Below are 56,770 nucleotides of genomic sequence, written 5' to 3' on the forward strand. Positions count from 1 at the left end.
AGCCGGCGTCGTTCTGAGTCGAATCCGGCCAGAGCCCCGAGGAATGGGTGAGCAGGTCCGCGACGGTCGTCTCACTCAGCGGAGCGACCACGTCGGTAAAATGCTCCCTCAGAGTATCGTCGAGCGCGAACATCCCGGACTGTGCGAGTTCGGCGACACAGGCGGCAGTGACGACCTTTCCAAGGCTGGCGAGCGGCAAGGCACTTTCAGGAGCAACGCCAACGGCCCGTTCGACCAAGGGGGCGTCCCCCCGCAACACCGCCAGCGTCGCCTTCTCCACCGCGTTGTCCGCCACCCATTCCGACCAGGCTCCCACGGTGCGCTCCGCGCGCTCCTCGGCCCAAACCATGGATGGATTGGCGGACAGGATGACGGCAGCCGCCGTTGCAAGCTGCAGGAGGCGCATGCCTCTTCCGGATCGTTGTCGCCGGCGCACTGGAGCGATTGTGGGCGCGTCACTCATGCCTGGACTCTCCCGGTTGCCTGGGAGGCCCCCTTAGCGCACCAGCGGCAGCAACCTCAAGAGGTAGCGCCCTCGACGGCGATCGTCTCGTCCTGCCCGTTTTCACTGCGTCTCTGTTCGGCCATATCGAACCCGAACACGTTGAGTTCGATCACCGCGAAACAGAGAAGCCACAGCCAGGAATCGGCCGTGTCCAGAAGCTCGTCCGTCGCCAGCGTCCAGATGAGCGCGCAGGCGATCAGCGTGCCATAGAGCGCAACCTTGAGGGCTGTGAGAAGCTTGACCTCGCCGCCCTCGTACTCCCCGGGCGCATACATCTGGTAGATCAGCACCGCACAGACACCGAGCCAGGCGCCGGCGTTGACGGCATCAAGCCAGAGGCCGTGGATGATGTACCGGCTGAGAGCGAAAACGATCACCGAGTAGGCGAAAAGGTTGAGCCCGGCGAGCACCATCTTCTCCCGGCGGCTGGAATAGGCCTGATCGAGGGTGCTCGATTCGTATTCCATGACCCCGAGCAGAACCAGCCAGGCGGCACTGTCGAGGAAGGCATCGACCTTCCCGGCGACGCTGAGAAAGAGGAGCGTATCCAGCGCCAGCAGGCTGTAGACGGTCCACTTGAAGACATGGAATGCGACGACCTTCATGCACCTCTCCACACGCGGGGCGGAGCATAATGCCACGGTCGGATGACGGTGCTGCGATGGTGGCGGGGCACCAGTCGGCCCCGAACGCCTACGCCGAGCGGATCGTCAGAGGCCGGCGGCCGCGCGCAGAGCCGCATTGATCCGGTCCTGCCAGCCAGGCCCCTCCTCCTGGAAATGGGCAAGCACGTCGGCGTCGAGCTTGAGCGTCACGCTTTCCTTGGGGCCTGGCATCGCATTGGTGCGCGGAGCTTCCGGCACCTCCAGCTTCGGCGCCGCGGGTTTGAAGACGGCTTCCGCGGCAGCGCGCGGATCGGAGGGACGACGGGCCATGGGCTTTCCTCGTTGAATTGACGGAAGAACGGCATCCGCCGGTCAGGCCGCCACCGTAACCGCCCGCCGATAGAGATGCCACGTGGCATGGCCCAGAACGGGCAACACGACAATCAGGCCGAGAAAGGCCGGCAGCATCGCCGCGACCAGCAGCACGCCGACGATCGCGCCCCAGGCGAGCATCACCAGCGGGCTCTTCAGGACAGTCTGCACGCTGGCGATCATCGCCGTGACGATGTCGGGGTCGCGGTCGAGAAGCAGCGGGATCGACACCACCGTCAGCGAGAAGAGGACGGTGGCGAAGGCCGCGCCCACGGCAGATCCGACCACGAGAAAACCGAGCCCGTCCGACGTGGTCAGGACTGTCGTCAGGAACTCCCCGACCGACGAGAACGAGCGGAAACCCAGGAAGATCGCCAGCCAGATCCGCACCTGGTACATCCACAACCAGAACACGAACAGCACCACGAAGGCCATCCACGAGACCTCGCGCTTGCGACTCTCCAGCATGACGAAGAGCACACCCTTCCAGGTGAGCGGCGTTCCGGCTTCCAGTCGCCGGCTGATCTCGTAGAGACCGACCGCCACGAACGGTCCGACCAGCGGAAAGCCGATGGCCGCAGGGATGACCCAGTAGGCGGCGTTGAGCCGCGCCAGGGCGTAGACCACGAAGATCCCGCCGGCGGCATAGATCGCCCCGAAGAAAAGCCCCATCGCCGGCGCGGCGCGGAAATCGGCAATCCCGGCGCCCAGGGCCGCGCGCAGATCGGCGAACGTCACCTTGTTGATGGTGATCTGCCGGAGCGTCACGACCGCATCGGAGCGCGAGCTTTCTGCCATTCCCCCTCCCGTCCATTCTCTCCGCCGGTGTCGGCGAAGGCGGATTTCCAGGGAAGTCTAGCCCAGCCCCGGCGCCCCGCATTGACTTCGCTCATCTTTGCGCAGCCCTGACACCCCGCCGGCGTGAGCCACGCGCGAAGCGGGCTCGCGTAGCGCCCCCACCCCAAACACCATCACCCCCGCGCCGCATCCGGCCGGGGTTTCAAAGAGCAGGGATCGGTGGGGCGCAAAACGGCGGCCATCCGATTTGTATTGTTGCGGTCGCCCTTCGGCGCCCCACCCTGACGTTCGAACCGATGCAGCCACCCATCTTCCGAGGGTGCAAGGGATCGGACCTTGCCACCCCTCCACCGGGCGGCGGACGCCGCGCAGTCGCAAGTACCCCTACTAAGGCGGTTCGCGAGAACCGCGTCTTCGAGGCCATGCGCGGCGCGTCCCGCCTCCTGTCCCGGCGGACGCCACACGCCATCGGCACACCCAGCCCGCCCGTCCGTTACACAGGCTGCAGCCAGGCCGTCAGGCCCTTAACCCACGTGGCGGTCGGTCCGGCACGGCTCCCAGCGGGTCAAGCGACGGGGGGAGGATACGGGAGGGCGAGAGGGCGGGGATAAGATGGGGGTGTTTTGGTCCGCTCACGCGGCGTTTGTCGCCTGGTTTGTTCTCCGCTCACGCCGAATGCGCTGGCGCGCATCGGCTCCGCAAGGGCGGCCTGCGTCTTTCCAGGTCGCGTGCGCGAACGGAAAACCGGTTCCCACTTTTCCTGCGCTCGCTCGGCCGGCGCGCGGTCGCGCGCGGATGCACCACCACCCCGTCGACGTCCAGCATCAGGCACTCGATCACGCGGCGCTCCCCGGCCCCAGATAGTTCCCGGCGGCCGCTCTAAAGGATCGGCCACCGAGGGGGAACGGCGACGCGTTGTCCGTCCCGCCGCTCCGGCCCCTTGGCTCCGCCCTCAGAACACCGGCCGGAAACCGCCGTCGGCGAGCGCCGCGTGGCGGCGGGCCTCCCACGCGGCCTGCCAGTCGTCCGGGTTTTCCGCCTTCAGCGCCGCCCAGGCTGCGGCGAGCGCCTCCTGGCGGGCGACGAGCCGGTCGTTGTGCGCCTGGGCCGCGTCGGTCCACACGCCGGCCTCCTTCAGCGCGGCGACGGCGCCGTCGTGATAGGGCACGAACCACAGGAGCTGCTGCGGATCGACGGCCCAGCCGTCGATGCCGAAGGCCTTGCCCTCGTAGCGGGGATAGAGCTCGATGAGCGCCGTTGTCATGGCTTCGACGAGCCCGGCGTCGGTGTCTTCCCGCGCGACGAGGATCGGGTAGGGGTAGTGGACGCCGGGGTGCTGCTCGGCCGACCCGGCCGCGGCGGGACCCTCGGTGGCGGTGTGCGGCACGAAATAGGGCGCGACCGCCTCCAGCCGCTTCAGGCCCGCCGTGTCGGTCGGGTCGACCGGCGGCCAGACCAGTCCGCGCGGCCCCTCGGCCGCCTTGCGGCTGCGTTCGTTGGCCCCGGCGAAGGCGGCGTCGAGCTGGCCGTCCCGCAGCGCGTTCAGCGCCGGCCCGAACGATCCCGCCACCTCGACGCGGGTGACGTCGTCCCAGCCGAGCCCACCATAGGCCAGATGCGCCTCGGTGTTGACGTTGACCACCGGCAGGTCGGTGTACCAGGCGACCCGCTTGCCCTTCAGGTCGGCATAGGTCTCCACGCCCGCGTCGCCGGCCACCGCGATGCCGAAATTGATCGGCTCGTCGGTGTTGGCGAGCACCAGGCGGACCTTCTGCGGGCCCCAGTCCTCTGCCGCGAAGTCGAAGACGCCCTCCTGCGCGGCAATCGACCCGGCCACCGCCGTGGCGGCGAAGTCCACCGCGCCGTCGCGCAACAGCCCGGCATTGGCGAGGTCTGAGCCGCCGGGCTGGACGTGCAGCGTCGCCCCGGACGCCGCGTGCAGCGCGTCGCCGATGGCCCGGGCCTGCTGCGCTGCCATCGGATGGTAGGTCGCCCAGCTCACCTCGGACGGAAATTCAAGGTCCGCCGCCAGCGCCGGTCCGGCAAGCAGGCAGGCTGCGATCGCGCCCCTCGCAAAAGTCTTCATGCCTGATCCCCCTGATCTCGCTCAGCCGGGTCGGACCGTGAACTGTTGTCAGTGTATCGTCAAGAAGAAAATCCGGATCGTGACATGTTCGAATATTATATGACGACTGAATTTCTGGAGAATGGATGCCGCGAAAGTGGCAGTTTTCCGGTCTGCGGCCTGTTGGTGACGGCCGGTGAACACGCTCGCGTAATCCCGTCCCATTCCGGGCACCTGCCCCAGTCTCCACTCACTCCCGCGAAAGCGGGAGTGAGTGGAGACTAGCCTGGTGCAAGGCCTGACCGGTTGAGCCTCGATGGCGGCAGCGCCCTCCGCCTCTCCTTCCGCATGCGTCCGCTGCACAGCCCTATGGATTCCCTGATTGCACAAACGAAGTGCAACACCCTGCTAGGATGTTGCCGCTATGGGAAATCGATACCGACAGCTCTGTCTTGAGGAGCGGTGTTTGCTCGCCTGCCAGGCGGAGGGCTACCTGCCCGACCGCGACCCGGACACGCTCGCCTTTACGCTCTGGTCGACGGTTCACGGCGCCGCATCGTTGATCGCCCAGAACCGCGTGCCATCCACAACTGATCGGGCTCACCTCGTGACGACCATCATCGACACGGTGATGGACCTCGTCGCGGCAACGCGCTGAGGCCAGACAACCGAGCGCCGAGATTGTCCGGCCGGCCGCCGTCGCATAAACCCAGAGGTTGCAGGCCGGCATCCAAGGACCGCACTTCACCGTCATCCGATGCGCATGCCGCGTCTGCTATGGCCCGGAGCGCGAGGAACGACACATCCCGCGCCTCACCGAGAAAGCCCCAGGACCCGCCGATGACCGATGCCCTGCGCCCCGAGGATCCGACCTGGCACTCCGACGATCCGCACCTCGCCGGCGTCTTCACGCCGGTGGCGCGCGAAATCGACGTCGCCGACCTCACCGTGGTCTCCGGCCGCATCCCGGAGGACCTCTCCGGTGCCTACATGCGCAACGGACCGAACCCGCTGTTTCAGCCGCTTTCCTACACCTACCCGCTCGACGGCGACGGCATGATCCACGCCGTCTTCTTCGACAACGGCCGCGCCCGCTATCGCAACCGCTTCGTGGAAACCAGGGAGCTCAAGGTTGAGCGCCGTGCCGGGCACGCCGTCTGGGGCGGGCTGATGGCGCCGCGCCCCATCGATCCGGCGCTGCTTTCGCCGGGCGGGCCCGGTTCGCCCTTCAAGAACGGCGCCTTCATCAACGTGCTGTCCCACGGCGGCCACCTCCTGGCGCTCGGCGAGGCGGAAGCGGCCTACGAAATGACGATGGAGCTGGAGACGCTCTGCGAATGGACCGCCGGCACCGGCGCCCCCTTGCCCATCGGCGCCCACAACCGCCACCACCCGGTGACCGGCGACCTGTTCGCCATCGCCTACGATCCCGAGAGCCCGGAGGTTCAGGTCCGCCGCATCGATCCGGCCGGGCGTCTTGCGGACAACTTCACCGTCCGGCTGCCCGCCCCCAGCATGATCCACGACTTCGTGCTCACCGAGCGCCACGTGGTCCTGCTGGTGGGTCCCGCCATCTTCGACATCGAGGCGGCGCAGCGCGGCGGCTCGGTCCTCGCCTGGCGGCCGGATCTCGGCACGACCATCGCCGTGGTGGGGCTCGACGGCAGCGCCCCGACCATGCTCGAGGCCGACCCCTTCTTCGTCTACCATTTCGCCAACGGCTTCGAGCGCGGCAGCTCCATCATCATCGACTATGTGCGCCACCCCGCCTTCAGCCTGGGCCCGGACGGCGATGACGGGGCGCCGCATCTGCATCGCCTGGTGCTCGATCCGGCGACCCGGCAGATCCGGGACGCCAGGATCTCCGACTTCGCCACCGAGTTTCCCCGCGTCAACGACCGGCTGGAGGCGCGGGCGACGTGCTTCGTCTACGTGCCCCAGCTGACGGGCACGCTGACGCGCGGACCGCATCCCTCCGCCACCTTCAACGCCATCAGCAAGGTGGACACGGAGACCGGCGCCACCCGCACCCACGACCTCGGCGAACGGGTCGCGGGCGAGCCCGTGTTCATCCCGAAGCCCGGCGCCTCGGCCGAGGACGACGGCTATCTCGCCGTCTTCGCCACCGACCCCGCCGCCATGACCAGCGACCTGGTGCTGCTCGACGCCGCCGACGTCAGTCGCGAGCCCGTCGCCGTCATCCGCATGCCCCAGCGCGTACCCCAGGGGCTGCACGGGACGTGGGTGGGGCGGTAGAAATCTCGCGCGCTGGTGGGAGGAGTACGCAGGGTCTGAGGTCAGATCCCCGGAGCCAGCCCCCACCTCCGCTCATCCCCGCGAAAGCGGGGGTCCATGCTGACTCGCCAAATGGGTGGGAGACGTGATCGCGCCCCGATGTCGGCAGCGCTCTCCGCCTCTCATTCCGCATGAGCCGGCTGCAAGGCCCTATGGATTCCAGCCTTCGCGGGAATGAGCGGAGTGTGGGTGGCGGCCCAGGGGCTCAAGTGGCCCCGATCAGTCCGGGCGCTTCGGCTTGCGCTTCTTGTGCTTTGGCGGTTTGCCGTGATCGGCCGGCGCCGCCTGGTGCTTGTGGCCCGGCTTGTGGCCGGGTTTGCCGCCCGGCTTGAATTTCGGCTTCGCCGCCTTCGGCCGTGCGCCCGCCTCGCCGGCCGGCGCGATCGTGATGCCGCGCTCCAGGCTGCCGGGCTGCTTGAGCCGGTCGGCAAAACCGGCGGCCCTGTCGGCGGAAATCTCGAACCGGGTCTCGGTGGCGTCGATCTTGATGGCGCCGACATCGCGTTTCGACACGCCGCCGGCGTTGCAGATCATCGGCAGCAGAAACTTCGGATCGGCGCGATGCTTGCGCCCCAGCGAGATGGTGAACCAGACGCCGTCCCGCATGTCCGGGCCGCGCGGCTCGCGCGCCGGCGCGCCCGTGTCGGCAGACCGGCGGTCGCGCCCGGGCGTCCTGGTCCTGAGCGCCTCGGTGGGAAGCGGCAGGAGTTCCTCAGGCACCGGGTGGGCGGCGATCTGCTGGCGCAGGAATGCGGCCGCGATGCGCTGCGGCCCGGCCCGCTCCAGCAATTCGGCCACGAGGTCGGCCTCCGCCTCGTCGGGCTCGGCGGCGGAGACGGCGGCATCGACGATCCGCCGACGGTTGCGCGCCTCGATATCGGCAATGCCGGGTGCTGCACGGACGGTCGCCGCCAGCTTCGCCATGGCCAGCACGCGCTGCGCCGCGCCCCGCCTGTTCTCCGGAACGATGAGCACGCAGACACCCTTGCGGCCGGCGCGGCCGGTCCGGCCGGAGCGATGCAGCAGGGTTTCCGGCTTGCTCGGCATGTCGGCGTGGACCACGAGGTCGAGGTTCGGAAGGTCGATGCCGCGCGCCGCGACATCGGTCGCCACGCAGACGCGCGCCCGCCCGTCGCGCATGGACTGCAGCGCGTTCGACCGCTCCGACTGTGCCATCTCGCCCGACAGCGACACCACCGCGAAGCCCCGGTTGGCCAGGCGCGCGGTCAGGTGGCGAACCGCCTCGCGCGTGTGGCAGAAGACCAGCGCGCTCAGGCTGTCGGACTCAAGCAGCGTGTTGATGATGGCGTGCTCGCGCTCGTCGCGCCGCACCAGCATCAGCTGGTATTCGATGTCGGCGTGCTGCTCGGTGGACGCGGTCGTCTCGATGCGCACCGCGTCCCTCTGCACGGTGCTGGCGAGCTCGGCGATGCCGCGCCGGACGGTCGCCGAGAACAGAAGCGTGCGGCGCTCCTGGGGCGCCGCGCCAAGGATGAACTCCAAATCTTCGCGAAAGCCGAGATCCAGCATCTCGTCGGCTTCGTCGAGAACCACGGCGCGGACGGCGGAGAGATCCAGCGCGCCCCGGGTGATGTGATCGCGCAGGCGTCCGGGCGTGCCGATGACCAGGTGGGCGCCGCGCTCGAGCGCCCGGCGCTCGGTACGCATGTCCATGCCGCCGACGCAGGTCGCGATCCGGATCCCGGCTTCCGCGTAGAGCCAATCGAGTTCCCTCTGGACCTGGATGGCGAGTTCGCGCGTCGGCGCGATCACCAGGCCGAGGGGCGCCGCGGCGACGTCGAACCGAGCCTCGCCTTCTAGCAGCGTCGGCGCGATGGCGATGCCGAAGGCGACCGTCTTTCCCGAGCCCGTCTGCGCGGAGACCAGCAGGTCGGCGTCCCCGTGATCCGGATCGGTCATCGCCATCTGGACCGGGGTCAGTTCGCTGTAGCCCTTCGCCGCAAGGGCGGAAGCAAGCGCCGGATGGATGGCAGCCGTCGGGGACGGGGCGTCGGAATCGGTCTTCGGGGTCATCGTCATCACCTTTGAGCCCCGCCAGATATCATCATGTGAGCGCTCAGGGCAGCGCTAGTTTGCGCGCTTCTCCGCATTCGGGGAAATGAGAGGCGTGCAGGAGCTGGCTCCGATTGAACCAGACTCGGCTTGGCTCGACAGCACCCATCAGCGCGCAACCGCGCGCCGGTTAGCGGGCGCAGGAAAAGTGGGAACCGGTTTCCGTCAGCGCTCGCGCCGTAAAGGAGTCACGTCGCGCCCGTCCGGAGCCGGTGCGCGAAGCTCACCCGGCGTGAGGGGTAAACGGGCAGGCCGCAGCCCGAAGCCCTGGATTCCCGCCTTCGCGGGAATGAGCGGTGGATGGGGCGGGCGCCCTGCCCTAAGCGCCCGCCTTGTGAGTTACTCCGGCAAGTTCAGCCGGATGTGGAGCTCGCGGAGCTGCTTGGCGGAGACCTCCGACGGGGCGCCCATCATCAGGTCCTCGGCGCGCTGGTTCATCGGGAACAGCGTCACGTCGCGCAAATTCTCCGCGTCGCAGAGCAGCATGACGATGCGGTCGATGCCCGGCGCGATGCCGCCGTGCGGCGGGGCGCCCATCTCCAGCGCGCGGATCATGCCGCCGAACTTCTCCTGCAGCACTTCCTCGCCGTAGCCGGCGATGCCGAACGCCTTGCGCATGATCTCCGGCTTGTGGTTCCGGATGGCGCCCGACGACAGCTCAACGCCGTTGCAGACGATGTCGTACTGGAAGGCCTTGATCTCCAGCGGATCCATCGTCTCCAGCGCCTCCAGCCCGCCCTGGGGCATGGAGAACGGGTTGTGGGAGAAGTCGACCTTGTCGTTCTCGTCATCCCACTCGAACATCGGGAAGTCGACAATCCAGCAGAAGGCGAACTGGTCCTCGTCCACCAGGCCGAGCTCGAAGCCGACCTTCTGGCGGGCGCGGCCGGCGAAGTCGACGAAGGTCTTGGGCACGCCGCAGACGAAGAAGACGGCGTCGCCGGCGTCCAGGCCAAGCTGGGCGCGGATCGCCGCGGTGCGCTCCGGGCCGATATTCTTGGCGATGGGACCGGCACCCTCCTCCTCGCCCTCGCGGAAGAAGATGTAGCCGAGGCCCGGCTGGCCTTCCCCTTGAGCCCACGAGTTCATGCGGTCGCAGAAGGCGCGGCTGCCGCCGGTCTTCGCCGGGATCGCCCAGACCTGGACGCGGTCGTCGGCCTCGATCTGGCGGGCGAACACCTTGAAGCCGGAGCCGGCGAAGTGCTCGGTCACGTCGGCCATCTGGATCGGGTTGCGCAGGTCCGGCTTGTCGGAGCCGTAGAGGCGCATGGCATCGGCATACGGGATCATCGGGAAGGATTCCGTCACCCGTCGGCCGTTGCCGAACTCGACGAACAGGTCGCGCAGCACCGGCTCGACGGCGCCGAACACGTCTTCCTGCTCAACGAAGCTCATCTCGATGTCGAGCTGGTAGAACTCGCCGGGCGAGCGGTCGGCGCGGGCGTCCTCGTCGCGGAAGCACGGCGCGATCTGGAAGTAGCGGTCGAAGCCCGCCACCATGATCAGCTGCTTGAACTGCTGCGGCGCCTGGGGCAGCGCGTAGAACTTGCCGGGATGCAGCCGCGAGGGGACGAGGAAGTCGCGCGCGCCCTCCGGCGACGACGCCGTCAGGATCGGCGTCTGGAATTCCATGAAGCCGGCATCGGTCATGCGGCGGCGGATCGAGGCGATGATCTCCGAACGCTTGACGATGTTCTTGTGCATCTGCTCGCGGCGCAGATCCAGGAAGCGGTACTTGAGGCGGGTTTCTTCCGGGTAGTCGAGATCGCCGAAGACCGGCAGCGGCAGCTCGGCAGCGGCCGACAGCACCTCGATCTCGCGCGCGAAGACCTCGATCTGGCCGGTGGGCAGACGATCGTTGGTGGTCTCCGCGGTGCGGGCCTTCACCTCGCCGTCGACGCGAATCACCCACTCCGAACGGACCGTCTCGGCGATCTGGAAGGCCGGGGAATCGGGGTCGGCCACCACCTGGGTGATGCCGTAATGGTCGCGCAGGTCGATGAAGAGCAGGCCGCCGTGATCGCGCACCCGGTGGACCCAGCCGGAGATCCGGACGGAGGTTCCAACGTCTCCCTCGCGCAGCGCGCCGCAGGTGTGGCTACGATACCGGTGCATCCATTCGCCTCGATTGTCGGGGCAGCCCGCGCTCCGGGCCGCCGGCGCCCGCCGGTTGCTTCAGGGCGGGTCGCGTGTGTTCTGGAAAAAGCGCGGCGAGACAGGACACGCAGGCCGTCTCTTGTCAAGGCGCGCGCGGGGGACCACGTTGGTCGGCGCGAGCGCTGGTGAAACGCGAGGCTTGGCGGATCGCCTTGTCTTCGTGTATCACCGCGCCGTCGTTCCCGTTCGCGGGGACGAGCAAGGGCCGCGCTTGTGGCGCGCCGGCGCTTTTCCTCATGGTCAGCTTCGCCTCCCCCGGGCAGGTCCGGATTCGGCCGTGCGGGACGCGTTTGGCCATCCATGGAAGCGGCCGGTTCTCGAACACGATCTCGAAGGGCACGATGGAAACCGTTCTCATCGTCATTCATCTCATGGTGGTCATCGCGCTGATCGCCGTCATCCTGTTGCAGCGCTCCGAAGGCGGCGCGCTCGGTATCGGCGGCGGTGGCGGCGGCGGCTTCATGTCGGCGCGCGGCAGCGGCAACGCGTTGACCAAGGCGACCGCCCTGTTCGCGTTCGTGTTCTTCGCCACGTCGATCGGGCTGACCATCCTGGCGCGCAACCAGGAGACCCCGTCCTCCATCCTGGACGATCTCAACCAGCCCGCCTCGCAGACGGCGCCCGGCGGCACGGCCACGGATCCGACGCGCGGCAGCGGCTCGGGCATCCTGGACACGCTGGAGGACCTCGGTACAGGCGGCAGCTCGGGTGGCGACGCCTCGGCCCCCGCCACAGGCACCCCGACCGCCCCGGCGTCGCCCAGCGGGCCGCAGGTCCCCACCTCCCAGTGAGGACCGGCGCGCAGCCCGCGACGACAAAAAACCGGGGACAGCTTTCCCGTTCCCCGGTTCACCCCTCCCCAAAAGCCGTCGAAAGACTAGGATAACCGCCCGATGGCTCGCTACGTCTTCATTACCGGCGGCGTGGTCTCTTCGCTTGGCAAGGGACTGGCCTCGGCGGCTCTCGGCGCGTTGCTCCAGGCACGCGGCTATCGGGTACGGCTGCGCAAGCTGGACCCGTATCTCAACGTCGACCCCGGCACGATGTCGCCCTACCAGCACGGCGAAGTGTTCGTGACCGACGACGGCGCGGAGACCGACCTGGATCTCGGCCACTACGAGCGCTTCACCGGGCGGCCGTGCAACCAGCACGACAACATCACCACCGGCCGGATCTACCAGGACATCATCGCCAAGGAACGCCGCGGCGACTATCTCGGCGCCACCGTGCAGGTGATCCCGCACGTTACCGACGCCATCAAGGATTTCGTCGTCACCGGCAACGAGGACTTCGATTTCGTGCTGGTGGAGATCGGCGGCACCGTCGGCGACATCGAGGCCCTGCCCTTCTTCGAGGCAATCCGGCAGCTCTCCAACGACCTGCCGCGCAACGACGCGATCTTCGTCCACCTCACGCTGATGCCGTACATCCCGTCGGCGGGCGAGCTGAAGACGAAGCCGACCCAGCATTCGGTGAAGGAGCTGCGCTCCATCGGCATCCAGCCGGACATCCTGCTGGTGCGCTGCGACCGCGAGATCCCTCCCGGCGAGCGGCGCAAGATGGCTCTGTTCTGCAACGTGCGCGAGGAAGCGGTCATCCCGGCCCTGGACGTGGCGTCGATCTACGACGTGCCGATTTCCTACCATAACGAGGGGCTCGACACCGAGGTGCTCGCCGCCTTCGGCATCACCGGCGCGCCGTCTCCCGACCTGACGCGCTGGAGCGAGATCTCCAAGCGCGTGTCGTCGCCGGAGGGCGAGGTCCGCATCGCCATCGTCGGCAAGTACACGGGCCTGAAGGACGCCTACAAGTCGCTGATCGAATCGCTGGTCCACGGCGGCATCGCCAACAATGTCCGCGTGAACATCGAGTGGTTCGAATCGGAGATCTTCGAGAAGGAGGATCCCGCGCCCTGGCTGGAGAACGTCCACGGCATCCTGGTGCCAGGCGGCTTCGGCGAGCGCGGCGCAGAAGGCAAGATCGCCGCCGCCGGCTTCGCGCGTACCCACGAGGTGCCCTATTTCGGCATCTGCTTCGGCATGCAGATGGCGGTGATCGAGGCGGCGCGGAACCTGGCCGGCGTCGAGAAGGCCGGCTCGACTGAGTTCGGCGCCACCGAGGAGCCCGTCGTCGGCCTCCTGACGGAGTGGATGCGCGGCAACGAGCTGGAGCAGCGCTTCGCAGAAGGCGACCTCGGCGGCACCATGCGGCTCGGCGCCTACCCGGCAGCGCTCAGCGAGAACAGCCGCATCTGCGGCATCTATGGCTCCACCGAGATTTCCGAGCGCCACCGCCACCGCTACGAGGTCAACCGGCACTATATCGACCGGCTGGAGGCCAAGGGCGTCCACTTCGCCGGCATGTCGCCGGACGGACTCCTGCCGGAAACGATGGAACTCGTCGACCATCCGTGGTTCATCGGTGTGCAGTATCATCCGGAGCTGAAGTCGCGGCCGTTCGAGCCGCATCCGCTCTTCGCTTCGTTCATTTCCGCAGCGGTCGAGCAGAGCCGCCTCGTTTGAGGGCGACGCCATGATCACCGGCATCGACCACACCGTCGTGGTGGCCGAGAGCCTTGCCGAGGCAGCCGTCACCGCCGGTCGCCTCGGCTTCCGCACCACGCCGCCCGCCCAGCACCCGTTCGGCACCGCCAACACGCTGGTGCAGCTGCGCGGCGCCTACCTGGAACATCTCGCCATCGTGGACGAGAGCCTGTTTCCGGAAGAGCGGCCCGACCGCTACTCGTTTCCGAGCTTCAACCGCGACTTCCTGATCGGCGAAGGCGCCGGCATCGCCAAGCTGGCGCTGAAGACGGACGATCCGGAAGCCCTCACCGCCCATCTCGCCGCCCAGGGACTGTCGCGCTACCCGACATTCTCGTTCGAGCGCACCGCCCAGGCGCCGGACGGCAGCGAGCTTCCCGTCTCCTTCACCCTCGCCTTCGCCAGCCATCCCGATCTCGTCCGGGCCGGCATCTTCGCGCTGCGCCACAACCACGCACCGGACAATTTCTGGCACGCGGCCTACCAGACCCATCCGAACACGGCCGAGACGCTGCTGAGAGTCACCATGGTCAGCCCCAACCCGGAGCGCACCGAGGCGATGCTCGCGGCGATCACCGGTGTGGCGCCCACGCGCGAGGATTGGGGCGCGCTCATCACGCTTGCCGACGGCAGCGGCATCGAACTCGTCGACACCGCAGCATTCGCGGCCCGCTACGGTTCGGACGCGTTCGACGGCAAGGTCGTGTCGCGCTTCGCAGCGATGACCTTCGGCGTTCGCGATCCCGACGCCACCCGAGCCGCACTCACGGCCGGCTCGGTGCCGTTCACCGAGAACGGCAACGCCATCCTCGTGGCCCCCATCGATGGTGGTGGGGTCAGCTACCGGTTCGTGCCCGCCAGCTGAGATGCGTCGACCCGCTGTCAGGCGGGATGACGAGCGCCCCGAACTGCGGCACACTTGCACCCCTCGACCAGAACCACCCTCGATTGAGGGATCGGCCGGGACGGGCGGACCGCTGACCGGCCTGTCCGGGAGGCGTACCGTGGGTCCCGCACTCGATCTCGCCCTGCACGGCGTTGCCCGGACGTCGCTGGTGCCGCTCTGCGCCCGAGCGCAGGCCGCGCAGCTGTTTCCCTCGACCCATTTTGCCGACCCCGCAGCGGAGCGGATCGTCGAGAGGCTCGGGCTGGACGCCCCCGCCATGATCTCCGATCCGATGAGCATTCTGGGCTTCATCGCCCGGTGCAAGATCTTCGATCGACTGGTCGCGGAGTTCGTGGAGAGGCATCCGGACGGCGGCGTTCTCGACCTGGGATCCGGGCTATCCACCGGCTTCGAGCGGCAGGCCCGTACACCCGCCTGGTGGATCGGCGTCGACCTGCCGAGCGCGGTCGCGCTGCATGCGGACCTTGCCACCCCGTCCGACCATCGGCAATTCGTGCCCGGATCGGTGGCCGAAGCCGGCTGGCTCACCTCCATCGATCTGCCGGATGGCCCGGTTCTCATCATCGCCGAAGGGCTGCTGCCCTACCTTCCACGCGCCGCCATAGCCACGCTTGTTCGCGAACTGGCGGACCGCGTGTGCGATCGTCCGGCCGAATTCGTCTACGACGCGTTCTCGTTCCTGATGGTCGGCACAGCCCGCTACCACCCGGCCATCGGCCCCCTCGCCCGCGCCGACCCGTCCATCGAGTTCGTCTCCGGGGTCCGCACGCGAAAGGACTATGTGTGGGGCGATACGCGCTGGCGGCTCGTCGATCTCGAGGACGTGATGGAGCAGCTTCCGCCACCGGTCGCGGCATGGAGCACCGTGGTCGAGACCATCTTCGGCGTTCCGGTCTACGCCATCGCTCATCTGCGTCTCGACGGCAGCCCGGACAGCGGATAGGAACGGCCAGAACCGCTTGCCAGGAGTTTCAGACCGATGACCGCCACCCCGCCGCATCGCCCCGACACAACCGTCGATATCGGCCGGGTCCACTTTGCCAACGACGCGCCGCTCTCCATCATCGCCGGCCCCTGCCAGCTGGAGAGCCGGGCGCATGCGCTGGAGATGGCCGCCGCCATCAAGGAGATCGGCGAGAAGCTCGGCATCGGCGTCGTCTACAAGACGTCGTTCGACAAGGCCAACCGGACGAGCCGGTCCGGCACGCGCGGCCTCGGACTGACCGATTCGCTGCCGATCTTCGCGGAGATCCGGGAAGCCTTCGGCCTACCGGTCCTCACCGACATCCACGAGGCCGGCCAGTGCGCGCCGGTGGCCGAGGTGGTCGACATCCTGCAGATCCCGGCCTTCCTCTGCCGCCAGACCGACCTGCTCGTCGCGGCGGCCGGGACCGGCGCCGTCATCAACGTCAAGAAGGGCCAGTTCCTCGCGCCCTGGGACATGGCGAACGTGGTGGAGAAGATCACCAGCGCCGGCAATGCGAAGGTGCTGGTGACGGAACGCGGCGCGAGCTTCGGCTACAACACGCTGGTGACCGACATGCGCGGCCTGCCGGTCATGGCCGCCACCGGCGCCCCCGTCATCTTCGACGCCACCCACTCCGTGCAGCAGCCCGGCGGCCAGGGCACCTCCTCGGGCGGCGACCGGCGCTTCGTGCCGGTGCTGTCGCGCGCCGCGGTGGCTGTCGGCATCGCCGGCGTGTTCATCGAGACCCACGACAACCCGCAGGTCGCGCCGTCCGACGGACCGAACATGGTGCCGCTGAAGGATCTGGAAGCGCTGCTCGCGGACCTGATGGCCTTCGACAAGGTCGCCAAGGAGCGGCCGCTCGGCACCGATTTCGGCTAGGTCCGTGGCAGCATCCGGCGACGGTCAGATCTGCGGAGCGGCGTAGCCCTTTGCCACGATGGGTCCGGTGGGACGGCCCGTCGGCGAGCCACCGGCCTGCTCAAGCGTGATTTCGTAGAGCTGGTCGCCGGCCGGTGCCGGCAGGTCGGGCCCGTGCAGGACCGCGGGGCCCACCGCATCCAGGATCCCCAGTGAAACCGGTCCCCTGTCGGCCGACGGCAAGGTCCAGACCTCCATTACGCGGCCGTCCGGCACGTCGACATCGGCAAGGAAGCGAACGCGGGCAGTGTCGTTGCCGAAATCCTCCACCATGGCGCGTGGCGTGCCGGTCTCATCGAGAAGAACGGCGATCACGACGGGCTCGCTCTGATTGACCTGCCAGCCGATGCCGGTTCCCACCACGAAGGCGATGAGGGCCGCCGCGGCCGCGATCCAGCGCGGGGCCAGGCGACGCGGCCGGTTTTCGTTGGCAGCCGGCATGGAAGCCGACGCTGCTCCGGTGCCCTCGTCGCGGTCGATCTCGGCGCCGATGCGCTCGGCGAAACCATCCGGAAGGTCTTCCGGAATGGCGGTCAGGTCCAGCGAGAGATAGCGATCGCGCGCCCGCGCCACCGCCAAGCCAAGCGCCGGGTCGGCCGCCAGCCGCCGTTCCACCTCAGCCGCATCCCGGTCCTCCAGAAGGCCAAGTACGAACTCATCCGCCAGCTCGTCGATGGGCCGGGTCATGACAGGCACTCCCGCAGGCTCAGGAGCCCCCGCCTGATCCAGGACTTCGCCGTCCCCAGCGGGACCCGCCGCTGCGCCGCGATCTCGCCGTGGCTGTAGCCGGCGACATGGGCCAGAAGCACGCAGCGGCGCGTTTCCGGCTCGAGCGTCTCCAGACAGCCGCGCAACCGGTCGGACGTCGGCAGGCCCTGCCACACGTCCTCGGAGGCGGCGTCCTGGCGGGCGTCCTGCATGGCAGTGAGATCCTCAGGCGGCACGATGGACAGCCGCCGGTCGTCGCGCAGGATGTTGAGGCAGCGGTTGCGAAGAACGGCGTAAATCCAGCCGCGGGCCGATCCCTCTCCAACGCGAAACTGGGCGGCCTTGCGCCAGACCTGGACCATGGCGTCCTGCAGCGCCTCCTCTGCGAGCTCGCGGCGCTGGAGCATGCGCCGCGCGACACCGAGGAGCTGCCGGCCCTCCACGTCCAGGATATCGCCGATGCCGGAGCGCTCGCCGCGCCCGCAGGCCACCAGCGCGGCGCTGAGCCGCGCCTCGGCCGATGCGACGCCGTCCGCCGAAACGCTCGGAGAGGTGTGATTCATGACCGGTCCTATCGCACGCACGCCGAACGCACGTCTACTCGTCGCGTGTCTCATGACGAGACTGACACGCCGTTCGGCGAAACGGATGCAAAAAAAAGTTTTGCTGGTCTGCATCCAAACGACGAGCCGCCGTGTCGTCAGGGGCGGTGCCGCATTCCGGCCCGCAACCAGGGAGACCCCCAATGACCCGTTTCGCCCTTCTGTCGACCACCGCCCTGCTCCTGTCCACGGCCGCTGTGAGCGCAGCGCCAGCCGTCGGCCTCGTCGGCGACAAGACGCTGGTGCTGTTCGACACCGAGACGCTGGAGGTGAGCGCCAGCAAGGACGTGTCCGGCGTCGACCGCCTCGTCGGCATCGACCTGCGCCCCGCCAACAAGACGCTCGTGGGCGTCACCCCGGACAACGTCGTGGTCACCATCGACTGGGACACCGGCAAGGCCAGCGAGCTCTCCACCATGGATAAGGCCCTGCCCATGACCGACGCGCCGGTGATCGTCGACTTCAACCCGATGGCCGACAAGCTGCGCTACATGACCGGCACCACCAACCACCGCGTCGACGTGGACACCGGTGCCGTGACCGTGGATGGCAGCCTCGCCTTCGAGAAGAAGGACATGCACGCCGGCGAAGCGCCTGAGATCGTGGCGGCGGCCTACATCAACTCCTTCGGCAAGCCGCAGAAGACGGCGATGTACGACATCGACGCGACCATCGTTGCGGTGATCCAGCAGACCTCGCCGAACGACGGGACGCTTGCCGCCATCGGCAAGCTGGGAATCGATGAGCCGGGCGACACCTATGCCTTCGACATCGCAACCGATGCCGACATGACCAACACCGCGTGGCTGGTGAACGGCGGAATGCTCTATTCCGTCGATCTCGAGAGCGGCAAGGCAACCGGCAAAGGCGAGATCGCCGGCGCCGGCGGCGCCATCCGCGACATCACCATCCTGCCGGCGATGTAGGCGATCGGGCGGTCCTCCACCTGTCCGCAGGCACCACTATCAACGGGAGGCGCTCCGGCGTCTCCCGTCACGCCGTCTGCGACGCGACACCGCCGTGGACGCCCCCCGTGCGCGGTTGACGCGACGCGGCAAACCCACTACCCGAACGTCATGCGCGGTCACCGGCCGCGCCCGGCCCCCTTCGGGTGCCGGTTTCGAGCGTTCGCTGCGGGCCCGCCCCGCCACGATGCGGCGCTCCGGGTGCCCGTAGCTCAGTTGGTAGAGCATTCGACTTTTAATCGAATGGTCCTCGGTTCGAGTCCGAGCGGGCACACCACCCCTTCTCCCCGGTCTTCAGACAGTCGCTGCAGCACGGTGGCGCCCTACTTCGGCGCCTCTGACCGCAGGGCATCGCGGATCTCGATAAGCACATCGAGCTGCGAGGGGCCTGTCTTCACCTCCGGCTCCACGTCGTCCGGCTTTTCCGCCAGCGAGCGGACGCGATTCACGAACTTGACCAGCATGAACACCACCAGCGCGATGATCAGGAAGTTGATGCAGCGCGTCAGGAACGCCCCGTAGGCGAAAATCGCCGCGCCGCTTTCCCGCGCCGCCTCCAGGCTTGTTCCGGGCGGCACGTCGCCGGACAGCACGACGAACATGGAGGTGAAATCGATGCCGCCGAGGATCAGGCCGATCACCGGGTTGATCAAATCGTTGACCAGGCTCTGCACGATTGCCGTGAAGGCCGCGCCGATGATGATGCCGACGGCAAGGTCCATGACGTTGCCCTTGGCGATGAAATCGCGAAATTCCTTGATCATGTCGGATCTCCTTGTGGGCCCACCCCGGCGCACGACAACCCGACTATTTCTCCTGCCTTGCCTGCGCACAACCGGCAATGGCCGGTGCTCCCGTCCTTTCGCGGGAAGAACCTAGGCGGAGAGCAGCTTTCGCGCGCGCCGCTTGACGTGAACGGCAATGGCCACGTGAACCAGGACGGCGGCGAGACCACCCACCAGGTGATCGATACCGCCGACCCCAGGCGCGTCCGAGACCGTCACGAGGGCCCAGAGCCCGACCGGCAGGAACAGGACGATGGCCGTCACGAGACCCGGATTGTAGCGCCGCTGCACCACACCACCGACGATGTGCACCAGGGCGTTGACGAGCGTCAGGTAGACGGCAATCAGCCCCAGCCCCAGCGAGACAAAACGCGCGAGATAGAGCGCCGCGAGGTCGATACCCCAGACGCCGCCGATGTTGATGACGAGGACGGCCGGCGTCGTCAGCGCCTCCGTTCCACCGACCATCGTCTCGTTCACGTAGCGGCGGAAACGGTCGCCGGAATGCTCTTCAAGCTGATGCAGCATGTAGACGGGAAGCTGCAGGTAGACCGCCAGCAGCGCGAGGCTCATGTCGGCCGCCACCACCGGCACGATGGCCAGCAGGAACAGCCCGGCGACGACGCCGGCGTTCATCCAGTTCGCCGCAAACCAAGTCCGTGTCATCGTCCCGCCGCTCCTGATCGCCCTGCCCGCGGTCATTCCGCCGCCACCGCATCGTACAGGCTCCGGGCCGCCCGAAAAGCCGGGATCCTCCCGCTTGCCGGCGCCGGGACGGCTCCGTACCGTGGACAGACAGACACAGACCGGCTCCCGCCGCACATGGCGACGCGGCGGAGGGTGGCGAGCACAGGAGAGCGTCCCATGAAACCCGTTCAGATCCGCATGGCCCGGGCGGCCCTTGGCTGGGGCGCCGGCGAGCTTGGCGAAGCCATAGGCCTAAGCGAAGCGGATGTGGAGCGCATCGAGGCCGGCACCGGGACCGATCCTGCCGCCCTCGCCCGCCTTCGGTCCGCGTTCGAGGCCAAGGGCATTCTGTTCCTGGACGCAGACGAAACCGGCGGCCCGGGCGTCCGCGTCGTTGAGGGGCGCATCGTGTGCGACGAAGGCATGCGGCCGGAAGAGCTGAACGCCTCCAACGACGGCTAGATCGGGGCCGGTAGCGCCAGCCCGCTGCGCTGCACAATCCCGCGCCATGTTAACCGATTGTTCAATCTTCGTTGCCGCGCGAGATATTTCAGGCATAAAATAATTTTGACCACCTCCCCAGGCGGCACGATCGGCGACACAGCCGGCACGGCCCGGAGGCGGTTGGCGCGCAGGGGGCATGCTGCCGGCACGGGGGAGATGTGCCGGCCTCGACCCGTGCGGGCGAAGCGAATTGCCTTTTCCGGCAGCCTGAAAACAGGCGCCGGCCATCCAGAGCGTGATCAGCATCCAGTGGGGAGACCACACCACATGCCTTCCATCCGGACTACGGCCCTTGGCCTTGCCATGGCCGCGACCCTGACCGGCTCGGCCTACGCCCAGTCGGACGACAAGCTCACCGTCGGCCTGATGCTGACGCTCTCCGGCCCGGCCGGCGTCATCGGAGAACAGGCACGCGACGCGTTTCTGCTCGCCGTGGAGGACATGGGCGGCAAGCTTGGCGGCATGGAGACCGACGTCATCGTCGTCGACGACGAGCTGAAACCCGACAACGCGGTCAACAAGGCCAAGGAACTCGTGGAGCGCGACGAGGCCGACTTCGTGGTCGGCCCGATCTTCTCCAACATCATGATGGCGATCGCCAAGCCGATCACCCAGAGCGAGACGGTGCTCATCAGCCCGAACGCCGGCACGTCGGTGCTCGCCGGGCGCGGCTGCAACGAGTTCCTGTTCGTCACCTCCTACCAGAACGACCAGGTGCACGAGGTGCTCGGCAAGGTGGCCCAGGACGAGGGCTACGAGAAGGTCTTCCTGATGGCCCCGAACTACCAGGCCGGCAAGGACTCGCTGGCCGGCTTCAAGCACTCTTACGAGGGCGAGGTTCTCGACGAGGTCTACACCCCGCTCGGCCAGCTCGACTTCTCCGCCGAACTCGCCCGCATTGCCGCCGCCCAGCCGGACGCGGTCTTCACCTTCATGCCGGGTGGCATGGGCGTGAACCTGGTGAAGCAGTACCGCCAGGCGGGCCTCGACAGCATCCCCTTCCTCTCCGCCTTCACCGTGGACGAGGTGACGCTGCCGGCCCAGAGGGACGCCGCCGAGGGCTTCTATGGCGGTGCCAACTGGGCACCCAGCATGGACAACGAGAAGTCCAAGGCCTTCGTGGCGGCCTACGAGGAGAAGTACGGCCGCATCCCCGGCACCTACGCCATGCAGGCCTACGATGCCGCTCAGCTGATCGATTCCGCCGTGAAGGCCGTCGGCGGCGACCTTTCCGACAAGAAGGCGCTGATTGCGGCGCTGGAAAAGGCCGATTTCGAGTCCCTGCGCGGCGACTTCAAGTTCGGCCCCAACCACTACCCGATTCAGGACTTCTACCTGGTCAAGGCCACCAAGCGTGACGACGGCAAGTACTGGACCGTCGTGGAAAAGAAGGTCTTCGACGACTACCAGGACAACTACGTCTCGCAGTGCAAGATGTAGAGTTCGTCAGTCCGCCGGCCGGCCGCGCGCCGGTCGGCGGCGCCCGCATGTTCGGTCCGATTCAATGAGGTGCGTGATGACTACCCTGACGGGCGGCCTGACCAAGGCCGGCGACGGCATCGACAACATCCGCTGGAACATTCTCGGCCAGATCTACGTGCCCAAGCACAACTGCGAGAGCTCGTTCTCCTGGCACGCGACCTTCCCCGTCGGCACCTTCGTGCCGCCGCACATCCACCCGACCCAGGACGAGTTCATCTACATGCTATCCGGCCGGCTGGACTTCGTGCTGGACGGCAAGGAAGGCGTGGCGGAGCCCGGCGACACGCTGAAGCTTCCGCGCGGCATTCCGCACGGCCTGTTCAACAAGACCGACACCGATTTCAAGTGCCTGTTCTGGGTCTCGCCCACGGCGCGGCTTTACGACCTGTTCTGGGCGCTTCACAATCTCGGGCCTGACGCGGATCCGGCCGAAGTCGTGGCCGTCTCGGCCAAGCACGAGGTGGATTTCCTGCCGCCGCCGGACGCCGAATAGGCCCGCTCAGGAGGAGGATCGATCATGAAGGTCATCGTCGCCGGGGCCGGCATTGGCGGGCTCACCCTCGCCTTGATGCTTCATCGCCGCGGCATCGAGGTCGAGGTCTACGAGCAGTCGCCGCAAGTGCGCGAGGTGGGCGTCGGGATCAACACCCTTCCCCACGCCATCCGCGAACTTGCCGAGATCGGCCTTCTCCCCGCCCTCGACAATGTGGGCGTCCGCACCCGCGAGCTCTTCTACTACAACCGATACGGCCAGGAGGTCTGGCGCGAGCCGCGCGGCACCGACGCCGGCCACCCGGTCCCGCAATTCTCCATCCACCGCGGCCGCCTGCAGAAGGTCATCCACGACGGGCTGGTACAGCGCGCCGGCGAGGCGGTGGTGAAGACCGGCCTGCAGCTCACCGGTTTCATGCAGGATGAAGGCGGCGTCACGGCCCACTTCGCCGATGCGGTGACCGGCGGCGCGGCCACCACCGTGACCGGGGACGTGCTTGTCTGCGCCGACGGCATCCACTCGGTGGGCAGGCGCAGCTTCTATCCGAACGAGGGGCCGCCGTCCTGGACGGGCGTGCTGATGTGGCGGGGCGCCGCCATGTGGACACCCTGGGGTGACGGCCGCACCATGGCGATCGGCGGCGGCATGGGCGCCAAGTTCGTGCTCTACCCGATCGCCCATCCAGAAGGCGGGCGCCAGCTCATGAACTGGGTGGTCAACATCAAGATGGCCGACGGCGCGAACTCCTCGCCTCAGAAGGAGAGCTGGTCGCGTCCCGCGCAGCGCTCGCTCGTCATTCCCTATGCCAAGCGCTTTCGCATTCCGGGCTTCGACCATGTCGGCCTCGTGGAGGCCACCGAGCAGATCTTCGAGTATCCGATGGCCGACCGCGATCCACTGCCGCAATGGACCTTCGGCCGGGTGACGCTGCTCGGCGACGCCGCCCATCCCATGTACCCGGTCGGCTCCAACGGCGCTTCCCAGGCGATCCTGGACGCGCGGGCCCTGGCCGATGCTCTGGCCGCGGCCGAGCATCCCTGCCAGGCGCTCTACGCCTACCAGCAGGACCGGCTGCCGAAGACGGCGGAGGTCGTGCGCCTCAACCGCAAGGGCGGACCCGAGCGCGTCATCGACGAGGCGGAGAAGCGGGCCCCGGCCGGCTTCGAGCGCATCGACGACGTGATGAGCCGGGCCGAACGCCAGGCCATCGTCGGCGGCTATGCCGGCAAGGCGGGCTTTGCGACCGACAAGGACAAGGTCGCGGAGCTGCGGGTGGCAAACGGCTGACCCGCCCCAAAGGTCGCGGACCCGCTCGGGACCGGGACGGACCGGCGCATGGGCGGCGTGAGTGGGAAGACTGTCAGGTCGCCCGCCGCGGAAGATCGCCTCGAAAGGCGCCGCACCGGCAACATGCTTGGCTGAACTCTTCGCGAATACCACCTTTGCGGCGTTGCGTCCGCCGACGATCTGATCGACCTTGGCGGCCGCGATACGTCCCTGCCGTTCTGATTTCCGTTGCTGTGAGTGAGGGCACAGCCTGCGGCGAGCAGTCAGCCAGTCCGGAGCTGCCCTTGACGTCCTCGATCGCCTCCCCGACGAACCTCCGCATCTATGCCGCGCTGTCCGACATTGCCTGGCCGAGATCCTACTATCTGAAGATCCTCGTCCTATGCTTCATCGGCACGCACATTCCGCTTCTGGCGACGGTCGTTGCCAGTCTGCTTGTCCTCGACGTTCCGCTCGCCAAAGAACTCTCGGTCCTGCTTCTGATGCTGGCGGGAACGGTGGTCGCAGCCGTGGCAACCGTCTTCGTCGTGCGGGCCATGCTGGCTCCGATCGCGGCGGTCACCAACGAACTGGAACGCTACCGGCTGAAGGGAGAATTCAACACACTTCCCGATCGCGGACGTGACGAGGCAGGGACCTTGATGAAGACGGTGAACTCGTTGCTCCGGCAGTTTACCGAGACCAAGGCAGAACTCGAGATACAGTCGAACATGGATGCGCTGGTCGGCATCGGGAACCGCCGCTGGCTGCTTGGCAAGGCCGAGGCAATGCTCACCCGCCCTTCCAACGCCTGGTCCCCGACGACGGTGGCCCTCATCGACCTCGATTCGTTCAAGAGCATCAACGATACCGCCGGTCACGCTGCCGGCGACGCGGTCCTCAAGCGTGTCGGCGAGATCCTGCTGGCGCATTCCCGCCCGACTGACATCGTCGGTCGCCTCGGCGGCGACGAGTTCTGCATCGTGTTCCCCCGCTGCGACGTTTCCGCTGCCGCTGCTGCTGTCGAACGAATGCGCAAGGCGGTCTGTGAGACATCGCTTGGGAAGGACTATGGCGTTGCCGTCTCGATCTCCGTCGGGCTGACCTATCGGAGCGAGGAGGACGAGGACCTCGACGACACGCTGGCGCGGGCGGACCGGGCTCTCTACGAGGCCAAGGCCGCGGGCCGAAACCGGATCCACGTCGCGCCGGTCGAGCAGTTGACCCGCCACTGACCCAGGTTCTGCCCGTACGACCGATGCAGGTGGCGTACCGCCTGCACCGGGTCATATGATCAGTCGAGCGGCGCGTCGACGCCGATGCCGCTTTCTTTAGCCAGCTCATAGCAATGGTGGGCGCAGGCGAGATCCTGCGCCGCGATGCCGAGCGAGCGGTAGAGGGTGACATCCTCGACACCGGTACGCCCCGGCCTTTCGCCGGACAGCACCTCGCCGATTTCCGCACGCACATGGTCCTCGCCGATCCGGCCGGCTTCAATGGCGCCGATCAGTTCGCCTGCCTGGGCATGGATCGACGGTCGATAGTCGGCAAACAAAGCCGAGCGCACCACCAGGTCCTGATCGATCTCCGTCTTCGACGGCACCGAGGCCCCGACCACGTTAAGATGGGTGCCTGGCCGGACCCAGTCGCCGAACAGGACGGGCGCGCTGGCCGATGTGACCGTGCAGACGATATCGGCGCCATCGACCGCGGCCTTCACGTCGGTGCCCCACTCGATCGACACGTCGGGATGATGGCTTCGCGCCAGCGCCGCGAACGCTTCTGCACGCTCCGGCCGCCTGCCGACGATCCGCACCGTGCGTATGGGGCGGACCGCCAGCATCGCCTCCAGGTGAACCTCCGCCTGCTCGCCGGTGCCGACGATGGTCAGTACCGTGCTGTCGTCGCGGGCCAGAGCCCGCGTCGCGACCGCGCTCGCCGCCGCCGTGCGCACCGCCGTGAGCCGCCCCGCGTTCATCATCGCGATCGCCGCACCGTGCCGGGTCTCGAACAGCACCATCGCGCCCTGGTGGGACGAGTAGCCGAGCTGCGGGTTTTCCGGGAACAGGCAGACGAGCTTCACGCCGAAGCAGCCGGGCGCTTCCATGGCGCCGGGCATGAGACCGAGCATGTTGGGTCCGCCCACCGGCATGATCTGGCGAAGCGGCAGCGTCGCCTCGCCGCGCGAAACCGCTTTCATCGTCTCCGCCACGACCTCGATCGCCGCGTCCATGGTCAGAAGCGCGTGAATGTCCTTTTCGGAGAGAACGATCATTTGACGCGCACGGCCTCCTCGCCCCAGCTCTCGCCCGTCAGCGACAGGCCCAGTTCGGTTTCAAGCAGAGAGACATAGAGTTCCGGCCGCACGACGTAGGGGAAGTGTCCGCCCCACGCGAACCGGTAGGACGTGCCCGGCTGAAGCAGCGCGCGCGCCTCCTCCCGCATCTCCTTGGAAATCAGCGGATCGTCGTCGCCCTCGATGGTGGCGATGCGCTCCTTCGGGAAGTCGAGGGAGGGAAGCGGCGGCGCCTTCTTCAGGCCGTTGAGACGCGACCGCAGCTCGATCTCGGGAATGCGGCCTCCCACCTCGGCGAGCAGCAGCTCGACCAGATCGGCCTGGTCGGGATGCGCCTCGCGCCAGGCGCCGAGCCCCATGGCAAACCCCTTGCGCAGTTCCTCGATGGGTGCGGTGTCGAGATCCGAGGTATAGGGCGGCCGCTGGCGCGACGCTTCGGTGGAGACGAGCGTGTTGGCCGGCAGCAGGCGCACGACCTTCTCCGGATATCCGGCCGCGAAATACTGGACCAGATAGCCACCGAGCGAGGAGCCCAGGACAGTTGCCTTGTCGATGCCGAGCCGGTCCATCAGGAGCGCGAGATCGTCGGCCCACTCCGCAACGCCGCCGGTTGCGGGATAGGTCACGGCCACGATGCGGACCCGGTCCTTCAGCGCGTCGATCTGCTGCCAGAAGATATCGCCGCGCCCCAGCGTTCCGGGGGTCAGAAGCAGCACCGGGCCGTCCGACCCTGCCTCGATGACGCCCCACTCGCGGCCGTTGAGGTCGACCCGCTTTTCCGGATGCCGCGCGGCAAAGGCATCGCGGCTTTCGATCAGGGCATTCGTCATGAAAACGGGTTCTCCACCTTCGGCCAGTAGGTCGGCGCGCGCTTTGTGAACGGGATGTTGGCGTAGTCCGGCGTGATGGCGCCGGGGGTCGCGACATGGATCACCTCCGAGCCGATGGGCGCGAAGCCGGCGTAGAAGTGCTGGGACGACTTCACGCACACCGCCTTCTTCGTCGACAGGTCGATGCCGAGCCCGGTGAACGCCTGCGGATGGAAGGTCTGGGTGCGGATGTCGTTGATGACGATGTCGACGCCCCTGGTGCGCAGCCAGACGGTCTCGCCAAGCGCGGAATCGAGCGAGCCGAAGCGCTGGGTGAGGCCACTCTCCAGCTTCATCACCGTCACCTCCAGGTCGAGCGGATCGCCCGACATGGGACCGCACTTGCCTCCGAGCCGGAGAGCGAGCGTCGCCCCCTCGCCCGCTTCGCGGCAGATGCGGACCGCCACCGGATCCCAGTAGACGCCGGTGGCGATATCGGTCATGCCGCGCTCCAGGATCGCCCGCAGCAGGAACGTCGCATCGGCCGGCGCGCCGCCGCCGGCGTTGTCCGCCGTATCGGCCAGCACCACCGGTCCGGCGCTCGCCTCTGCCACCCGGTCGAGCGCACCCTCGATGTCGGGATAGGGCCGCGCGATTGCGTCGCGCAGCGAAAAGAGATGCCGGCCAAGTTCATCTGACAGGCCAGCCGCGCGCTCCGGATCGCCGTCGGTAATCGCCAGCATCCGCGCCCCGACCCGGGGATGGTCGCCCCACGGGAAGCCGTGGATCAGCGACAGCGACAGGACCCCGTCGTCCTTCTCGCGCTCCAGGAGCCCGTCGACAAAGCCGCGCATCGGCTCCATGGGCGTGTGCAGGGCATGGATCATCCGGCAGTCGAAATCGCGCATGACCGGCTTGCTCCGCCCCTCCGCCGCATCCACGGCCAGGCGGAAGAGGTCCTTGGCGCGGTCGGGGATGTCGACGTGCGGATATTCCTTGTAGGCCACCAGCAGCGACGCTTCGGCGAGCATCGTCTCGGTCAGGTGGCAGTGGGGATCCAGCAGCCCGCCGATGATAGCGTCCGCGCCGGCCGCCGTCCGGCAGTGGGCGATGAGGTCGCCCTCGCAGTCGTCGGTGCCGGTCGCGATCATCGCGCCGTGCAGCGACAGAAGGATCACGTCCACCGGCCCCGCAGCCTTCAGGTCGCTGACGATTTCGTCGCGAAAGGCCTCGTAGATCGGCTGCACCGTCGGCCCCGCGGGCTGGGCGTGCGCGGTCAGGCTTTCGATGACCTCCCAGCCCTCCGCCTCCGCAGCCTCGCGCCAGATCTTGATCGGCGCCGACCAGTACTGCACCGGTGCGCGCGAGGCGTCGCCATGGGCAATCGCCCCCTCCTCGAAGCTCAGGAGACCGGTCGGAAGCGGCGAGAACGAGTTCGTCTCCGTGGAGAGACTCGCGATGAAGATCTTCATGCGGGTTCGTCTTCTGCGTGAAAGCGGTCGGGCGGCGGAGCGCCGGTGGCCAGATGAAGGGCAAGCGAGGCCGCGGTGTGCACCAGGATGATGAGGAACGCGACCGGCACGGCGGCCGTGAACCAGACCATCGGGACGGAGAGCATTTCGGCCTCCCGGCCAAGGCTGCGGCCGAGGAAGCCGCGCGACAGCGCCCAGTTGGCCCCGAAGACCGAGTAGAACAGCACGGGCACGGCGAAGATGGTCACGCCGGCGGCCCGGACCACCGCCAGCAGCCGGCCGAGGCCGCCGGTGGTGCGGGCGACGCCGGGAAACAGGGTCGGATCGGAGCGCTCGTGAAAGGCGACGGAGGCGCCGAGCATGCCGGCCCAGACCATTGCCCGGCGCGCCAGCTCCTCCGTCCAGATGGGCGGCGCGTCGAAAATGTAGCGGGCGATCACCTGGTAGCCGGCCGAGGCGGCCATCACGACGAGCGCGACAACCGCCAGGGCGAGCGCCACCCGGTTCAGACCGTCGGAGAACCGGACCAGTCCGGTAACCGCCCGCATGGGACTATTCGCCCTTCGCCGCGGTCCACATCTCGACCTGCTCGGCGGTCAGGAGACCGCTGTCATAGGTCGTCTGCGAGGCCTTCACGAACGCGTCCCGGGCTTCGGGCGTGAGCTCGGTGATCTCCACGCCCGCCTCCTTCAGCCGGTCGAAGACGCTGCCCTGATTGGCCAGCCAGTCGCGATTGGCCTTGTTGGCGGCGTCCACGGCGGCGTCGACCGTCTTGCGCTCCTCGTCGGACAGGCCCGAGTACCAGTCCTCCGAGGCGATCGCGATGCGCAGCGACGGCGTGATCTCCGCGTCGGTGAAGTACTTGATGAAGTCGGTGTGGCCGAACAGGAGCGGTACGATCGGCGGGTTCAGATAGCCGTCGGCCACGCCCGTCTGCAGGGCGTTCGGCACTTCTGCCCAGCTTACGATGGTGCCCGTCGTGCCCCACGCCTTGTAGAGTTCGATCTGGCTCTCATCGAGGGCGCGCATGCGCAGGTCCGACATGTCGGCCATGGTGGTGACCGGATGCTTCGTGTTGAAGATGCCGACCCCCTGACCGACCGAATCCACGGCGAGCACGCGCACGCCGGACGGCGTCAGTTTCTCGTTGATCTGCTCCAGCATGCCGCCCTCGTAGAGGGCGCGATCGACCTGCTCGATGCCGTTGAAGAAGTATGGCAGGCGCAGGCCGAAGATCAGGTCGTCGATGGAGGCCGGGATCGCCAGAGGCGACATCGACACTTCGAGCAGCCCCTGGGAGACCTGGTCGAACAGCTCGTCGTCTCCGCCAAGGGCGCCGCGCTGGTATTCCTCCGCTTCCATGCCGTTGGCGTTCAGATACTCGGTGAAGGCGTTCGCCCAGACATAGGAGCCGGAGCCCTCCAGGTCCGGCGGACTGTCGAGCGCTACCTTGACCTGGGCCAGGGCCGGTCCGGAGACCGCCATTGTTGCGGCAAACGCGGCCGCAAACGCGATACGGGACACCTGCATGATCACTCCTCCACTTCCCCTCGATTGAAAGACACGTCCATCGGCCGCACCACCGGGTTCCCCTCCCGCTAGCGACCGCCAAGCACTCCAAACGCCCGCGGGATCGCCAGGCTGATCTCCGGAAAGGCGACCAGCACGCCGAGCACCACGATCTCCACCAGCACGAACGGGATGACGGCCCGGGCCAGCTTCCAGTAGTTCGTCTTCGTCACCGCCGAGACCACCAGCAGGCAGCCGCCGAGCGGTGGCGACACCAGTCCGATGCACAGATTGAAGCACAGCACGATGCCGAGATGGACCGGGTCGGCCCCCTGCTCCAGCGCAACCGGCGCGAGCAGCGGCACCAGCAACGCCAGCGCCACCGGCACGTCCAGCACCATGCCGGCGAACAGGAACAGCACGTTCAGGAGGATCATGTAGCCGACGGGGCCGAGGCCGAGCTCCGTCACGCCCGACGAGATCGCCTCCGGCAACCGCTCCAGCGCGCCTAGATGGCCGAGGGCGGCAATCGCGGTGATGATCATGAAGATCGAGCCGGACAGCGTGACGGTGCGCTTCAGGCCCTGGCCGAGGGACTTGCGGTCGAGCCCCTCGTAGAAAAAGGCCGCCACCAGCGCGACGAAGACGGCCACGGCCGCGGCTTCCGTCGGCGTCATCCAGCCGAGCACGATGCCGCCGACGATCACCACGGGCAGGATCAGCGCTGGACCGGAGCGCAGCAGCGTCGGCAGGAGCGACGGCGTCTCGCCCTTCTCCAGCCGAGGGTGGTCATGGCGCCAGGCGAAGACCGCGTTCACGACGAACAGCGCGCCGGCGAGCAGCAGCCCCGGAAGGATGCCCGCGAGGAACAGCGCCGTGACCGAGGTCTGCATCAGCGCGCCGTAAAAGATCAGGATTATGGACGGCGGAACGATCGGGCCGATGATCGAGGAGGCCGCCGTCACGGCGCTGGCGTAGGCGTCCGTATAGCCGCGCTCGCGCATGGCCGGCACAAGCGTGTTCGACAGCGCGGCCGCGTCGGCCACGGCCGACCCGGAAATGCCGGCGAAGAAGACGCTGGTCATGATGTTGACGTGGCCAAGCCCGCCCCGAAGCCGGCCGACCAGCGCCATGGACAGATCGATGAGCGCCCGGGTGACGCCCCCCCGGTTCATGATCTCGCCGGCCAGGATGAAGAGCGGCATCGCCATGAGCGCGAAGACGTCGATGCGCGAGAAGATCTGCTGCGGCAGGATGGCGAGATAGCGCGCCTTGTCCGCGGCCACGTAGGCCAGTACGGCCGACCCGCCGATCACGTAGGCGAGCGCAAGTCCCGATGCGAGGAAGACGACCGCCGCGACCGGGACCAGCGCGATCATGCCGCGACATCCAGCCGCGTGACGGCAAGGTCGGCAGCGGCGATCCCCTGATCGGCAATATCGGCCGGGATCGGCCGGCCTTCTATGAGCGCGGCTGCCGTCCGCGCCAGCGCTGGTGCGGACTGGATGCCGTAGCCGCCCTGCCCGGCCAGCCAGAAGAAATCAGCAGCGACCGGATCGTAGCAGGCAACCGGCGTCTTGTCGGCGACGAAGCTTCGGAGTCCCGCCCACTTGTTCTCGATGGAACGGACCTGGATGTCGAAGGCCGTCTCGATCCGGTCGACGCAGACGGCGACGTCGTACTCGTCGGGCTGCGCGTCGCAGGGCGGCGATGGCGTCTCGTCGGCCGGCGAGATCAGCAGCCGGCCCGCGTCGGGCTTCATATAGAACTGTTCGTCCACGTCGACGACCATCGGCCAGGGCGCCGGGTCGGTGCCGGGCGGCGCTGCGACGATCACCGCGGTGCGCCGCTTCGGCACCAGTCCGATCGGGCCGGCACCGGCGAGCGCCCCGATTTCGTCGGCCCAGGCGCCGGCTGCGTTGACGATCGTATCGGCGAGAACCGTGATCCGGCCGACCTCGATCGACCAGCCGGCGCTGCTGCGGGCGAGCGCACGTACGTCGCCGTTGGTCAGGGTTTCCCCGCCTGCCGCACGAAATGCCTTCAGGTAGCCGTGATGCAGCCCATGCACATCGATATCGCGCGCGCCCGGTTCGGCCATGCCGCCGGCGACGTAGTCGGCACGCAGCAACGGCGCCAGCGACCGCGCCTCGTTCGCATCGATGAGGCGGACATCGCCCTTCGGCGCGACCTCGGTGTGGAGCGCGTGCAAGGCATCCATCTGGTCGGCGCGGGCGAGCATCAGCACCCCGCGTGCACTGAGAAGCGGGTTCGCGCAGAAGCCTTCCGGGGGTGCCTCGTAGAAGCGCGCAGACGCCCGCGACAACGCCCGGATCGCCGGTGGCCCGTAGGTTTCGGTGAAGAGCGCAGCCGACCGCCCGGTCGTGTGGTAGCCAGGCTGCGCTTCCCGCTCGATCAGCAGAACGCGGCGCCCCGCCTCGGCCAATTCAGCCGCGACGGACGCACCCGCGATGCCGGCGCCGATCACGGCGATCTCGTAGTGCGGCTGTGTGCTGGCGACGTCGATCATGGGGAAAGCGTAGCAAAGCTTTTCCAATTGGAAAACGGGAATTTTCCCATCGGAAAATCACGGTGGACGCGGTCGACGGGCGGCCGTAGATTCACGCCATGGACGACGCTCTGGCCCCCCGCCTCCAAGCCGAAGATCGCCGCATCCGCATGGGCGAGCGCCTGCGCGCCATCCGGCACGAGCAGGGTCTGACGCTGGCCGATGTCGCCGCACGCTCCGGGCTGGCGGTCTCCACAGTTTCCAAGGTGGAGCGCGGCCTGATGGCGCTCACCTATGACCGGTTTTCACAGCTGGCCGAAGGGCTTGGCGTCGATATCTCGGAACTGTTCAGCGAGGCGGGCGAGCGCTTCCAGCCCGGACAGGTTGCCGTCGCCCGCAAGGGGGAGCACGCCCGCCACGTCACCGAGAACTACGTGTACGAGATGCTGTTTCCCGATGTGTGGAACAAGGCGATGGTGCCGATGCTCGGCACACTGCAGCCCTACGAACAGATGAATTTCGAGCGCTTCGTCAGCCACGGCGGCGAGGAATTCGTGATGGTGCTGGAGGGCAGCCTGACGGTCTATTTCGAGGACCGGCCGCCGGAGGTCCTGGCCACCGGCGACAGCGTCTACTTCGACAGCCGCCGCGGCCATCTCTACGCGTCGGCCGGACCGGGTTCGGCCCGCATCCTCGTGGTCTGCTCGAAGATCACCGACTGGCCGGGGTGAGACCGACGGCCAGGCGCGGGGTGAAAGCGGATCGCCGTGCCGCGTTTCCGGACGGAAAACCGGTTCCCACTTTTCCTGGGATTGCTTTGCCCAGCGCGTGACCACGCGCCGGCCGGTCAGGCCGCCCTCCCGGAGCCGGTGAGCGCAAGCGAACTCGGCGTGAGGGATATCTCTAGACCGCAATCCCGAACGGAAAACCGGTGCCCACTTTTCCTGGGATTGCTCTTGCCAGCGCGCGACCGCGCGCCGCCCGGTCAGGGCGCGCCCGCGCAGCGGCGAACGAAGTGAGCTCGCGTGAGCGGAAAAGACTTTTCCCTACGCAATCCCGGACGGAAAACCGGTTCCCACTTTTCCTGGGATTGCTCTAGCCCCGCCCCACATCCACATAGGTGAAGCCGTGACGCTCCACCTCGGCGCGGCGGTAGACGTTGCGCAGGTCGACGAACACCGGCACCCGCAACAGTTCCTTCAGCCGCACAAGGTCGAGCGCCCGGTAGGCATCCCACTCCGTCACCAGAACCACCGCGTCGGCCCCTTCCACGCATTGATAGGCCGTTTCGCAGTAGTCGAGGTCCGGCATGACCCTGCGCGCCTGCTCCACGCCCTCGGGATCATGACCGCGCAGCGTCGCGCCGGCGGCGGTCAGCGCCTCGGCGATGGCAATCGACGGACTCTCGCGCATGTCGTCGGTGTTCGGCTTGAAGGTCAGGCCCAGGAGCGCGATCGTCTTGCCGGCGACCGAGCCGCCGCAGGCCTTCACGACCTTCTGCGCCATGCGCGTCTTGCGGTCCTCGTTGACCGCCACGACGCTCTCCACGATCCGGCACGGCGCATCGTATTCGCGGGCCGTCTCCACCAGGGCCCGGGTGTCCTTGGGGAAGCACGATCCGCCGAAGCCGGGGCCGGCGTGCAGGAACTTGGTGCCGATGCGGTTGTCGAGACCGATGCCGCGCGCGACCTCCTGAACGTTGGCGCCGGTGCGCTCGCAGAGATCCGCCATCTCGTTGATGAAGGTGATCTTGGTCGCCAGGAAGGCGTTCGAGGCGTACTTGATCAGCTCCGCCGTGCGCCGGCCCGTGTAGATCACCGGCGCCTGGTTGACGAAAAGCGGCCGGTAGACCTCGCCCATCACTTCCCTTGCGCGCTCGTCCTCGACACCGATCACGATGCGGTCGGGGCGCTTGAAGTCCTCGATCGCAGCGCCCTCGCGCAGGAACTCCGGGTTGGAGACGACCGAGACATCGATGTCCGGCCGCGCCTCGCGCATGATCCGCTCCACCGCGTCGCCGGTCCCGACGGGCACCGTCGATTTCGTCACAACCACCGTGTAACCGGAAACGTGGCGGGCGATCTCCTCGGCCGCCGCGTAGACATAGCTGAGGTCCGCCCGGCCGTCGCCGCGCCGCGACGGCGTGCCGACCGCGATGAAGACAACATCCGCTTCCGCCACGCTGTCAGCCAGCTCGGTGGTGAAGAACAGCCGCTCTTCCTCGCGGTTGCGCGCGACGTGCTCCTCCAGCCCCGGTTCGAAGATCGGAATCGCGCCGGCATTCAACCGTTCAACCTTGCCCGGATCGGTATCGACGCAAGTGACGATGTGGCCGAAGTCGGCGAAACAGGCGCCGGACACGAGGCCGACATAGCCGGCGCCAATCATGGTGATGCGCATGGAGAACCCGTTCCGCGGCTTGGCCGAGGATCATTCACCCTCGGGGGACGTGCGACGTGCGAAGGCCGCTTTCTTGCCCTCCCCTTTGCGCCCATGCAAGCCGCGAAGTCCGGGCCGCGATACCGCGCCGGCACCGTCGCACCCGCGAGACGCACCAGCGGCGCCTGCGCCCGACGGGGCCGCCTGCGTCAGAGCGCCGGAGCGTCGACCTCGTCGTGTGCGAGGATCCAGGGTTCCTCCACGCCCTGCGCGGTCCAGCGCTGGAATGATGGCAGCGCCAGCACCGCGTTCATGTAGGCGCGTGTCTCCGGTGTCACCTCCCAACAATATCGGTCGAGCCGCGCGACCACCGGCGCATACATGGCGTCGGCGGCGCTGAAGGTGCCGAACAGGAAGGGCCCGCCGGCACCGAATCGGCTCCGGCAGTCGGCCCAGATCGCCTGAATGCGGGCCACGTCGGCAGCCCCATCCGAACCGCCCCAGTCGCGGAAGGCGAACCGCTTGCGCAGGTTCATCGGGCAGGCGGAGCGCAACGCTGTGAACCCGGAATGCATCTCGGCGGACACCGAGCGGGCAACGGCGCGCGCATCCGCGTCCGCGGGCCAGACGCCGGCCTCGGGGAAGCGCTCGGCCAGCGTCTCCATGATCGCCAGCGTATCCCACACCGACAGGTCCTCGATCAGCAGGCACGGAACCTTGCCGGAGGGCGAATGGCGGGTGATGCGTTCCCTGGTGTCAGCACGATCCAGCGGTATCAGGATCTCGTCGAAATCGAGTCCGAGCTCGCTCATCAGGAGCCACGGCCGCAGCGACCAGCTCGAGTAGGCCTTGTTTCCGATCACCAGCACCAGGCTCATCACGTTCCTCCCGCGATCCGTCACCAGCGGGCAGTCTTTCCCACCCGCCGGTTCACGTCCAACGGATGTTTGTGATGGAACGCGCGCGCAAACGCGATGAATCCGGCTTCTGGCCTCAGTCGTCGGGCCCTGGCACCAGAGCCGGGGACTTGCCCGTCATATAATAGGCGATGAGGGACAGCCATTCGCGCACCGCCAGATTGGTCTTGTAGAGGCCGCCGCCCATGGACCGGCTCCAGCCGTAGGGGCTATCGCCCCCGGGGGTCCGGTAGTCGACGGGATACGGCACCAGCCCGGTCCAGCCGGCCTTCTCCATGACGCCCATGGTGCGCGGCATGTGCCAGGCCGAGGTGACGACGATCCAGCTCTGGCCCGCTTCCGGCTTGAGAAGGTCCTTCAGGAAGATGGCGTTCTGCCAGGTGGAGGCGGCGCGGTCCTCGATCCGAATGCGATCTCGCGCGACGCCGAAGCTCTCCAACAGCCGCGCGGCGAATTGCGCGTTGCCGACCTTGCCGTCGGGCGGCGGCGGCCCGTTGGAAATCGCCACCAGCGCAGCGGGATAGCGCCGGGCGAGATCAGCCACGGCGACGATCCGGTCCGCGCCGTCTGTCAGCTCGGGAATCTGGCGGGTCCGGACGATGGAGGCATCGATGGCACCGCCGAAGACCAGGATACCCGTTGGCCCGCCCGGCGGCGGTTCGCCACGCTGGTAGCGCTCCTCCAGCGGATGCAGCAGCAGCGTCGACAGTGGCGCAAATCCCGCCACGACGAACCCGAGGGTGCCCAGCGCCACGAACGCGAACCCGACCCACTTCCAGCCGACCAACAGGCACGCCAACCCGCCGAAAAGAAGCAGTACCAGAAAGTTCGATGGCCTCAGGACGAAGAAGACGATCTCGGACAGAAGGTCGGGCATGGCCCCCTCATCGATGCGGGAGCCGTATCGTGTCTCCCGGGATCTACGTATCCCATTCCGGCTCGCCCGACATCCGGACGATGCGTCCGTCCGGCTGGGTCAGCGCCGAGATGCGGCTCATCTCCTCATCGGTGAGCGTGAAATCCGCCGCGCCGAGATTTTCCTCCAGCCGATCGGGATTGCCGGTTTTCGGGATTGCGATGACCCCGTCCTGCTGGATCAGCCAGCGCAGCGTCACCTGTGCCGGCGTGCGGCCATGGATCTCGGCGATCTCGCCGATCACCGTGTCGTCCACCATCTTGCCGCGCGCCAGCGGACAGTAGGCCGTGAGCGACAGGCCGTGGCGCCGGCAGGCGTCCAGCACCGGCGCCTGGCTGAGATAGGGATGGTATTCGACCTGGTTGGTGGCCAGCGGCGCCTCGCTCGCCTCCACCGCCTCCTCGATCAGCTTGACCGGGAAGTTGGCCACGCCGACCGCCCTCGCAAGGCCACGGGTGCGCACCTCGTTGAGCGCGCCAATCGCTTCCCGGGTGGAAGTGTCGTTGCTCGGCCAGTGAATGAGGTAGAGGTCGAAATAGTCGAGGCCGAGACGTTTGAGGCTCACTTCGGCCGCATGTTGGAGCTGCCCGTCGCGCAGGTTCGAGGACCAGACCTTGGACGTCAGGAAGACCTCGTCGCGCGGCAGCTTAGCGGCCTTCAGGCCACGGCCGACCGCCTCCTCGTTGTCGTACATCTCCGCGGTATCGATATGTCGAAAGCCAGCGCCCAGCGCAGCCGTCACCATCTTCTCGCATTCCGCGCCCTTGAGCTGCCAGGTGCCGAACCCGAGCGCGGGAATTTCCACTCCTGCTGCGCCGACCGTGTGCATGGAGGACCTCGTTCGCTGTATGGGGATAGAAGATCAACTGGCAGACAGGCCCGCCCGACGGCCCTCTGAGGCCGGGAACAACACCCCGCCCGCGGCTGTGATGCTCATATAGGGTCGCACGAAGGCCCTACGGCCCCGTGAGCCGGCGTCTAGCGCGTGGGCGTCAGGGCCGTACCGTCGACGAAGCCGACCTTGCCGTTCCAGCCGATTTCGCAGGCGCGGGCGTCGAGCAGCGCGCGCCACACGGCCGGCGATCCGAACTGCCACTTGCCGAACGGGATCTCCGATCGGCACCAGCGCAGGACAATCCCGCTGGATCCTTTCGGGATCTCTGCAATCGCCGGAGAGCCTGCCTCAATGGAGGCGCGGAGGGTGGTGTCCGTCCGCGCCTCGTAAGTCATCTCGTAGGGGCTCGCCGACTTGGCGACCGCCGCGCCGGCGATCACCGGCGACAGCGCCACCAGGCAGCCCGCGAGAAGGGAGACACCGCGCACGGCGAGCCTCACTTCATCTCGCTCTGGGAGGCGACGACCTTGCCGACAAGGCCGTACTCGATCGCCTCGTCCGGACCCATCCAGTAGTCGCGGTCGGTGTCCTTGGCGATGCGTTCGATGGGCTGGCCGGTCGCATCGGAGAAGATCTTGTTCAGGCGGTCGCGCATCTTGATGATCTCGCGGGCCTGGATCTCGATGTCCGTCGCCGCGCCGCCGGCACCACCGGACGGTTGATGCAGCAGGAAGCGCGTATTCGGCGTGCAGTAGCGCTGCTCCTTCGGCACCGACACGTAGATCAGCGCACCGGCGGAGGCGACCCAGCCCATGCCGAGGATGTTCACCTTCGGCGAAATGAAGCGGATCGTGTCGTGGATCATGTCGCCGGATTCCACGTGGCCGCCGGGCGAGGACACGATCACGTTGATCGGATCGTCGGAGACGTGGGCCAGCGCCAGCAGGCGCTGCGTGACGTCGCGGGCCATGTCCATCGACACCTGTCCGATCACCATGACCGTGCGGGCGTCGAAGAGATGCTTGTCGACCGGGATCGACTGTTGCGCCTTGATCTTCTCCTCGTCCTCGTCGTCGTCGAGGCGGGGCGCAGTCTCGTAGGCCTGAGGCATGTTCGTCCAATCCGGTGAGGGGATTTCGGTGACGCGCACCCTGACGGACGCGCTACCGTGGTCGTGACGTTCAGTCGTTTTGTAGTGAACCCGATGTCGTCACGCAAACCCTCCGCGTCAATCGTCAAACGCGAAGGCGGGCATCCAGCGGCGATCCGCGTGTCATCCATCCACAGCGCAACGGAAAAGGCGCGCACCGTTTCCGGCGCGCGCCTCTCTTGGTCTGCCCCAGCTTGGCCGGGGTCATTTCGGCGCCCCTACAGCCGGCAGTGCCTGCTTCAGGCGTTGCTGGCTCAGCGCGCGACCGCGCGCCGGCCGGAGGCCGCCCACCCGGAGCCGGTGAGCGCAAGCGAACTCGGCGTGAGGGGCACTTATTAGACCGCAATCCCGGACGGAAAACCGGTTCCCACTTTTCCTGGGATTGCTACCCCATCGTCGGGATCACGAACTCGGCGGAGTCCTTGATGCCCGAAGGCCAGCGCGACGTGACCGTCTTCGTCTTGGTGTAGAAGCGGATCGAGTCGGGGCCATGCTGGTTGAGGTCGCCAAAGCCGGACCGCTTCCACCCGCCGAAGGTGTGGTAGGCCAGCGGCACCGGGATCGGCACGTTCACACCCACCATGCCCACGTTCACCCGGGCGGTGAAGTCGCGGGCCGCATCGCCGTCGCGGGTGAAGATCGCGACGCCGTTGCCGTACTCGTGGTCGCTGGCGAGCGCGAGGCCTTCCTCGTAGTCCTTGGCGCGGACCACCGAGAGCACCGGGCCGAAGATCTCTTCCTTGTAGATGCGCATCTCCGGGGTGACGCGGTCGAACAGGCAGCCGCCCATGAAGAAGCCGTTCTCATAGCCCTGCATGGTGAAGTCGCGGCCGTCGACGACGAGCTCGGCGCCCTCTTCCACGCCGAGATCGACATAGCCGCGCACGCGGTCGAGCGCCGCCTTGGTCACCAGCGGTCCGTAGTCAGCGTCGGCATCGGTAGACAGGCCGATCTTCAGCGCGTTCACCTTCGGAACCAGCGTCTCCATCAGGCGGTCGGCCGTCGCCTCGCCCACCGGAACCGCGACGGAAACCGCCATGCACCGTTCGCCGGCCGAGCCGTAGCCAGCGCCGATCAGCGCGTTGGCCGCCTGCTCCATGTCGGCATCCGGCATGACGATCATGTGGTTCTTGGCGCCGCCGAAGCACTGGGCCCGCTTTCCGTGCGCCGCGGCCGTGCCATAGACGTACTGGGCAATGTCGGAGGAGCCCACGAAGCCGACCGCCTGGATCGCCGGATGGGTCAGGACGGCGTCCACGGCTTCCTTGTCACCGTTGACGACGTTGAGGATGCCGGCCGGCAGGCCCGCCTCCATCATCAGTTCGGCAAGCCGGATCGGCACGGACGGATCACGCTCGGACGGCTTCAGGATGAAGGAATTGCCGCAGGCGATCGCCGGAGCGAACTTCCACATCGGGATCATGGCCGGGAAGTTGAACGGCGTGATGCCGGCCACGACGCCCAGCGGCTGACGCAGGGAGTACATGTCGATGGCCGGGCCGGCGCCGTCGGTGTACTCGCCCTTCATCAGGTGCGGCACGCCGATGGCGAACTCCGCAACCTCGAGACCGCGCTGGATGTCGCCCTTGGCGTCCGGCACGGTCTTGCCGTGCTCCGACGAAAGGAGTTCCGCGAGTTCGTCCATGTTCTGATTCAGCAACTCGACGAACTTCATCATCACCCGGGCGCGGCGCTGCGGGTTGGTGGCCGCCCACTTGGGCTGCGCCTCGGCAGCGTTCAGGATCGCCGCCTCGACCTCGGCCTTCGACGCAAGCGCCACCTCGGCCTGAACTTCGCCGGTGTTCGGATTGTAGACGGGCGCGGTGCGGCCCGATCCGCCGGCGACGGTCTTCCCGCCAATGAAATGACCAATCGTGCGCATTGTCTCTCTCCTCTCGGCGGCCGCATCCGAACTGGGGACCGCTCTTCAGTCAAAATATCGATATTCTGGTGCGCCTATAGCGCAGCTTGCCCTTCGGAGGAAGAGCGCGGTGCGCAGAGCAGGGTCTCGCAAATGTGATCGTCGATCTTTCTTCGTATGACGGAGGCGGCTTGATTTGTCATGGGCGCGTGGCGTTCGCTGGACCTGGAATCAGTCGAATTCCAGAACGGCCACAGAGGATCAAGGCAAATGAAGACGTTGGCACTCGGCGTTGCGGCGATTATCGGCGCTGTTGCTCTCCTTCCCTCAACTCCCGCCTGGACCCAGGACCAGCTCACCGGCGAAGCCGCCATCGAGAAGCGCCAGGACCTCATGAAGTCGGCGGGGCGCGCCACGAAGGCTGCCGGCCAGATGGTCAAGGGCGAGACCGACTGGGACGCGGCGAAGGCAAGCGAGGCCATGCAGACCCTGGCCGAGGTCGGCACCACCTTCCCGACCCTCTTCCCCGACGATTCCAAGACCGGCCACGACACCGAGGCTGCCCCGGCGATCTGGGAGAAGATGGACGACTTCAAGGCGCTTGCGGCAAGCTTCGCCGCGGATGCCGAAGCGGCGTCGGCCGCCGCGGCAGAGGGTCTCGATGCCTTCAAGCCGGCCTTCGGCAAGGTCGCCGGCAACTGTCGCGACTGCCACCAGCAGTTCCGCACCGACTGATCGTGGACTTCCGGCGGCACAGCCTCAAGGAACTTCCATGCGGCGCATCCTTATCGCCCTGATCCTGCTGGTTGTTGCCGGCGCGGCGGCATTCTGGCTGCTGACCACGCCGACCACGATCGCCGCCTCGGACCTGCCGGACCACACGCCTGACACCGCGAACGGCGAGACGCTGTTCTGGGCGGGAGGCTGCGCGTCCTGCCATGCTGCATCCGGCGCAAAAGGCGAGAATCTGACACGACTTGGCGGCGGTGCCGAGCTTGGCTCGCCGCTGGGATCGCTGACGGTGCCCAACATCTCACCTGATACCGCCACCGGCATCGGCGGCTGGTCGACGGCCGAGTTCGTCAACGCCGTCCGCCACGGGGTCTCGCCGTCCGGTGCGCACTATTATCCGGCCTTTCCCTACGCCTCCTACCAGCACATGACGCTTGAGGACCTGATCGACCTGAAGGCGTTCATGGACACGCTGCCCGCCGTCGAGAACGAGGTCGAGACGGCCTCCCTTCCCTTCCCCTTCTCGATCCGGCGCGGCATCGGGCTGTGGAAGCGCTTCTACGCCTCCGACCCTGGCTTCGAACCGGATCCGGCGCTTTCCGATCTCCAGAACCGCGGCGCCTATCTCGTCACCGGCCCGGGCCACTGCGGCGAATGCCACACGCCCCGCACCCTCCTGTTCGGCATGGACCGGGCGCACTGGCTAGGCGGCGCTCCGTCGCTGGAGGTCAAAGGAACGGTGCCGAATATCACCCCGTCCGAGGACGGTATCGGCGACTGGAGCGAGGGCGACATCGCCTATTACCTGGAGTCCGGCTTCACACCGGACTTCGACGCGGTCGGTGGGACAATGGCGGCCGTGCAGCGCAACTGGGCCAATGTCCCGCCCGCCGACCGGGAGGCCGTCGCTGCCTACCTGAAGACCGTCCCGCCACAACCGGCAGCCGACTGAACCGGCCTTTTGGCACGGCTGTTGCGCAGCGCCTGGCGCTGCGCGATACCGGTGCGCAGAGTTGCGCGATATTGCGCAGAACTGCGCGGAACTGCGCAGGCTCAGACGACCCAGCCGCGGGCCGAAAGGAAAGCAAGGGCAGCATGACAATCCTCCGGATGATCGCGGCTGCCTCCGTGGCCGTTCTTGCTCTCACCGCCGAAGGGACGGCGGACGAGCGGCCGACCCTTCGCATCGCCACCGAAGGCGCCTACCCGCCCTTCAACAACCGCAATGCCGACGGCGAGCTCGTCGGGTTCGATGTCGACATCGCCCGGGCCCTCTGCGATCGCATCGAGATGACGTGCGTGTTCGTCGTGCAGGACTGGGAGGGCATGATCCCGGGGCTCCTCGCCAATCGTTACGACGCCATCATTGCGTCCATGGCGATCACCGAGGAACGCAGCCGCAAGGTTCATTTCACCGACAAGTACTACGCGACGCGGCCGGCCATGGTGGTGCCGCGCGACAGCACCATCACCGAGGCCACCGACGCCGGACTCGCCGGCCGGTCGGTCGGCGCCCAGTCCGGCACCACCCATGCCAATTACGCGGAAGCGAAATTTCCCTCCGCCACGCTGAAGCCGTACCCGATCCCGCTCGCCTACCAGGAAGAGCTTCAGAACGGCCGGCTGGACGCGGCCATTGACGACCTGATTCTGCTGAGCGAATGGGTCGAAAGCGACAGTGGGCAGTGTTGTCGCATCCTGGCGACCCTGCCGGTCGACGAGGCCATCAACGGCAAGGGAATCGGCATCGCCGTGCGCAAGACCAGCCCCGATCTCCGCGATGCGTTCAACGCGGCGATCGCGGCCATTCGCGCCGATGGCACCTACAAGACGATCAACGACGCCTACTTCTCCTTCGACATCTACGGCGACTGACCCCGGAACCGGCACGCCGGCCGTGACGCAATTGTGGCAAAGCCGCGACGGTCCCGTTGCATCCGGCGGACTTCTAAAGGAAACTCCCGGCACGACCGCCGCATCGGACCGCCTGTCCGGCGCCGAGGCGGGCCGCAGTTCCGGGACCGTGCGACGAACGCAGGGCCCGCCCCCCGTCCAGAGCCGTGGAGTGATCCATGACCTTCGCCCGACTTCTCGCCTCCGCCGCCGTCGCGACCGCGCTGGTCGCCGGCCCAGCCGTTGCCAAGGACTGGGAAACCGTCCGCATCGGGACGGAAGGCGCCTACCCGCCCTTCAACACGCTGACCTCGGACGGCCAGCTCGAAGGCTTCGACATCGATATCGCGAAGGCGCTTTGCGAGAAGATGGAGGTGACCTGCGAGTTCGTGACCCAGGACTGGGAAGGCATCATCCCGGCGCTCGAGGCCGGCAAGTACGACGCCATCATCGCCTCCATGTCGATCACCGAGGAGCGCAAGCAGCGGGTCGACTTCACCGAGAAATACTACAACACGCCGCCGGCTCTGGTCGTGCCGAAGGGCTCCGACATCACCGAGGCGACGGCTGACGCGCTGTCCGGCAAGACCATCGGCGCGCAGGCCTCCACCACCCACGCCGAGTACGCCGAGAAGCTGTTCCCCGACGCAGACGTGAAGCTCTATCCGACGGCTGAGGAATACAAGCTCGACCTGGAGAACGGCCGCCTCGACGGCGCGGTGGACGACGTCATCGTCATCGACGAGTGGGTCAAGGCCGACGGCACCTGCTGCGAGATCCTCGACACCCTGCCGATGGACGCCGCCATCTACGGCGAAGGCATCGGCATCGCCATCCGCCAAGATGACGACGACCTGCGCGAGATGTTCAACAAGGCCATCGCCGCCATCCGCGAGGACGGCACCTACAAGACGATCAACGACAAATATTTCGAGTTCGACGTCTACGGCGACTGACGCCGCCCGTTTGCGGGGCCCGCTGTGTGCGGGCCCCGTTCAGCTCCTAACCGGGACACACCGGCCGGATCGCAGCGCACCGGCCCGCGCCGCTCTCGCGGACCGGTCTGGCCCGCCTGCCCGAGCGGCCGATCCACCAACGCCCGGCGTCCTGATGCCCGACTGGCTCACCCTCCTCTCATTCGGCCCCGATGGCTGGGGCGACCAGATCGCGCGCGGCACCCTCGTCACCGTGGGGCTCGCGGTGGCAACGCTGCCGTTCGGACTGGCACTCGGGTTCCTCGCGGCGCTCGCCAAGAACTCGTCCGAGCCGAGCCTGCGCCGCGCCGCCAGCATCTACACCACGGTTTTCCGTGGCCTGCCGGAACTGCTGACCCTGTTCCTGATCTATTTCGGGGTGCAGATCCTGCTGCAGAAGGTGCTGGCGCTGTTCGGCGGCGGCTACGTCGAGATCAACAGCTTCTTCGCCGGCATGATCGCGCTCGGCGTGGTCTTCTCCGCCTACGCAAGCGAAGTGTTCCTCTCCGCCTTCCGGGGCATCTCCGCCGGCCAGTACGAGGGGGCGGAGGCCCTTGGCCTGTCGCGGCTGCAGACCATGCGCCTCGTCATCCTGCCGCAGCTCATCCGGCTCGCCCTGCCCGGCCTGTCGAATCTGTGGCTGGTGCTCCTGAAGGACACCGCGCTCGTTTCCGTCATCGGCATCGAGGACGTGCTGCGCCAGGCCGGCGTCGCCGCACGGGTCACCAAGGAGGCGTTCCTCTTCTTCGGCGTCGCCTGCCTGATCTACCTGGTGTTCTCCATCATCTCCTCGATCGGCATCGCCCGGATCGAGCGCTGGGCCAACAAGGGAGCGACCCGCTGATGGCGCTCGCCTCGCTGATCCGGCCCGTCACTCCGCCGAACCGGCCATGGACCGCGGCCCGGGTGCTCGGCCACGTGCTGATGGCCGTCTGGATCTTCTCCGGCCTCGCCACGGCCTACTACCTGGTCAACGCCTCCGGCATGGATTTCCTGGGCCGCTACGGCGAGAAGCTGATCAATGGCTTCGCGGTGACCATCCAGCTGGTGGTGCTGTCGGTGCTCCTTGGCGCAGCGCTGTCGATTCCCATCGCGTTCGCGCGCATGTCGACAAACCGGATCATCGGCGGCCTCGCCTACGCCTACGTCTACTTCTTTCGGGGTACACCGCTGATCGCGCAGGCCTTCCTGTTCTATTACGGCGCCGGCAACTTCAACCAGGAGCTGAAGGCGATCGGTGCCTGGTGGATCTTCCGCGACGCCTTCACCTGCGCCGTCTTCGTGTTCGCCCTCAACACCGCCGCCTACCAGGCGGAAATCCTGCGCGGCGCCATCCAGAACGTGCCCAAGGGGCAGCTGGAAGGCGCCCAGGCCCTTGGCCTGCCGCGCCGCGCGATCTTCTGGCGGGTGGTCCTGCCGCAGGCCTTCATCATCGCGCTGCGCCCCTACGGCAACGAGATCATCCTGATGATCAAGGGCTCCGCCATCGCCTCCATCATCACCGTCTACGACCTGATGGGCGAAACGCGCCGCGCCTTCTCGCGCTCTTTCGACTTTCAGGCCTATATCTGGGCAGCACTCCTCTACCTGATCATGGTGGAGGCGCTGAGCCGGGTGTGGTCCCGCCTGGAGCGGCGATTGACGCGGCACCTGGAGCGGCCCACACAGGCGGCAGCCAGGACCGCGGACGATGAGGGCGCGGCAGCGGGACGACCGGACGCCACGCCCGACTGATCCGGACCCGCCGCACGCCCGCCCCCGCCGTTTCGCGGACATACCCCAAGACCAAGACAGGATCCGCCATGTCCGACCGGACTCCCGACAGCCTGCCCCGCCCCGAGACCATCGCCGTGCAGGCGCTCGGCCGCATCGATCGCGCCAGCGGCGGCGTGGTTCCGCCGCTGCAGCCCTCGACCACCTTCGCCCGCGAGCGCGACTACAGCCTGATGACCGAGGGCCACATCTACGCCCGCGACGACGCGCCCACCGTGCGCGAGGCGGAGGACATCATCGCGGCGCTCGAAAAGGCCACCACGGCGCGCCTCTTCGCCTCCGGCATGGCGGCTATCGCCACGCTGTTGCGCGCCGCCGCCACCGGGCCGATCGTGGTCCAGAAGGGCATCTATTACGGCACCCAGGTGTTCGCGCTACGGGCGCTCGCCGAGCACGGCATCGACGTGCGCTGGTTCGAGGGCAACGACCTCGACAGCCTTGCCGCCGCACTGGCCGACGGCAAACCGACGCTGGTCTTCGCGGAAACGCCGTCCAATCCGTGGCTGACCGTTGTGGACATCGCCGCCGCCGCCAAGATCGCGCATCAGCACGGCGCCAGGCTCGCCGTCGATTCCACCGCGGCCACGCCCATCCACACCACGCCGCTGACACTCGGCGCCGATTACGTGGTCCACTCCGCCACCAAGTCGCTGAACGGTCATTCCGACGTGCTGGCCGGCGCACTTGCCACCAACGACACTGACAGCGACCTGTGGCAGGCGATCTGCCGCGAGCGCCATGACGCCGGAGCGGTGCTTGGCACCTTCGAGGCCTGGCTGCTGATCCGCGGCATGCGGACGCTGGGCGTGCGGGTCCACTCCGCCTCGTCGAACGCCATGGCGATCGCCGGCTTCCTGGCCGGTCACCGGGCAATCGAGACGGTCCGCTACCCCGGCCTCGCCGATCACCCGGATCACGCCGTCGCCCGGCGCCAGATGACCGGCGGCTACGGCAGCCTGCTGTCCTTCGACGTGCGCGGCGGTTCGGAAGCGGCGCTGGCGGTGGCCGGCAAGCTGAAGCGGATCGTGCGGGCGACCTCGATCGGCGGCATCGAAAGCCTGATCGAGCATCGCCGGTCGGTTGAAGACCCGATGACCAACATGCCGGGCGGCCTGCTGCGGCTGTCCGTCGGCATCGAACACGTGCAGGACCTCGTCGAGGATCTCGATCAGGCTCTTGCCGGGATCGCCTAGCAGGCGAGAGCCTCAGGCCGGCCACCGCTGAGCCTGTCTCCGCCGCCGTCACGGCCGGCCGGGCTGCGCAGATGTTCCTGTGCCGCCCGGCCAGACGTCTTGTCCACCAGCGACACGGAAGAGCGACGTTGCCCCCCGGGCGGGTGGCGGCGGCGTGAGGGTTCGTCAAACCATCGCAATGTTATAACATAACGCAATCGTTTTGATCGAACCCCACCCAAAGGAGCTTCCATGGCCCATCTCGCCGCCTTCGACCCGGCATCCCTCGACCTCTCCGGCGACAAGCCGACGACCGCCTACCTGTCCCAGTCGATCGGAGCCTTCCGCCTCACCGGCGACAGCGGCCAGGCCATTTTCGTCTGGTACCACGAGGACGGCCGGCTCGACATGCATGCCCATGACCTCGTCTTCAAGGGAACGGCAAGCCTCGGAGGCAGCGACGTCGTCGCATACGCGCCCGTGGTGACTGACGCCCACGAGCATGCACACGAACTGTTCCTGTTCTCTCGTGAGCCGCAGTCGCCGCACGAAGGCCACCGGGTGTTCTACATCGCGCATGGCCACCTGCACCTGTGGGCCTCCGACGTCCGTTGCCTTCCGGTCCACCAGAGCTAGGCGGAGACCAGGCCCGTGCCGAGCGAAGCCGTCTTGAAGGCCATTCTCGTTGCCGTCGTTGTCGCCGTCGCGCTGATGGCCGGTGGTCCGGTCCTGCGGCGGCGCGCCGCGCCCACCCAGCGTCGGGCGCTTGGCTCGGGCGAAGCCTTTGCAGCAGGCATCTTCCTCGGGGCGGGCCTCATCCACATGCTGGGAGATGCCGACGGCGATTTCGCCGCCGCCGGCGTCGCCTACCCGTTTGCCCCGGCCCTTTGCGGCGCGATCGTCCTGCTCCTGCTCTGGATCGAGCACCTCGGGACGCGGATCGCCGAGCGCCAGGGCGGTGCGAGCCCGATCGTACCGCTGATGGCCGCCGTCATGCTGTCGGTGCACTCGTTCCTGACCGGCGCCGCCTTCGGCGTGTCGTCCACCCTCGCCGTGACGCTGATCATCTTCGTGGCCGTTCTGGCCCACAAGGGTGCCGCAAGCTTTGCCCTGGCGCTTGAGCTGAGCAAGGCGGCTTTCACGCGGCGGCGCATGTGGGTCGTGTTCCTGGTTTTCGTGGTGATGTTTCCCATCGGCGCCGCGGTCGGCCAGGGCATCGATGCGCTGTCCGGCTCGCATCCGCTCATCGAGCCCGTCTTCTCCGCCCTGGCGGCCGGCACGTTTCTCTATCTCGGAACGCTTCACGGCCTGGCGTCGAGCCCGATGATCGTGCGCTGCTGCAACCTCACTGAGTTCGGCGGCGCCGTGGCTGGCTTCGTCCTGATGGCGATCGTCGCCATCTGGACCTGACGGCGCCTCCCCGCACAGGTGTTTCCTCCCGACCGGAAAAGGCTCTAGGGTCGCGCCGAACCAGCGGCTTGCACCCGCACAAGACCAGACACAGCGAAGGAGACGCCCCATGGCCAAGGTCGCCTTTATCGGGCTCGGAGTGATGGGCTACCCGATGGCAGGTCATCTCAAGACCCGCGGCGGACACGAGCTCACCGTCTACAACCGCACCGCCGCCAAGGCGGAAAAATGGGCTTCCGAGTTTGGCGGCACCGCCGCCCCAACGCCGAAAGAGGCCGCCGACGGCGCTGACTTCGTGTTCTGCTGTGTGGGCAACGACGACGATCTGCGCCAGGTGACGCTGGGCGAGGACGGCGCCTTCCAGGCCATGAAGGCCGGCGCGGTGTTCATCGACAACACCACCGCCTCCGCCGAGATCGCCCGGGAGCTGGCGGCGGAAGCCGACGCGCGCGGCTTCGCCTTCCTCGACGCGCCGGTGTCGGGCGGCCAGGCCGGCGCGGAGAACGGCCAGCTCACGGTGATGGTGGGCGGCAGTGCCGACACCTTCAAGCGGGCAAAGCCGGTGATCGACTGCTTCGCCAAGATGGTCGGCCACATGGGCGAGGCCGGCGCCGGCCAGCTCACCAAGATGGTCAACCAGATCTGCATCGCGGGCCTCGTCCAGGGCCTCTCCGAGGCCGTCAATTTCGCCCAGAAGGCCGACCTCGACGTGGAGAAGGTGATCGGCGTGATCTCCAAGGGCGCGGCCCAGTCGTGGCAGATGGAGAATCGCTGGGAGACGATGCGCGACGGCACGTTCGACTTCGGCTTTGCCGTCGACTGGATGCGCAAGGACCTGTCGATCTGCCTGGCGGAGGCCAACCGCAACGGCGCCCAGCTGCCGGTCACGGCGCTGGTCGACCAGTTCTACGCCGACGTGCAGGCCATGGGCGGCAGTCGCTGGGACACGTCGAGCCTGATCGCCCGACTGGACCGAAAGTGACGCGCGGCAAGCTGTAGATTGTCTCGCCAACCCATTGAAAAAGGCGCCCTTTCGGGCGCCTTTTCTTGTAGTTCGCAGCGGCTGGGAGCCAACCTACTGACCCGGCGACCAGGCGTCGTAGTCGCCGGTGGCGTGCGGCCGATGGGGATCCTCCTGCAGGATCGAGCCCTTCGGCCGGTAGGCCGCCGGGGTGCCCGTCAGGTTCGGCTGGGACGTCTTCTCCCAGGGCCGCGGATTGTAGTGGACCTCGCTCGGCGCCGGCACGTCCTTGTGGTGCATCCAGCCATGCCAGCCAGCGGGGATCTTGGTGGCCTCGGCCTCGCCGTTGTAGATGACCCAGCGGCGCTGGAAGCCCAGCGTCGGGTCGACCTTGCCGCCCTTGGCGCGGTAGTAGCGGTTCCCGAACTCGTCGTCGCCGACATACTCGCCCGCGAAATAGGTGTGCACCCGCGTGCCCAGCGTGGCGGAATTCCACCAGGTGAACAGGTCCAGGAAAAGAGCTTTCAGCACGGCTTGAGCCTCTGTCGATCGGGCGCCGGACGGTCGGGGCCACCGGCACGAAACCATCGGTCGTTGCGGCGGACTATGGCGTCCGGCCTCGGTCATGTCCAGCGCGGCACGACGTCCACGTCCCGGGCGGCGGACCTCAGACCAGTTCCTTGGTCTGGCCGAAGGTCAGGTCGGGCCAGCGCTCGGCGGTGTAGTTGAGCTCCCAGGCGCTCTTGGCCAGGTACACCGGGCTGTCGTCGTTGTCGTCGCCGATCTGCGCGGAGTTCTTGGCGATGAACTCCTCCACCTTGTCCTTCGGGCCGTGGATCCAGCGCGCGGCGGAATAGGGCGAGGCCTCGAAACCGATCTCGACCTTGTATTCCGCCTTGATGCGGTCGGCCATGACGTCGAGCTGCAGCGCGCCGACGACGCCGACGATCCAGTCGGAGCCGAAGCGGGTCTTGAAGACCTGGGCGAGCCCCTCCTCCGACAGGTCGTGCAGGGCGCGGCGGACCTGCTTGACCTTCATCGGGTCGCCGGTGCGCACCCGGCGCATGATCTCCGGCGCGAAACGCGGCAGGCCCGTCACCTTGACGTCGGTGCGCTCGCTCAGCGTGTCGCCGACGCGCAGGGTGCCGTGGTTCGGGATGCCGAGAATGTCGCCCGGATAGGCTTCCTCGGCGATGTCGCGGTCCTGAGCGAAAAAGAAGATCGGCGCCTGGATCGCCATGGTCTTGCCGGTGCCGATCTGGTTCAGCCGCATGCCGCGCTTGAAGCGGCCGGAGCAGATGCGGGTGAAGGCGATGCGGTCGCGGTGGTTGGGGTCCATGTTCGCCTGGACCTTGAACACAAAGGCCGTGACCTTTTCCTCGGCCGGATCCACCGGCTCGGGTTCGGCCGGCTGCATGCGCGGCGGCGGCGCAAAGGCAGCGAGGCCGTCGAGCAGATCGGAGACGCAGAAATCGCGGAGCGCCGAGCCGAAGAAGACCGGCGTCAGGTGGCCTTCGCGGTAGGCCTCGATGTCCATCGGCGAGCAGGCGGAGGTGGCGAGATCGGCCTCGGAGCGGAAGGTCTCCAGGAGCGTCTCGTCGCCGACCAGCTCGGCCACCTTGGGATCCATCACGCCGTTGACGCGGATTTCCTCCTCGAAGCCGCCGGCGCCTTCGCGGCTCGGCTTGAGGAAGGTGTTGTCGCGCAGGTTGAAGCAGCCCTTGAACTGGGTGCCCATGCCCACCGGCCAGGTCACCGGCGAGACGTCGAGGGCGAGCTTCTCGGAGATCTCGTCCATCAGCTCGAACGGATCGCGGCCCTCGCGATCGACCTTGTTGATGTAGGTGATGATCGGCACGTCGCGCAGCCGGCAGACCTCGAACAGCTTGAGCGTCTGCGCCTCGATGCCCTTCGCGGCGTCGATGACCATGACCGCCGAATCGACCGCGGTGAGCGTGCGGTAGGTGTCCTCGGAGAAGTCTTCATGGCCCGGCGTGTCGAGCAGGTTGAAGGTCACGCCGTCGCGCTCGAAGGTCATGACGGAGCTGGTGACGGAGATGCCGCGCTGCTGCTCGATGGCCATCCAGTCCGACTGGGTGCGGCGGCGCTCGCCGCGCGCCCTCACCTGGCCGGCGAGCCGGATCGCGCCGCCGAAATAGAGGATCTTTTCCGTCAGCGTCGTCTTGCCGGCGTCCGGATGCGAGATGATCGCGAACGTGCGGCGGTTGGCGATTTCGGCCTCGAGCCCGCCGGACGCGGGCTTCTTGTCGAGGGCTGCGTCCATGCGGAGACAGGTCCTTGTTCTGGTGTCGGGGCCGACGGGCCGCCGGGCGCGATGCGCGGGACAGGCAGACGGGCCGGCTGCTGGCGCGCCGTCAGTCCGCCGGCGCTAGCGCCGGCATGTCCCCGACCGCGTCGGAGGCGCGCCACGCGCCACCCTCGAATATCCGCGTGCGGATGTCGAGGTTGCCGCCGGTCACGGTGATGATGTTGTAGGCGTTCGGTTCGCCACGCAGCCGCGAGGAGATGGCCGACGCCGCCTGCACCAGCTTCAGCTCCCCGGTCCGGGTCACCTCGGTGGGCGTCACCACGCGGATATAGCCCTGATGGAGGTGTCCCGCCAGCACCAGCCGCACACCGGCCGACGCGAAGCGCTCCAGCGCTTCCGCCGAGCGGCCGACCACGCGGGTCTCCGGCGCATGCTCGGGCGGCTGGAAGGGATGGTGAGCCACGACGATACGCACCCGCTCGGCTGGTGCGCGCTCGAACTCGTTGACCACCCGGCGGATCTGGCGGCGGCTGATGCGCCCGTGCGCCCAGTTCCATTCGAGCGCCATGCGCCGGGCCGTGTTGAGGCCGACGACCACCACCTCGTCGTCGACATAGACCGGCTCGGTCACCTTCTCGATGAAGGTGCGGTAGGCGCGGAACGGGTTGGTGAAGCGCTCCAGAAGCCTGAATGGGGAAATGTCGTGGTTGCCCGGCACCGCCAGCCACGGCAGGTCGAGGCTGTCGAGATATTGCCGCGCGAGCAGGAATTCCCAGTAGTGGGCGCGCTGGGTCAGATCGCCGGACACGACGACGAGATCGGGCCGAAGCGCCTTGAGGTCATCGAACAGGGCCTCGGCAGCGCCGATATCGACTCGGCCGAAATGCAGATCGGACACATGGGCAAGGACCGTCATCGGGCGGTGGCGGCCTGCACGGAACTGTCTTCGAAATGGTGGGACAGGGTGCCCTCCGCGGATGATGCGACGCCGACCACGCGCAGCGCCTTCGGCCGGATACGATAGTTGAGCGGCGGTGTCACGAGGAGCGTTTCGCCGTCATTCATCAGGCGCACGCGCTTGCGGCGCGCGGTGATGGTGACGGACTGCACCGCCAGCCGGTCCAGCCGCCGGTCGTGCCGCCAGCGCCCCAGGAGCACGGCAAGCATCAGCCCCAGGATCCGCCACGGCGTGACCGGCTTCAGCGCATAAAGGACAAGCTCGCCGCCGTCGAGACAGGAGCGCGTCAACACCTTGCCGAAGCCTTCCGCATAATCGTTGACCACCACCGCCAGGGCGCGGGTGCGGATCGGCTTGCGCTGATCGTCCGTGTGGATGGTCACGCCCATCGCCGGATATTGCCAGAGGGCGCGGAGCCCGGCCCTGACAAGGCGCGCATAGGACCGGCCCGTGGAGCGACCGCGGAAGCGCTCGCGGCGCCGCGCCAGGCGCGACGGCGCGCCGAGGACCGAATTGCCGACAAAGATTCGGCCGTTGACCTCACCGACGTCGATCGCCCTCACCTCGCCCGTTCCGGCAAGCGCGATCGCCTCGTCCATGTCGAGCGGCAGGCCAAGCTCGTGGGCCAGGACGTTCATGGTGCCGGCGGGCACGACCACCAGCACCTTGTCGGTGTCCAGCAGCGCCTGGGCGGCCGCCATGACGGTGCCGTCGCCGCCCACCACCGCGATCCGCTCGATACCGGAGGCCCTCGCCTGGTCGATCTGTGCATTGAGGCCGGCGTCAGCGTCGTCCGGCCAGACCGCCTCGATACCAGCGGCGTCGAAGCTCCGCCGGACCCGGGTGGAGAAGTCGGCCTGGTCGAGCGCCGCCCCGGAGCGCGGATTGATCACCACGAAACAGCGCACGCCCACCCCCTGGTTCGGAGCCCTCGCCACGGCGAACCGCCGTCGTCCACCGCTCTCCGGACGCCAAACTCCCGGGAAACCGCCGGGTTCCGCGTGTCGCTATCGTGTCATCCCCGTTATTCACAGCCCATACAATATATATGGGCCAAACCGGGGAGTAACACACAACAGCTAGATCTGGTTCCTTGACCGGCCGATCCGACTCGCACTACTCTCCACTCAATCGACAGCCCGACCCCAACGGTCAGCACCGGGCCCTCCAAAGATAGCATGTTCGTCATGTCGGCGGCGCGTCAGTCGCGTCGGCGGGAGGGGTTCGTTTGCGCGTGTTTCAGGGGCGCCGGGGTGCTTCGCAACGAGTCCAGTTAGCACTATATTCAGTATTGTCGGGCTCGATGCCTACTAGATAGAGCGTCAGTGAGTCTCAGCCGGGTTCTCCATCGGAGACGCCGGGCGGGATTTCTGGCGGGTGGGATCCGGCGCGTCGCGGCGCGTCCGGCAACGTGATGAAGGGACAATGAGCCATGCGGATCGAGCGACGCTACACGAAGGCGGGTCAGTCGGCCTACGAGGGCATCGAATTCCGTCGCTCCACGAGTGAGATCCGCAACCCGGACGGCTCGGTGGTGTTCCGGCTTGCCGACATCGCGGTGCCGGCGGCGTGGAGCCAGGTGGCCACCGACGTGCTGGCCCAGAAATATTTCCGCAAGGCCGGCGTTCCGGTCGCCCTTAAGAAGGTCGAGGAAGAGACCGTCCCGAGCTGGCTGTGGCGCTCCACCGCCGACGAGAAGGCGCTGGCCGACCTGCCGGCCGACGAGCGCACCGGCCCGGAAATGGATGCCCGCCAGGTCTTCGACCGGCTCGCCGGCACCTGGACCTACTGGGGCTGGAAGGGCGGCTATTTCGACGGCGAGGAGGACGCCCGCGCCTTCTTCGACGAGCTCGCCTACATGCTGTGCACCCAGAAGGTGGCGCCGAACTCGCCGCAGTGGTTCAACACCGGCCTGCACTGGGCCTACGGCATCGACGGGCCGAGCCAGGGCCACTTCTACGTGGACCACGAGACCGGCGAGCTGACCCGCTCCAAGACCGCCTACGAGCATCCGCAGCCGCACGCCTGCTTCATCCAGTCGGTCACCGATGACCTGGTGAACGATTCGGGCATCATGGACCTGTGGGTCCGCGAGGCGCGGCTGTTCAAGTACGGCTCCGGCACCGGCTCCAACTTTTCCATGCTGCGCGGTGAAGGCGAGCCGCTGTCCGGCGGCGGCCGCTCCTCCGGCCTGATGAGCTTCCTGCGCATCGGCGACCGCGCCGCCGGTGCCATCAAGTCCGGCGGCACGACGCGCCGCGCCGCCAAGATGGTGGTGGTCGACGTCGATCACCCGGACATCGAGGCCTACGTGGACTGGAAGGTCCGCGAGGAGCAGAAGGTCGCCGCCCTCGTCACCGGCTCCAAGACGGTGAAGAAGCACCTCGCCGCCATCATGAAGGCGTGCGTGAACTGCGAGGGCCCCGGCGACGACTGCTTCGTGCCGGAGAAGAACCCGGCCCTGAAGCGCGAGATCCGCGCCGCGAAGAAGGCGATGGTGCCGGAGAACTACATCCGCCGTGTGATGCAGTTCGCCCGCCAGGGCTACTCGGAGATCGAGTTCCCGATCTTCGACACCGACTGGGACTCTGAGGCCTACCTGACCGTTTCCGGCCAGAACTCCAACAACTCGGTGCGCGTCACCGACGCGTTCCTGAACGCGGTGGAGGCCGGCGGCGACTGGGACCTGATGCGCCGCACCGACGGCAAGCTCGCCCGGACCATCAAGGCGGACGAGCTGTGGGAGAAGATCGGCCACGCCGCCTGGGCCTCGGCCGATCCGGGCATCCAGTTCCACACCACCATCAACGACTGGCACACCTGCCCGGCCGGCGGCGACATCCGCGCCTCCAATCCGTGCTCGGAGTACATGTTCCTCGACGACACGGCCTGTAATCTCGCCTCGGCCAACCTGCTTCAGTTCCGCGCCGAGGACGGCTCCTTCGACGTGGAGGCGTTTGAGCACGCCGTGCGGCTGTGGACGCTGGTCCTGGAAGTCTCGGTGATGATGGCGCAGTTCCCCTCGCCGCAGATTGCCAAGCTCTCCTACGACTACCGCACGCTGGGCCTCGGCTACGCCAACATCGGCGGCCTCTTGATGACCTCCGGCATCCCCTACGATTCCGACGAGGGCCGCGCCATCTGCGGCGCCATCACCGCGGTGATGACCGGCACCTCCTACGCCACCTCCGCCGAGATCGCCGGCGACCTGGGGCCGTTCCCGGAATACGCCAACAACCGCGACGCCATGCTGCGGGTGATCCGCAATCATCGCCGCGCCGCGCACGGCCACGCCGACGGCTACGAGAAGCTGAGCACCAACCCGGTGCCGCTCGACCATGCCTCGTGCCCGGACGACAAGCTGGTGGCGCACGCCCGCGCCGCCTGGGACCGGGCGCTGGAGCTGGGCGAGAAGCACGGCTACCGCAACGCCCAGTCGACGGTGATCGCGCCGACCGGCACCATCGGCCTGGTGATGGACTGCGACACCACCGGCATCGAGCCCGACTTCGCGCTGGTGAAGTTCAAGAAGCTGGCCGGCGGCGGCTACTTCAAGATCATCAACCAGGCGGTGCCGCAGGCGCTGCGCGGCCTCGGCTACTCCGAGGCGGAGATCTCCGACATCTCCACCTACGCGGTCGGCCGCGGCACCCTGAAGGGCTGCCCGACGCTGAGCCACGAGGCGCTGACGGAAAAGGGGTTCACGGCGGAGAAGATCGAGGCGATCGAGGGCGGCCTGAAATCGGCCTTCGACATCCGCTTCGCCTTCACCAAGTGGTCGCTCGGCGAGGCCTTCCTCACCGAGAGCCTGGGCATCGCGGCGGACAAGCTGGACGATCCGTCCTTCGACCTGCTCGCCGAGATCGGCTTCCCCAAGGCCGACATCGAGGCCGCCAACATCTATGTCTGCGGTGCCATGACCGTGGAAGGCGCGCCGCACCTGAAGGACGAGCACCTGGCGGTGTTCGACTGCGCCAACCCGTGCGGCCGCATCGGCAAGCGCTACCTCTCGGTGGACAGCCACATCCACATGATGGCCGCCGCCCAGCCGTTCATCTCCGGCGCGATCTCCAAGACGATCAACATGCCGAACGATGCCACGGTGGACGACTGCAAGGCCGCCTACATGACCTCGTGGCGGCTGGCGCTGAAGGCCAACGCGCTCTACCGCGACGGCTCCAAGCTCTCCCAGCCGCTGAACGCGCAGCTTCTCTCCGACGACGAGGACGAGGCGGAGGAAGAGGCCGAGGCGATGGCGGCGACCCAGCCGGCGCA

General features: G+C 67.6%; 54 protein-coding genes and 1 tRNA gene (2 of these 55 running past the window's edge). 26 read left to right on the top strand and 29 right to left on the bottom strand.

Annotation, left to right across the window (positions count from 1 at the left end):
• The 5 genes from C507_RS20220 to C507_RS0102850 form a co-directional block, all read right to left on the bottom strand.
• On the bottom strand, positions 1-406 hold the beginning of the coding sequence (locus C507_RS20220; RefSeq protein ID WP_018698143.1) for a serine hydrolase domain-containing protein. Its footprint begins 569 nt before the window's first position; only the first 406 of its 975 coding nucleotides appear in the window; the start codon lies at positions 404-406; its stop codon lies off the left edge, out of view.
• A gap of 113 nt (positions 407-519) precedes the next feature.
• A complete protein-coding gene (locus C507_RS0102835) occupies positions 520-1,110 on the bottom strand; it encodes a hypothetical protein (protein WP_018698144.1) in 591 nt (196 codons plus the stop codon).
• Between the two features lie 105 nt (positions 1,111-1,215).
• Entirely contained in the window at positions 1,216-1,440 is a 225-nt protein-coding gene (locus C507_RS0102840) for a BrnA antitoxin family protein (RefSeq protein ID WP_018698145.1), read from the bottom strand.
• Positions 1,441-1,482: 42 nt separating this feature from the next.
• On the bottom strand, positions 1,483-2,280 hold the full coding sequence (locus C507_RS0102845) for a DUF2189 domain-containing protein (RefSeq protein ID WP_018698146.1): 798 nt from the start codon (positions 2,278-2,280) through the stop codon (positions 1,483-1,485).
• A gap of 952 nt (positions 2,281-3,232) precedes the next feature.
• Complete coding sequence (locus C507_RS0102850; protein ID WP_018698147.1) at positions 3,233-4,366, bottom strand: TAXI family TRAP transporter solute-binding subunit; 1,134 nt, start codon at positions 4,364-4,366, stop codon at positions 3,233-3,235.
• Between the two features lie 403 nt (positions 4,367-4,769).
• Here C507_RS0102850 and C507_RS0102855 point away from each other — a divergent pair, with 403 nt between their 5' ends.
• Together C507_RS0102855 and C507_RS0102860 are read left to right on the top strand one after the other, a co-directional pair.
• Positions 4,770-5,003, top strand: coding sequence for a TetR-like C-terminal domain-containing protein (locus C507_RS0102855; RefSeq protein WP_083923344.1), 234 nt, complete (start codon positions 4,770-4,772; stop codon positions 5,001-5,003).
• Between the two features lie 182 nt (positions 5,004-5,185).
• Positions 5,186-6,601, top strand: coding sequence for a carotenoid oxygenase family protein (locus C507_RS0102860; RefSeq protein ID WP_018698149.1), 1,416 nt, complete (start codon positions 5,186-5,188; stop codon positions 6,599-6,601).
• Between the two features lie 258 nt (positions 6,602-6,859).
• Here the strand turns inward: C507_RS0102860 and C507_RS0102865 are convergent, their stop codons facing one another.
• Positions 6,860-8,680 carry a DEAD/DEAH box helicase gene (locus C507_RS0102865; RefSeq protein ID WP_018698150.1) on the bottom strand — a complete coding sequence of 607 codons (1,821 nt, stop codon included), beginning with the start codon at positions 8,678-8,680 and terminating at the stop codon, positions 6,860-6,862.
• Between the two features lie 372 nt (positions 8,681-9,052).
• Positions 9,053-10,828 carry an aspartate--tRNA ligase gene (aspS, locus tag C507_RS0102870; protein WP_018698151.1) on the bottom strand — a complete coding sequence of 592 codons (1,776 nt, stop codon included), beginning with the start codon at positions 10,826-10,828 and terminating at the stop codon, positions 9,053-9,055.
• Between the two features lie 383 nt (positions 10,829-11,211).
• Here aspS and secG point away from each other — a divergent pair, with 383 nt between their 5' ends.
• From secG to kdsA, 5 genes are all read left to right on the top strand, one after another.
• Positions 11,212-11,661: a preprotein translocase subunit SecG gene (secG, locus tag C507_RS0102875; RefSeq protein ID WP_026318798.1), complete on the top strand. Its 450-nt coding sequence runs from the start codon at positions 11,212-11,214 to the stop codon at positions 11,659-11,661.
• Between the two features lie 102 nt (positions 11,662-11,763).
• Positions 11,764-13,392 carry a CTP synthase gene (locus tag C507_RS0102880; protein WP_018698153.1) on the top strand — a complete coding sequence of 543 codons (1,629 nt, stop codon included), beginning with the start codon at positions 11,764-11,766 and terminating at the stop codon, positions 13,390-13,392.
• Positions 13,393-13,402: 10 nt separating this feature from the next.
• On the top strand, positions 13,403-14,278 hold the full coding sequence (locus C507_RS22225; RefSeq protein ID WP_018698154.1) for a VOC family protein: 876 nt from the start codon (positions 13,403-13,405) through the stop codon (positions 14,276-14,278).
• 139 nt (positions 14,279-14,417) lie between these two features.
• Entirely contained in the window at positions 14,418-15,263 is an 846-nt protein-coding gene (locus C507_RS0102890) for a class I SAM-dependent methyltransferase (RefSeq protein WP_018698155.1), read from the top strand.
• 36 nt (positions 15,264-15,299) lie between these two features.
• Positions 15,300-16,169: a 3-deoxy-8-phosphooctulonate synthase gene (gene kdsA / locus C507_RS0102895; RefSeq protein ID WP_018698156.1), complete on the top strand. Its 870-nt coding sequence runs from the start codon at positions 15,300-15,302 to the stop codon at positions 16,167-16,169.
• A gap of 24 nt (positions 16,170-16,193) precedes the next feature.
• Here the strand turns inward: kdsA and C507_RS0102900 are convergent, their stop codons facing one another.
• Together C507_RS0102900 and C507_RS0102905 are read right to left on the bottom strand one after the other, a co-directional pair.
• Positions 16,194-16,895, bottom strand: coding sequence for an anti-sigma factor (locus C507_RS0102900; protein WP_018698157.1), 702 nt, complete (start codon positions 16,893-16,895; stop codon positions 16,194-16,196).
• Entirely contained in the window at positions 16,892-17,479 is a 588-nt protein-coding gene (locus C507_RS0102905) for a sigma-70 family RNA polymerase sigma factor (RefSeq protein ID WP_018698158.1), read from the bottom strand. Before C507_RS0102905 ends, C507_RS0102900 begins: the two co-directional genes overlap by 4 nt.
• A gap of 182 nt (positions 17,480-17,661) precedes the next feature.
• On the opposite strand from C507_RS0102905, the gene C507_RS0102910 reads away from it, so the two are divergent.
• Positions 17,662-18,444, top strand: coding sequence for a DUF4394 domain-containing protein (locus C507_RS0102910; RefSeq protein WP_018698159.1), 783 nt, complete (start codon positions 17,662-17,664; stop codon positions 18,442-18,444).
• 240 nt (positions 18,445-18,684) lie between these two features.
• Positions 18,685-18,760, top strand: a tRNA-Lys gene (locus C507_RS0102915).
• A gap of 46 nt (positions 18,761-18,806) precedes the next feature.
• On the opposite strand, the gene mscL is transcribed toward C507_RS0102915, so the two are convergent.
• A complete protein-coding gene (gene mscL / locus C507_RS0102920) occupies positions 18,807-19,247 on the bottom strand; it encodes a large conductance mechanosensitive channel protein MscL (RefSeq protein ID WP_018698160.1) in 441 nt (146 codons plus the stop codon).
• Between the two features lie 111 nt (positions 19,248-19,358).
• On the bottom strand, positions 19,359-19,934 hold the full coding sequence (locus C507_RS0102925) for an HXXEE domain-containing protein (RefSeq protein ID WP_245559635.1): 576 nt from the start codon (positions 19,932-19,934) through the stop codon (positions 19,359-19,361).
• A gap of 198 nt (positions 19,935-20,132) precedes the next feature.
• Between C507_RS0102925 and C507_RS0102930 the strand changes: the two genes are divergently transcribed.
• From C507_RS0102930 to C507_RS22230, 5 genes are all read left to right on the top strand, one after another.
• On the top strand, positions 20,133-20,417 hold the full coding sequence (locus C507_RS0102930) for a helix-turn-helix domain-containing protein (protein WP_018698162.1): 285 nt from the start codon (positions 20,133-20,135) through the stop codon (positions 20,415-20,417).
• 309 nt (positions 20,418-20,726) lie between these two features.
• The gene (locus tag C507_RS0102935) at positions 20,727-21,899 is read left to right on the top strand and encodes an ABC transporter substrate-binding protein (protein ID WP_040400443.1); all 1,173 of its coding nucleotides are present in this window, start codon (positions 20,727-20,729) and stop codon (positions 21,897-21,899) included.
• 76 nt (positions 21,900-21,975) lie between these two features.
• Positions 21,976-22,434 carry a cupin domain-containing protein gene (locus tag C507_RS0102940; protein ID WP_018698164.1) on the top strand — a complete coding sequence of 153 codons (459 nt, stop codon included), beginning with the start codon at positions 21,976-21,978 and terminating at the stop codon, positions 22,432-22,434.
• 24 nt (positions 22,435-22,458) lie between these two features.
• A complete protein-coding gene (locus C507_RS0102945; protein ID WP_018698165.1) occupies positions 22,459-23,721 on the top strand; it encodes a flavin-dependent oxidoreductase in 1,263 nt (420 codons plus the stop codon).
• Between the two features lie 284 nt (positions 23,722-24,005).
• Positions 24,006-24,935 (top strand): GGDEF domain-containing protein, encoded by a 930-nt coding sequence (locus C507_RS22230; protein WP_018698166.1) that lies wholly within the window; start codon positions 24,006-24,008, stop codon positions 24,933-24,935.
• Between the two features lie 59 nt (positions 24,936-24,994).
• On the opposite strand, the gene C507_RS0102955 is transcribed toward C507_RS22230, so the two are convergent.
• The 7 genes from C507_RS0102955 to C507_RS0102985 all read right to left on the bottom strand — a co-directional run bounded on the left by C507_RS0102955 (position 24,995) and on the right by C507_RS0102985 (position 32,316).
• The gene (locus C507_RS0102955) at positions 24,995-25,975 is read right to left on the bottom strand and encodes an ornithine cyclodeaminase family protein (RefSeq protein WP_018698167.1); all 981 of its coding nucleotides are present in this window, start codon (positions 25,973-25,975) and stop codon (positions 24,995-24,997) included.
• Complete coding sequence (locus tag C507_RS0102960; RefSeq protein ID WP_018698168.1) at positions 25,972-26,826, bottom strand: alpha/beta fold hydrolase; 855 nt, start codon at positions 26,824-26,826, stop codon at positions 25,972-25,974. Before C507_RS0102960 ends, C507_RS0102955 begins: the two co-directional genes overlap by 4 nt.
• On the bottom strand, positions 26,823-28,277 hold the full coding sequence (locus tag C507_RS0102965; protein ID WP_018698169.1) for a M81 family metallopeptidase: 1,455 nt from the start codon (positions 28,275-28,277) through the stop codon (positions 26,823-26,825). Before C507_RS0102965 ends, C507_RS0102960 begins: the two co-directional genes overlap by 4 nt.
• On the bottom strand, positions 28,274-28,825 hold the full coding sequence (locus tag C507_RS0102970; protein WP_018698170.1) for a TRAP transporter small permease: 552 nt from the start codon (positions 28,823-28,825) through the stop codon (positions 28,274-28,276). The genes C507_RS0102965 and C507_RS0102970 overlap by 4 nt, the downstream gene beginning before the upstream one ends.
• A gap of 4 nt (positions 28,826-28,829) precedes the next feature.
• On the bottom strand, positions 28,830-29,807 hold the full coding sequence (locus C507_RS0102975; RefSeq protein WP_018698171.1) for a TRAP transporter substrate-binding protein: 978 nt from the start codon (positions 29,805-29,807) through the stop codon (positions 28,830-28,832).
• 68 nt (positions 29,808-29,875) lie between these two features.
• Positions 29,876-31,165, bottom strand: coding sequence for a TRAP transporter large permease (locus C507_RS0102980; RefSeq protein WP_018698172.1), 1,290 nt, complete (start codon positions 31,163-31,165; stop codon positions 29,876-29,878).
• Entirely contained in the window at positions 31,162-32,316 is a 1,155-nt protein-coding gene (locus tag C507_RS0102985; RefSeq protein WP_018698173.1) for an NAD(P)/FAD-dependent oxidoreductase, read from the bottom strand. Before C507_RS0102985 ends, C507_RS0102980 begins: the two co-directional genes overlap by 4 nt.
• 98 nt (positions 32,317-32,414) lie before the next feature.
• Here C507_RS0102985 and C507_RS0102990 point away from each other — a divergent pair, with 98 nt between their 5' ends.
• Positions 32,415-33,026 (top strand): helix-turn-helix domain-containing protein, encoded by a 612-nt coding sequence (locus tag C507_RS0102990; protein ID WP_018698174.1) that lies wholly within the window; start codon positions 32,415-32,417, stop codon positions 33,024-33,026.
• Positions 33,027-33,390: 364 nt separating this feature from the next.
• On the opposite strand, the gene C507_RS0102995 is transcribed toward C507_RS0102990, so the two are convergent.
• The 7 genes from C507_RS0102995 to C507_RS0103025 all read right to left on the bottom strand — a co-directional run bounded on the left by C507_RS0102995 (position 33,391) and on the right by C507_RS0103025 (position 40,374).
• On the bottom strand, positions 33,391-34,695 hold the full coding sequence (locus tag C507_RS0102995; protein ID WP_018698175.1) for a UDP-glucose dehydrogenase family protein: 1,305 nt from the start codon (positions 34,693-34,695) through the stop codon (positions 33,391-33,393).
• Between the two features lie 188 nt (positions 34,696-34,883).
• The gene (locus C507_RS0103000) at positions 34,884-35,552 is read right to left on the bottom strand and encodes a glutathione S-transferase family protein (RefSeq protein ID WP_018698176.1); all 669 of its coding nucleotides are present in this window, start codon (positions 35,550-35,552) and stop codon (positions 34,884-34,886) included.
• Positions 35,553-35,667: 115 nt separating this feature from the next.
• On the bottom strand, positions 35,668-36,468 hold the full coding sequence (locus C507_RS0103005) for a YdcF family protein (RefSeq protein WP_018698177.1): 801 nt from the start codon (positions 36,466-36,468) through the stop codon (positions 35,668-35,670).
• A 43-nt stretch (positions 36,469-36,511) separates the two neighbouring features.
• On the bottom strand, positions 36,512-37,336 hold the full coding sequence (locus C507_RS0103010) for an aldo/keto reductase (protein WP_018698178.1): 825 nt from the start codon (positions 37,334-37,336) through the stop codon (positions 36,512-36,514).
• Positions 37,337-37,485: 149 nt separating this feature from the next.
• Positions 37,486-37,830 carry an SH3 domain-containing protein gene (locus C507_RS0103015; RefSeq protein ID WP_156829130.1) on the bottom strand — a complete coding sequence of 115 codons (345 nt, stop codon included), beginning with the start codon at positions 37,828-37,830 and terminating at the stop codon, positions 37,486-37,488.
• Positions 37,831-37,838: 8 nt separating this feature from the next.
• Positions 37,839-38,453 (bottom strand): ATP-dependent Clp protease proteolytic subunit, encoded by a 615-nt coding sequence (locus C507_RS0103020; RefSeq protein WP_018698180.1) that lies wholly within the window; start codon positions 38,451-38,453, stop codon positions 37,839-37,841.
• Between the two features lie 424 nt (positions 38,454-38,877).
• Positions 38,878-40,374 carry a CoA-acylating methylmalonate-semialdehyde dehydrogenase gene (locus C507_RS0103025; protein WP_018698181.1) on the bottom strand — a complete coding sequence of 499 codons (1,497 nt, stop codon included), beginning with the start codon at positions 40,372-40,374 and terminating at the stop codon, positions 38,878-38,880.
• A 249-nt stretch (positions 40,375-40,623) separates the two neighbouring features.
• Between C507_RS0103025 and C507_RS0103030 the strand changes: the two genes are divergently transcribed.
• The 10 genes from C507_RS0103030 (at position 40,624) to C507_RS0103075 (ending at position 49,289) form a co-directional block, all read left to right on the top strand.
• Positions 40,624-41,088, top strand: a complete 465-nt coding sequence (locus C507_RS0103030; RefSeq protein WP_018698182.1) for a c-type cytochrome — start codon at positions 40,624-40,626, stop codon at positions 41,086-41,088.
• 37 nt (positions 41,089-41,125) lie between these two features.
• Positions 41,126-42,037: a cytochrome c gene (locus C507_RS0103035; RefSeq protein WP_018698183.1), complete on the top strand. Its 912-nt coding sequence runs from the start codon at positions 41,126-41,128 to the stop codon at positions 42,035-42,037.
• Between the two features lie 143 nt (positions 42,038-42,180).
• A complete protein-coding gene (locus tag C507_RS0103040) occupies positions 42,181-42,960 on the top strand; it encodes a transporter substrate-binding domain-containing protein (RefSeq protein WP_018698184.1) in 780 nt (259 codons plus the stop codon).
• A gap of 197 nt (positions 42,961-43,157) precedes the next feature.
• Positions 43,158-43,934, top strand: coding sequence for an ABC transporter substrate-binding protein (locus C507_RS0103045; protein ID WP_018698185.1), 777 nt, complete (start codon positions 43,158-43,160; stop codon positions 43,932-43,934).
• Positions 43,935-44,088: 154 nt separating this feature from the next.
• Positions 44,089-44,796, top strand: coding sequence for an ABC transporter permease (locus C507_RS0103050; RefSeq protein WP_018698186.1), 708 nt, complete (start codon positions 44,089-44,091; stop codon positions 44,794-44,796).
• Positions 44,796-45,686, top strand: a complete 891-nt coding sequence (locus C507_RS0103055) for an ABC transporter permease (RefSeq protein WP_018698187.1) — start codon at positions 44,796-44,798, stop codon at positions 45,684-45,686. Before C507_RS0103050 ends, C507_RS0103055 begins: the two co-directional genes overlap by 1 nt.
• Before the next feature lie 68 nt (positions 45,687-45,754).
• The gene (locus tag C507_RS0103060; protein ID WP_018698188.1) at positions 45,755-46,918 is read left to right on the top strand and encodes a trans-sulfuration enzyme family protein; all 1,164 of its coding nucleotides are present in this window, start codon (positions 45,755-45,757) and stop codon (positions 46,916-46,918) included.
• Between the two features lie 231 nt (positions 46,919-47,149).
• Positions 47,150-47,533, top strand: coding sequence for a hypothetical protein (locus C507_RS0103065; protein WP_018698189.1), 384 nt, complete (start codon positions 47,150-47,152; stop codon positions 47,531-47,533).
• 15 nt (positions 47,534-47,548) lie between these two features.
• Positions 47,549-48,307, top strand: coding sequence for a ZIP family metal transporter (locus C507_RS0103070; protein WP_018698190.1), 759 nt, complete (start codon positions 47,549-47,551; stop codon positions 48,305-48,307).
• 109 nt (positions 48,308-48,416) lie between these two features.
• Positions 48,417-49,289 (top strand): NAD(P)-dependent oxidoreductase, encoded by an 873-nt coding sequence (locus C507_RS0103075; RefSeq protein ID WP_018698191.1) that lies wholly within the window; start codon positions 48,417-48,419, stop codon positions 49,287-49,289.
• Between the two features lie 93 nt (positions 49,290-49,382).
• Here C507_RS0103075 and C507_RS0103080 read toward each other — a convergent pair whose 3' ends face one another.
• The 4 genes from C507_RS0103080 to C507_RS20235 all read right to left on the bottom strand — a co-directional run bounded on the left by C507_RS0103080 (position 49,383) and on the right by C507_RS20235 (position 53,433).
• Positions 49,383-49,796 carry an NADH:ubiquinone oxidoreductase subunit NDUFA12 gene (locus tag C507_RS0103080; protein ID WP_026318802.1) on the bottom strand — a complete coding sequence of 138 codons (414 nt, stop codon included), beginning with the start codon at positions 49,794-49,796 and terminating at the stop codon, positions 49,383-49,385.
• A gap of 139 nt (positions 49,797-49,935) precedes the next feature.
• Positions 49,936-51,552, bottom strand: coding sequence for a peptide chain release factor 3 (locus C507_RS0103085; protein ID WP_018698193.1), 1,617 nt, complete (start codon positions 51,550-51,552; stop codon positions 49,936-49,938).
• 91 nt (positions 51,553-51,643) lie between these two features.
• Positions 51,644-52,453, bottom strand: a complete 810-nt coding sequence (locus C507_RS0103090) for a metallophosphoesterase family protein (RefSeq protein WP_018698194.1) — start codon at positions 52,451-52,453, stop codon at positions 51,644-51,646.
• The gene (locus C507_RS20235) at positions 52,450-53,433 is read right to left on the bottom strand and encodes a diacylglycerol/lipid kinase family protein (protein ID WP_083923347.1); all 984 of its coding nucleotides are present in this window, start codon (positions 53,431-53,433) and stop codon (positions 52,450-52,452) included. The genes C507_RS0103090 and C507_RS20235 overlap by 4 nt, the downstream gene beginning before the upstream one ends.
• 494 nt (positions 53,434-53,927) lie before the next feature.
• Here C507_RS20235 and C507_RS0103100 point away from each other — a divergent pair, with 494 nt between their 5' ends.
• On the top strand, positions 53,928-56,770 hold the 5' portion of the coding sequence (locus C507_RS0103100; protein WP_018698196.1) for a vitamin B12-dependent ribonucleotide reductase. Its footprint extends 877 nt past the window's final position; only the first 2,843 of its 3,720 coding nucleotides appear in the window; the start codon lies at positions 53,928-53,930; the stop codon falls past the right edge of the window.

This window comes from Amorphus coralli DSM 19760 (assembly GCF_000374525.1).
Classification (GTDB): domain Bacteria; phylum Pseudomonadota; class Alphaproteobacteria; order Rhizobiales; family Amorphaceae; genus Amorphus; species Amorphus coralli.

Bases quoted from the DNA above. Each gene is read 5' to 3' on its own strand.
- C507_RS0102835 (WP_018698144.1), bottom strand. From the start codon at position 1,110: ATGAAGGTCGTCGCATTCCATGTCTTCAAGTGGACCGTCTACAGCCTG.
- C507_RS0102840 (WP_018698145.1), bottom strand. From the start codon at position 1,440: ATGGCCCGTCGTCCCTCCGATCCGCGCGCTGCCGCGGAAGCCGTCTTC.
- C507_RS0102845 (WP_018698146.1), bottom strand. From the start codon at position 2,280: ATGGCAGAAAGCTCGCGCTCCGATGCGGTCGTGACGCTCCGGCAGATC.
- C507_RS0102850 (WP_018698147.1), bottom strand. From the start codon at position 4,366: ATGAAGACTTTTGCGAGGGGCGCGATCGCAGCCTGCCTGCTTGCCGGA.
- C507_RS0102855 (WP_083923344.1), top strand. From the start codon at position 4,770: ATGGGAAATCGATACCGACAGCTCTGTCTTGAGGAGCGGTGTTTGCTC.
- C507_RS0102860 (WP_018698149.1), top strand. From the start codon at position 5,186: ATGACCGATGCCCTGCGCCCCGAGGATCCGACCTGGCACTCCGACGAT.
- C507_RS0102865 (WP_018698150.1), bottom strand. From the start codon at position 8,680: ATGACGATGACCCCGAAGACCGATTCCGACGCCCCGTCCCCGACGGCT.
- aspS (WP_018698151.1), bottom strand. From the start codon at position 10,828: ATGCACCGGTATCGTAGCCACACCTGCGGCGCGCTGCGCGAGGGAGAC.
- secG (WP_026318798.1), top strand. From the start codon at position 11,212: ATGGAAACCGTTCTCATCGTCATTCATCTCATGGTGGTCATCGCGCTG.
- C507_RS0102880 (WP_018698153.1), top strand. From the start codon at position 11,764: ATGGCTCGCTACGTCTTCATTACCGGCGGCGTGGTCTCTTCGCTTGGC.
- C507_RS22225 (WP_018698154.1), top strand. From the start codon at position 13,403: ATGATCACCGGCATCGACCACACCGTCGTGGTGGCCGAGAGCCTTGCC.
- kdsA (WP_018698156.1), top strand. From the start codon at position 15,300: ATGACCGCCACCCCGCCGCATCGCCCCGACACAACCGTCGATATCGGC.
- C507_RS0102900 (WP_018698157.1), bottom strand. From the start codon at position 16,895: ATGACCCGGCCCATCGACGAGCTGGCGGATGAGTTCGTACTTGGCCTT.
- C507_RS0102905 (WP_018698158.1), bottom strand. From the start codon at position 17,479: ATGAATCACACCTCTCCGAGCGTTTCGGCGGACGGCGTCGCATCGGCC.
- C507_RS0102910 (WP_018698159.1), top strand. From the start codon at position 17,662: ATGACCCGTTTCGCCCTTCTGTCGACCACCGCCCTGCTCCTGTCCACG.
- mscL (WP_018698160.1), bottom strand. From the start codon at position 19,247: ATGATCAAGGAATTTCGCGATTTCATCGCCAAGGGCAACGTCATGGAC.
- C507_RS0102925 (WP_245559635.1), bottom strand. From the start codon at position 19,934: ATGACACGGACTTGGTTTGCGGCGAACTGGATGAACGCCGGCGTCGTC.
- C507_RS0102930 (WP_018698162.1), top strand. From the start codon at position 20,133: ATGAAACCCGTTCAGATCCGCATGGCCCGGGCGGCCCTTGGCTGGGGC.
- C507_RS0102935 (WP_040400443.1), top strand. From the start codon at position 20,727: ATGCCTTCCATCCGGACTACGGCCCTTGGCCTTGCCATGGCCGCGACC.
- C507_RS0102940 (WP_018698164.1), top strand. From the start codon at position 21,976: ATGACTACCCTGACGGGCGGCCTGACCAAGGCCGGCGACGGCATCGAC.
- C507_RS0102945 (WP_018698165.1), top strand. From the start codon at position 22,459: ATGAAGGTCATCGTCGCCGGGGCCGGCATTGGCGGGCTCACCCTCGCC.
- C507_RS0102955 (WP_018698167.1), bottom strand. From the start codon at position 25,975: ATGATCGTTCTCTCCGAAAAGGACATTCACGCGCTTCTGACCATGGAC.
- C507_RS0102960 (WP_018698168.1), bottom strand. From the start codon at position 26,826: ATGACGAATGCCCTGATCGAAAGCCGCGATGCCTTTGCCGCGCGGCAT.
- C507_RS0102965 (WP_018698169.1), bottom strand. From the start codon at position 28,277: ATGAAGATCTTCATCGCGAGTCTCTCCACGGAGACGAACTCGTTCTCG.
- C507_RS0102970 (WP_018698170.1), bottom strand. From the start codon at position 28,825: ATGCGGGCGGTTACCGGACTGGTCCGGTTCTCCGACGGTCTGAACCGG.
- C507_RS0102975 (WP_018698171.1), bottom strand. From the start codon at position 29,807: ATGCAGGTGTCCCGTATCGCGTTTGCGGCCGCGTTTGCCGCAACAATG.
- C507_RS0102980 (WP_018698172.1), bottom strand. From the start codon at position 31,165: ATGATCGCGCTGGTCCCGGTCGCGGCGGTCGTCTTCCTCGCATCGGGA.
- C507_RS0102985 (WP_018698173.1), bottom strand. From the start codon at position 32,316: ATGATCGACGTCGCCAGCACACAGCCGCACTACGAGATCGCCGTGATC.
- C507_RS0102990 (WP_018698174.1), top strand. From the start codon at position 32,415: ATGGACGACGCTCTGGCCCCCCGCCTCCAAGCCGAAGATCGCCGCATC.
- C507_RS0102995 (WP_018698175.1), bottom strand. From the start codon at position 34,695: ATGCGCATCACCATGATTGGCGCCGGCTATGTCGGCCTCGTGTCCGGC.
- C507_RS0103000 (WP_018698176.1), bottom strand. From the start codon at position 35,552: ATGAGCCTGGTGCTGGTGATCGGAAACAAGGCCTACTCGAGCTGGTCG.
- C507_RS0103005 (WP_018698177.1), bottom strand. From the start codon at position 36,468: ATGCCCGACCTTCTGTCCGAGATCGTCTTCTTCGTCCTGAGGCCATCG.
- C507_RS0103010 (WP_018698178.1), bottom strand. From the start codon at position 37,336: ATGCACACGGTCGGCGCAGCAGGAGTGGAAATTCCCGCGCTCGGGTTC.
- C507_RS0103020 (WP_018698180.1), bottom strand. From the start codon at position 38,453: ATGCCTCAGGCCTACGAGACTGCGCCCCGCCTCGACGACGACGAGGAC.
- C507_RS0103025 (WP_018698181.1), bottom strand. From the start codon at position 40,374: ATGCGCACGATTGGTCATTTCATTGGCGGGAAGACCGTCGCCGGCGGA.
- C507_RS0103030 (WP_018698182.1), top strand. From the start codon at position 40,624: ATGAAGACGTTGGCACTCGGCGTTGCGGCGATTATCGGCGCTGTTGCT.
- C507_RS0103035 (WP_018698183.1), top strand. From the start codon at position 41,126: ATGCGGCGCATCCTTATCGCCCTGATCCTGCTGGTTGTTGCCGGCGCG.
- C507_RS0103040 (WP_018698184.1), top strand. From the start codon at position 42,181: ATGACAATCCTCCGGATGATCGCGGCTGCCTCCGTGGCCGTTCTTGCT.
- C507_RS0103045 (WP_018698185.1), top strand. From the start codon at position 43,158: ATGACCTTCGCCCGACTTCTCGCCTCCGCCGCCGTCGCGACCGCGCTG.
- C507_RS0103050 (WP_018698186.1), top strand. From the start codon at position 44,089: ATGCCCGACTGGCTCACCCTCCTCTCATTCGGCCCCGATGGCTGGGGC.
- C507_RS0103055 (WP_018698187.1), top strand. From the start codon at position 44,796: ATGGCGCTCGCCTCGCTGATCCGGCCCGTCACTCCGCCGAACCGGCCA.
- C507_RS0103060 (WP_018698188.1), top strand. From the start codon at position 45,755: ATGTCCGACCGGACTCCCGACAGCCTGCCCCGCCCCGAGACCATCGCC.
- C507_RS0103065 (WP_018698189.1), top strand. From the start codon at position 47,150: ATGGCCCATCTCGCCGCCTTCGACCCGGCATCCCTCGACCTCTCCGGC.
- C507_RS0103075 (WP_018698191.1), top strand. From the start codon at position 48,417: ATGGCCAAGGTCGCCTTTATCGGGCTCGGAGTGATGGGCTACCCGATG.
- C507_RS0103085 (WP_018698193.1), bottom strand. From the start codon at position 51,552: ATGGACGCAGCCCTCGACAAGAAGCCCGCGTCCGGCGGGCTCGAGGCC.
- C507_RS0103090 (WP_018698194.1), bottom strand. From the start codon at position 52,453: ATGACGGTCCTTGCCCATGTGTCCGATCTGCATTTCGGCCGAGTCGAT.